Origin of the sequence: Mesorhizobium sp. M0045, assembly GCF_040323385.1 — a bacterium.
Classification (GTDB): Bacteria; Pseudomonadota; Alphaproteobacteria; order Rhizobiales; family Rhizobiaceae; genus Mesorhizobium.
The window spans coordinates 168,641-225,379 of the sequence record NZ_JAMYUY010000004.1 but is presented as its reverse complement, the minus strand read 5'-3'; the positions used below and the strand labels follow the sequence as shown (position 1 = coordinate 225,379).

Sequence of the window (56,739 nt, the reverse complement as noted above, 5' to 3'; positions counted from 1 at the left end):
GAGGCGACCAGAACACGGAAACGCCAATGATGGGCGCCGCGTCCGCTGCGAGGGGGGGCAATCCGATCAAGGCGCCTAGCTGGTAGCCGCCGAGAAACCAGACGGCCACCATTACCACGCTCCAGATGGCCGCCGAGGTGAAGAACAGCTTCGGCTGCGGGAAGAAGGATACGAACACTGTGGGGAATCCTCGGTCGATGCGCAAATCAGCGGCGTTCAGCGGGCATAAAGTCACACATTAGTGGGAAAGAAAATGCCCGTGCCAGGTGCCCGGCGCCGAGCAAAACCATAATCATGGCGATTTTGGCGCAGCCGACCAGACGATTGCACCGGAAGCGAGCAGGACGGCGGCAGCAACGATCGAGGCAAGGAAAAAGTCTCCCGAGGCCTGCGCGAGCAGCCCGGCGACGATCGGGCCGATGATCTGGCCAAGGCCGAAGGCGGCCGTCATCACCGCCAGCATCCGGCGTGGTGCCTGCGGGGCAAGCTGCCTGCCGGCCTGCAGGCCAAGCGCGGTGATGGCGATGAAGGTGCCGCCGACAAGAAGGCCGCCGAGCAGCGGCCCTGTGCGTCCGTCCATGACGACACTGGCGCTGACCCCGACCACCTCGACCAGGCACCCCAAGGCATAGGTGGCATAAAGCCCTACCCTTGCCGCGAGCTTCTGCCACAGCCAGACCGATGGGAAACCGGCAAGGCCGGTGACCATCCAGACCACGGCCTCGAAGATCCGGCCGCCGCCGCCCTGGCGGACGATCGCGACCAGGAACGTCGCCGTGACGATGTAGCCGAAACCGAACAGGCCGTAGGCGACAATGACCTTCACCAGTGAAGGGTTTTTTGGCAACGCCGGCTCCGGCCCGGCAACGCTGCTCGCGGTCGAGGTGCCGCCGGCGAGCAAGGCGACGGCGGCAAAGCCGCAGGCCGAAATCGCCGCGGACCACAGCCAGCCCGCCGCCCAGCCGGCGTGTTCGGTGACAAGGAGCGCCAACAGCGCCGAGGATGCCGCGATGCCGAGGCCGACACCGCCGAAATACAGCGCCTGCAGGTCGTTTCGCCCGGCCGCGGCGAGATGATGGAAAACGATGCTGGTCATGAAGACCAGCACGAAGGCACTGGCGAGGCCGGCAAGAAAGCGGATGAGGAGGAAGGCGGCCATCGTGCCGGTCAGGCCCATCAGCCCGGCGAGTATCGCAGTGGCGGCAAGACCGGCCAGCATCAGCTGGCGCTCGCGGCCTTGCGCCCAGCCGCCGGTGGCGGCAAGCGCGCCGACGAGATAGCCGAGATAGTTGGCCGATGCGATCCAGCCGGCATCAGCCGGCGACAGGCCGAGCTCGTCCATCATGCCAGGCAGGATCGGCGTATAAACGAAGCGGCCGATGCCCATGGCGACGGCCAGGGCGATCATGCCGGCGATTGCCAAGCGCAAGGGCGAAGCGATGTTCATCGCGGTGCACAATAAGTGCGCCTGCCGCCGAGACAATCCGCCTTTTGTTGGGCCAGAAGGGGTTGCGCAGCCGCGTCGGCGGCTGGCTCGCCTGAGGTGCTCGTTCAGGAGACTCTGCCGCAGCAGGTCCTCGTCAAGGCCGTCTCGTAGCGGGTACGACGCGCGGTCAGCCTGAACGGCATGTCGGCGAGTTCGCGCTCCGACATGGTGTCGAGCAGCGGATGCGACAGCGGATCGGTCACCCAGTTGGTGGCCTCGCTGTCATGCCGGTGTGGCTGCGTTCCGATCAGGGAAAAGGCTCCGAGCCATGACAAAATCTTCATCAGATTGCCTCGTTACTCTGAGTAGCCCACTTAGAATCCGGCATCCTGCAGTGCCTGGCAATTGAGATTTCAGCCGTTCGAGTTTAGAAAAACTGTATGGCTACTTTGAACCGCGTCCATCTCAACGGCTTGCGCGCCGTGGAAACCGTTGCCCGCCTGGGCTCGCTTGCGGCGGCGGCCAGCGAGCTCAACGTCTCGGTCAGCGCCGTCAGCCAGCAGATCAACCGGACAGAAAAGCAGCTCGGCCGGGCGCTGTTCGAACGAACGCCAGCTGGCCTGGTGGCGACCGAATTCGGTGTCGTCTTTACCGCGCGGCTCAGCGCAGGCTTCCGCGAACTCGCACAGGCGGTGGCGCTTGCCGATGAAAGCTCGGAGTGCACGCTGGTGGTTTCGGTGGCGCCGGCGTTCGCCTCGAAATGGCTGCTGCCGCGGCTGTCGCGGCATTTTGCCCGGCATCCGAACGTGCTCCTGCGCATCGATGCCTCGGTGCGGCTTGCCGATCTCGATCGTTCGGACATCGACGTCGCCATCCGGCTCGGCGACGGCAAATGGCCGGGCGGGCGGGCCGAATTGCTGCTGGCGCAAGAGGTGTTTCCGGTCTGTGCACCGGTGATCGCCAGCAAGCTGAAAAGGATCGAGGACCTTGCTTTGACCTGTGCGATCACCGACGAAAGCTCGATGATCAGCTGGGAGAGCTGGTTCGAAGCGGCCGGGGTGGAGCCGGTCACCTTCATGAAAGGCGCGCGCTTCACAGATCCGATGCTGTGCCTGGAATCGGCGATTGCCGGTCACGGCGTCATGCTCGGCTGGCAGTTGCTGGCCGCAGACGCGCTGGCCGACGGCCGTCTCGTTGCGCCGTTCGGCATACGCGCCCAAAGCGGGCTCGGTTATTGGCTGGTGACTTCGGCCAGCAAGGGCGAAAGCCGCAAGGTCAGGGATTTCAAGATCTGGGTGCGCGAAGAGATCGAGGCGACGATGGCGCAGTTCAGGTCGCTCGAGAGCGTCAGCTAGACCTGCGGCGTCATCAGAGTGGAAAGGTCGGTAGCGCCGGTCTATGTAAGACACAGTCCCCAATCACGGCAGGCAGGATCATGACCACACATTCGCGCGGCGTTTCCGCAACCATCGACCCGGTGAAGCTCGACAGGCTGGCGGAGGTCGCCGTCAAGGTCGGGCTGCAATTGCAGCCGGGTCAGGATCTGGTGCTGACCTCGTCTATCGCCGCGCTGCCTCTGACGCGGCGGATCGTCGAGCACGCCTACAAGGCAGGTGCCGGCCTGGTGACGCCGATCTTCAACGACGACGAGATCACTCTCGCGCGCTTCCGCTACGGCGCCGACGCCGGTTTCGACCGCGCCGCCGGCTGGCTCTATGAAGGCATGGCAAAAGCCTTCGCCAACAATGCGGCGAGGCTTGCCGTGCGCGGCGAGGATCCGTCGCTGCTTTCTTGTCAGGACCCGGCAAAGGTGGCGCGTGCCAACAAGGCGAATTCGATGGCCTATCAGCCGGCGCTTGAGAAGATCACCGGCTTCGACATCAACTGGAACATTGTGGCTTATCCTGATCAGGCGTGGGCCAAGCAGGTTTTCCCGGACGATGCCGAAGACGTCGCCGTGGCCAAGCTCGCCGATGCCATCTTTGCCGCCTCGCGGGTGGACGTCGAAGACCCGATCGGCAACTGGACGGCGCACAATGCGGCGTTGAAGAGCCGCACCGAATGGCTGAACGGCCACAATTTCCACGCACTGCATTTCACCGGCCCCGGCACCGACCTGACCGTCGGGCTGGCCGACGGCCACGAGTGGATGGGCGGCGCCTCGACCGCCAAGAACGGCATCACCTGCAACCCGAACATCCCGACCGAAGAGGTTTTCACCACGCCGCATGCAAGGCGCGTCGAAGGCCACGTCACCAGCACCAAGCCGCTGTCCTACCAGGGCACGCTGATCGACGGCATTGCGGTGCGTTTCGAGGCGGGCCGCATCGTCGAGGCCAAGGCCTCGAAGGGTGAGGATGTGCTGCAGAAGGTGCTCGTTACCGACGAAGGCTCGCGCCGTCTCGGCGAGGTGGCGCTGGTGCCGCACTCCTCGCCGATCGCCAAAAGCGGGCTGCTGTTTTTCAACACGCTGTTCGACGAGAACGCCGCCTGCCACATCGCGCTTGGCCAGTGCTACTCGAAGTGCTTCGTCGACGGCGCCTCGCTCAGCCAGGACGAGATCGCGGCGCGCGGCGGCAACAAGAGTTTCATCCACATCGACTGGATGATCGGCTCGGACAAGATCGATATAGACGGCGTCCACAAGGACAGCAGCCGCGTGCCGGTGATGCGCAAGGGCGAGTGGGTTTAAGAGCACCAGCACGCAGCCGCGCCTGTGACGCATGCGGGGTTGGCAATGGAACTCGCGGTCAAGCGCATCTATGAACCGCCGGCGCCCGATGATGGGCAGCGGGTGCTGGTGGATCGCATATGGCCGCGCGGCATCGCCAAGCAGGACGCGGCGCTGACGCTATGGCTGAGGGACATCGCGCCAAGCGACGCGTTGCGCAAATGGTTTGGCCATGAGCCGGCGCGCTGGGCGGAGTTCCAGCGGCGATACAGCGATGAGCTCGACCGGAACGGCGAGGCGGTGGCGGAACTGCGCGCCTTGCTGCGTGAGGGCAAGGTGACGCTGCTCTACGGCGCGCATGACGAGGCCCATAATAACGCGTCCGCGCTGGCGAGCTATTTGCGTGGGAAAACCACAAGCGTCTGATACGATCGATATGAATGCCGGCAGGACAGAGGGGGGCGCGACGGATCGCGGTCGGTCGGTTCTACTTCCCGCCAACCGCCTGCTGATAAACATCGGGCTTGAACCCGACGAGAATCCTATCGCCAAGTTCCAGCACCGGACGCTTGATCATCGTCGGCTTTGCCAGTATCAGCGCCTTGGCCTTCCTTTCATCCAGGCCCATCCTGTCCTCCTCCGACAGTTCGCGAAACGTCGTGCTCGCCTTGTTGAGCAGAATTTCCCAACCGACTTTGCCTGACCAGCCGTTCAGCCGATCCGCATCCAGCCCGTCGACCCTATAGTCATGAAAGCGATAGGCAACATCATGGCTCGCCAGCCAGGAACGGGCCTTCTTGATCGTGTCGCAATTGGTGGTGCCATACATGGTGATCGTCAAAAACGAATCCTCGGGCCGGTCGAATCTGACGGCACCCTAAAACCGCACCTCTCAGTTTTCCAGCGGCTTGCCGGCCATCCATGATTTTCGCCCTTGCCAATAGTAAGGAATTTCCATAAGTGTTTCTAAGCCAACTCTGGTCACGCGGAATGGCCGAGGCAAGGAAACGACTATGACGAGCCTGCAGACCGAAAGCCCCCCGCCCGTCGACGGCATTTTCCGGGCGCTCGCCGATCCGACCCGGCGACGCGTGGTCGAGCGACTGAACCGAAGCCCCGCCTCGGTCAGCGAGCTTGCCCAGCCGTTCGAGATGGCCCTGCCATCCTTCATCGAGCATCTCAGGGTTTTGGAAGGCTGCGGGCTGGTGCATTCGGAGAAGGCAGGCCGCGTCAGGACCTACCGGCTCGCGCCGGAGCCGCTGAAGCTCGCGGAAAACTGGCTGGCCGAGCAGCGGGCGCTGTGGGAGCGCCGTCTCGACCAGTTCGACGACTACGTGCTGAAACTCAAGGAGAAAGACAGATGAACATGGCTCCGTTGTTCCAACCCGATCCGAAGCTCGACCTCGTGCTCGAACGGTCGATCGAGGCGCCGCGCGAACTGCTGTGGATGGCCTTGACGAAGCCCGAGCATGTCCGCCAATGGTTCACGCCGAAGCCGTGGTTCATCACCGATTGCGAGATCGACCTGCGGCCCGGCGGCCTGTTCCGCACCCGCATGCAGTCGCCCGACGGGAAGGAGGTCAACGACAGGCGTTGCTGCTACCTCGAGATCGTCCAGGACGAGCGGCTGGTGTGGACCGATGCGCTGCTGCCAGGCTACCGGCCGTCAGGCGACCCGTTCATTACAGCCGTCATATCGCTGCAATCGCGGGGCGAGGCGACGCGCTACACCGCGACCGCCATCCACCGCGACGAAGCCACACGTAACAGCCACGAGGAGATGGGCTTCTACGACGGCTGGGGCACGGTGGCGGATCAGTTGGCGGGCTATGTCAAAACGATCTGAGCTTCTCGAAGACGGCCAGGTCATCCTCCCGGCCGCCATGCTTATTGTTCAACCTTGCAGCGGCTCCCGGAAGCCGGTGGTATTTCCGGCCTCAATAGTAGAACCGCTCTTCGGTGATCTTGCCGTTCTTGACCGTGTACAGACCAACCTCATCTATGGTGGCACGTTCGCCGGTAGCTTTGGGCGTTATGTCAAACTTGAAGCGCACTGCGAACTGGTCGCCGTTGACATATGGGCCCTCGACCGAACCGCCATGCACTTCGTTGTTCTCTTGCCACCACTGGTTCTTTTGCTTCAGAGCTTCCTTGCCACGGGAGACGGCCATCGGCCCCTCCATGGCTTCGTAGCTGGCGACGTCGTCGGCATTGTACTTCTCAGCAGCACCTTGGTGATCGCCCTGCTTGAGGAGCTCGGTGAAATCCTTGGCAATTTCCGTGATCATCATGGGGGTTCCTCCTGTTAAGACGCATTGGAAGTAGCGGGTCGCGTGCTGGCCTGCCATCGTCAATCCCGAGACAGCTGACATGCCATGTCAGGATGATGAATATCGTGCGGGGGCTCTACATCCCGGCCAAGGCATCGTCTTGGCCGTTCAATTGCCAACGTGCGCGCTCGCGGTAAATCCCCTTGCCGATTACACTGTGGATCAGCACAAAATCCCGGACTGTCCAGCCAATTGTACCAATCGACCGTTCGCGAATCCTGGGGATACGGACTTCGTCACGAAGCAGAGTAACATGCGGTTCAATGGACTTCGTGAGAAAGGGCTTTAGCGGGCTGTCGGAAATCAGAGCGGTGAGATTGCGCCAGAATTCTTGGAGCGCTGGATTGCTGTCACCGTTGCGCAGAACCAGCGAACCACCACCAAAAGCCGTCAGGCGATCGAAAGAAACGTCGAACGGTTTTGCAACGATCATCGAGACGATATGCCGAGCGATTTCAACCAGCTTTTCCGGATACCCATCATGGTCACCGAGGCCGACGAGCGAGATATGGATGTGCTTTTCCGGAACAAACCAGCCTTGCAGCCCTAACTCTCGATTCAAGGCGATAGCCTTTCGCGCCAAGGGACCAGCGACCGCGCTCTCAGCCAAGATGGCGAAGAATATGCGGTCGTCGAAACGTCGCTTAGACCCCTCCCATCGGAAAAAGGTCTGGCCGTTGTTCGCGGTTCCGAATGCAGGTTGCCCACTCATAATTGATCTCTCGCCCGGCAAATTGTATCCGACGGAGAAATTTAGAACAAACAGAGAACTCGTCAAACGGAAACGCAACGGGCGCTGAATGCTTTCCGCGCCAACCCCCGCGATTTCAGCGGTTGAGGAAGCCCTGCCGAGCAGGAATTCGAAGTCTGCGCCCCGTTGCCGATAATGTGGGAACACTCCGGTTTTCTGGAAGTTGAAAATCAGACTAGCTGGGCAGCATAGGGCAGTTGGTGCCGCGGCGCAGGCTGATATGCGCCACATCGCCGACACTGAATTGAAAACCCTCTGTCGGGCGTGGCGCGTCGATCACCACCTGTGTCCCCTGCCCCAGCTCTGCATGAAGGCGCAAGGTGCGGCCGTGGAAGACGATGCTGTTCACCCGCACCGGTACAGTGCCGGCCGTGGCCTCGGTCGTCGCCAAAAGATCCTCCGGACGCACGCCGATGGTGCGCACCGTGCCCTCGCCAGGCAGTTCGCCCGTCTCCGAAACCGCTTCCAGCGGCAGGGCGCCGGCGGCGAACCGCAAGCGCTCGCCGTCGCGGCCGACAAAGCGCGACTGCAGAAGGTTCATCGTGCCGATGAAGCTGGCGACGAATTTGGTGGCGGGCCGGTCGTAGAGGGTCGCCGGCGGCGCGACCTGCTCGATGCGGCCTTTGTTCATGACGACGATGCGGTCAGAGATCGACAGCGCCTCGGTCTGGTCGTGCGTGACCATGACGAAAGTGGTGCCGAGCCGCGACTGCAGGCGCTTCAATTCGACCTGCATCTGTTCGCGCAAATGCGCATCGAGCGCCGACAGCGGCTCGTCGAGCAGCAGCACGCGCGGTTCGCAGACTATGGCGCGGGCAAGCGCGACGCGCTGGCGCTGGCCACCCGACAATTCGGATACGCGGGCGCCGAGCTTGTCGGCAAGGCCGACCATGTCGAGCGCTGCGCCGACGCGCTTCGCCTGTTCGGCACCCGCGAGCTTGCGCAGCGACAAGCCGAAGCCGACATTTTCGGCGACGTTCATGTGCGGAAACAGCGCGTAGTCCTGGAATACGGTGTTGACCGGGCGGTCGAAGGGCCTGAGCCCCGTGATGTCGCGCCCTTCGAGCAGGACCCTGCCGCTCGACGGGCCTTCGAAACCAGCGATGACCCGCAGGCTGGTGGTCTTGCCGCAGCCGGACGGTCCGAGCAGGGTCAGGAACTCGCCGCGCGAAATATTGAGATCGACGGTGTCGAGCCCGACGATGCCGCCGGGGAAAATCTTGGAGACCTTGTCCAGCCGGACGAGCGGATCAGGCGCCATCGCGAACCTCGGACGGCTTGGTGGTGTTGACCCACAGGATCTGGCAGCGCTCGCTGCCCGGATTGCGGAAGGCATGCAGCAAGGTGCTCTTGAAGGCGAAGCTGTCACCGGCCTTCAGCCCGTATCTGGTCGAATCGACCACCAGCTCGACCTCGCCCGACAGGACGAAGCCGAATTCATGGCCGGCATGGGCGTAGGCTTCGGCGGTGCCGCCACCGGCTTCCACCGTCACCAGCATGCCGGTCAGCGTGGCAGCCGGCGGCGACAGCAGCGCCTTGGCGATGCCTTCCGACTTGACCGGGATCTGACGCCGGCTGTTGGCGCGAACGCAATAAAGATCGTTGCCGGCATCGTTGCCATCAACAATCAGCGCCGACGGCTCGATGTCGAGGGCGGCGGCAAGCGGCCAGATCACTCGCACCCGCAATGACGACATGCCGCGCTCGATCTGGCTCAGCGCACCGATCGAGACGCCGGCTTTGGCGGCGAGTTCGGCCAGGGAGAGATTGCGCTCCAGCCTGAGCGCCCGCACGCGCCTGCCGACCCTGACGTCGGCGTCATCCTTCGGCTTCTCAGCCGCTTCCTCCAGCATGTCCATTCGTTCGTCCTTATTTGGTAAGTTTTCCCTCCCCTTGTGGGAGAAGGTGGATCGACGCGAAGCGCCGAGACGGATGAGGGGTGTTGGCCGGAGTGCCGTCGGTGCCATCTGGAACACCCCTCATCCGTCGCCTTCGGCGACACTTCTCCCGCAAGGGGAGAAGGAAGTACGAACTCAGCCGCCTGCCTTGACCTTCTCGAACATCTTGGCGAGTTCATCATTCTGTTTCATCGGCCCGGTGAAGATCGTGGTCTTCAGCATCACCTCGGGATCGGAAGGCAGCTGCAGTTTCTCCAACTCCTCCTTCGGCACGGCGGCGAAAGCTGAGCTGATCGAGCTGCCATAGCCGTAGGCCTGGATCAGATACTTTCCGGAATCCGTCTCCAGCCGGCTGTTGATGAAGTCATAGGCTAGGTCGACGTTCTTGGCGTCCTTGAGCATGACGAAGCCGCAAGCCCAGGTCAGCATGCCTTCTTTCGGCTTCATGAACTCGACAGGCACGCCCTGCTTCTTCAGCGAGGTGGCCGAGGCGTTCCAGGTCATGGCCGCGACCAGCTGCCCGCTTGCCAATGCCTGTTCGACCGAGGTCATGTCGGTGGTGTAGTTCGAGAGCAGCGGGCGCTGCTCGCGAAGTTTTTCTGCCACCTTGTCCATCTGTTCCGGCGTCATGTCGAATGGATTGACGCCGGCGAGAAGGGCTGCCACCACCGGTGTGTCGTGGACGGCATCGATGGTCGCCATACGCCCGGCATATTGCTTATCCCAAAGCAGGTTCCAGCTGGCTTCCGGGTTCTTCACCAGATCGGTGCGGTAGAGGATCGAGGTGTTGCCCCAGTCCCACGGCACCATCCAGACCTTGCTGTCGCCGGCCTGCAGGTCGGGCAGGTTCTTGAAGACCGGGAAGATCGAATCCCAGTTCTTGATGCGCTTGGTGTCGATCGGCTGCAGCAGGCCTTCCTTGTTCCAGCGCGCCACCTTGTCATAGCATGGGTGCGCGACATCGGGGCGGAAGCCGGCCTTGACCTTGGTGAAAGCGTCATCGTCGTCGCCAAACATCGAAGCTTCGAGACCATCGGGGTGCGCGGCGAGGAAGCTCTTGTTGAAGTCGGGCAGTTCATAGCCCGACCACGTGAAATATTGCAGCTTGTCGCCGGCAAAGGCGACAGTCGACGCAAGCGCCAGCGCGAACGCAGCCAGTCCGGTTTTCGCTGTCTTTGCCGTTATCGATTTCAGGTCGAATGCCATTGCAGTTCTCCTCCTTCGGTTTCTTCTGGTTTTGACAGGTTGGCGGGCGCTGACCGCCGGGTGGCAGCAAGCCCGCGATGGCGAAGCATTTCGGCGAGTGCGGCGATGAGGAACGACACGGCCAGGATCGAAGTGCCGAGCGCCATGACGGTCGGCAGCGATTTCGGGAAGCGCAGCTGGCTCCAGATATAAAGCGGCAGCGTCGGCTCGGTGCCGGCAAGGAAGAAGGCGACGATGAACTCGTCGAAGGAGGTCAGGAAGGCCAGCATGAACGCCGAAATAATGGCCGGCAGGCTAAGCGGCAGCATCACCTGTCTGAAGGTCGTCCAGTCGGAAGCGCCGAGGTCGAGCGCTGCCTCGCGGATGGTCTTCGGGATGGCGGCGAAGCGGCTGCGCATGACCACCACCGTCGTCGGCAGCGCCACCAATACATGGCCGAGCACAATGGCAATGCGCGACGGCCCAAAGCCGGCGAGGTTGACCAGGATGAGCAGCGATATGCCGACGATGACGCCTGGGATCAGGATCGGCAGCCGCGCTATAGCACTGATCGTGGCGGCCAGCGGCGAGCGGCCGTAGAGGTCCATATAGGACACGGTCACGCCGCAGAGTGTTGCGCCGGTGGCAGCAATTGCGCCGATGACGAGGCTGGTGGCAAGCGCGCCGGACAGCGCCGAATTGCCGTAAAGCGTGCCGTACCATTCAAGCGTGAAGCCTTGCAGCGGAAACGCCGCCTGGATCGAATTGTTGAAGGAAAACAGCGGGATCAGCAATATCGGCAAATACAGGAATATCAAATAGGCAAGGACATAGGCGCCGAGCCAGCCGCCGCCCTGTTTTGCATCGACACGCGCCGCGTTCATGTGCGGCTGCCGTATCGGCGGTCGGCGAAGCGCACCACCAGCACCACGGCGAGGATGACCAGCATGACGGCGACGGCGAGTGCGGCGCCGAACGGCCAGTCATTTGCCTTGCCGAACTCGGCCTGGATCAGCGTACCGATCATGGTGCTGGCCGGGCCGCCGACCAACGCCGGGGTGACATAGTCGCCGACGGTCGGCACGAAGACGACGAGGGCCGCCGCCAGCACGCCCGGCATCGAATTGGGCAGCACGATGCGGCGGAAGCTGGTGAACGGTTTTGCGCCGAGATCGGAAGCGGCTTCGAGCAGCGATTTCGGGATCGTGTCCAGCGCCACATAGATGGGCAGGATGGCGAACGGGGCATAAGCGTGGGCAAGCGTGACGACGACCGCTGCCGGCGTATTAAGGAAGGCCAATGTCGGCTCCGACCAGATGCCGCTTTCGATCAGCGCCGAGTTCAGCACGCCATTATAGGCAAGCACGATCTTCCAGGCGAAGACGCGCAGCAGATAACTGGTCCAGAATGGCAGGGTCAGCAGGAACAGCAACAGCCCACGCCGCCGCCCGGCATGGAAAGCCAGATAATAGGCGACAGGATATGCTGTGACGACGGTTGCCAGCGTTACCAGGCCGGCGATGCCCAGCGAGCGCAGCGTCACAGTCCAGTACAGCGGATCGGTGGCCACAGTGACGAAATTCGCAAGGGTGAAACCAGCGCCGAGCAGCGAGCCGTCATTGCCGCGGAAGGCCAGGAAGAACACCAGGCCCAAGGCGAAAAGGATCAGCAAAAAGGTGACCAACCCGCCGGGCAGCAGCATGGCGAAGCGAAAACCCGGCGAAGACTGGGTTTCCGGCAGCGGCTGCGTTGCGGCGACGGTCGACATCGACTGCCTATGGTATTTGAAATCGACTAAGCTTTTTTCATATTCGTGAAGCTGTCAAGCTGTTTCACGTTCGGGAATGAACGTCAGCGTTCGAAGGCGTCCAGCATTCGGTACCAGGCGATGGTCGCGGCAACGCCGACCTGCCGAAAGGCGTGAAACGGGATCGGCCGGATCGGCGAGACCGGGAACGGCAATTGCCTGGGGTCGCCGCTCGACAGATAGGAGGCGATGCGCTCGCCAAGCGCCGTCATCAGGCCGATGCCGCGGCCCTGGCAGCCAACCACCGCCAGCAGACCCTTCTCTGGCTCGTGGATATGCGGGAGATGGTCCGGCGTCATTGCCACCCGGCCGAACCAGCGCTTTTCAATGGCCACGTCGGACAGCGCCGGGTAGAGTCGCAGCAGCGCGCGTTCCAGATGCGCCCAGTCGGCCGGGCCGTTCGGCAAGGCCATGCGGCCGCGTCCGCCAAGCACCAGCCGACCATCGGCACTCTTGCGGTAATAGACGAGGATGCGGCGCGAATCCGAAACCGCCTGCCCCTCCGGCAGGATCGCCGCCGCGAGATTGGACGATAGCGGCGCTGTCGCGATCTGAAAGGAATGCAGCGGGACGATCGTCTCGGCGAGGCCGGGAAGCAGGCCGCCAGTATAGGCGTTGGTCGCCAGGACGACCGCCCTGGCCTTGAGTTCGGCGCCGCTTTCCGTGGCAACGTGCCAAATACCAGCATCCTTGCTGATCTGCATCACGTTCTGGCGCTCGGCGATCTTTACGCTTGCCGCTGCAGCGACGCGCGCCAGTTCCGACGTGTAGGCGAGCGGATCGATGACGCCGGCACGGCGATCGAGCCAGCCGCCGAGATAGCCTTGCGCGCCGGTCATCGTCGCGATCTCCGTCCCGCTCAGCAACCGGACATCGGCGCCGCGGGCGCGCCACTGCCGATCCCGATTCGCCGCCGCTTTCAGCGCGGTCTCGGTGTGTGCGGCCTGGATCCAGCCGTTGCGGACGAACGGCACCGCCAGTCTTTCGTCGCGGATCATTTCGAAAACGGCGTCCGCCGTCGAGGCGGCAAAGTTGACGAGCGCCTCACCGCGTTCGAGACCAAAATGCTCCAGCAGCCAGTCCGGATCGTATTTCAGGCCAGGAATAACCTGACCGCCGTTCAGACCGGACGCGCCATTGCCAATTTCGCCGGCCTCCAGCACCTGGACCGCAAGGCCGAGCCGGGCAGCGTGCAAGGCCGTCGACAGCCCCAGGATGCCGCCGCCGACGATGACGACATCGACGCGTCGGCCGGCTGGACAAAGCGACTGGAACGCGGTGGCTGTCCGCGGCCTTTGCCAGATCGGATCGGAAAACCGTAAGGACAAGGGTCACCTGGGCTGCGCTTTTCAGTGAAAATCCTAATGACGATTTCATGGATTTGACAGCCTGTTTTCGGCTCGCCATTGGCGCAGCGCGAAATCGATTACGATCCAGCAGCGCAAGACGACCTTAACAGATTGACAAAGCTGGCCTTCGAAACGGGATAGACCTTTGCCGGGAATTTGTTGAAAGTGCCGCGGCCGAAGGACAAGACAACAGGAAATACAAGCCATGACGAACGCCACACATTTGCCCGCCGAAGGCCTCTTCGTGGGCCGCGCCCGGGCGAGCGATGCTTCCCATCCGCTGGTGGTCACGGTGCGTGACGGCACGGTCTTCGACATCACGTCAAATGTGGCACCGACCGTACGCGACGTTTGCGAATTGCCGGATCCGGCAGGACACGTCCGCTCGGCAAAGGGGCGGCCGATCGGCCCGCTCGACGCCATTGCGGCCAACAGTTTCGAGACAGCGCGCGATCCGGGGAAACCGTACCTGCTGTCCCCCGTCGACCTGCAGGCGATCAAGGCGTCTGGCGTCACCTTTGTCGTCAGCCTGCTCGAACGGGTGATCGAGGAGCAGGCGCGCGGTTCGGCGGAAAAGGCCGACGCCATTCGCGCCGACATCGCCGGGCTGATCGGCCACGATCTGTCGAAGCTCAAGCCCGGCTCGCCGGAAGCGATGGAGATCAAGGCCAAGCTGATTGCGCGCGGCGCCTGGTCGCAATATCTGGAAGTCGGCATAGGCCCCGATGCCGAGATCTTCACCAAATGCCAGCCGATGGCCTCGGTCGGCTTCGGCGCCGATGTCGGCCTGCATCCGGTTTCGACATGGAACAATCCGGAGCCGGAGATCGCCATGATCGCCGCGAGCAGCGGCAGGATCGTCGGGGCGACGATCGGCAACGACGTCAATCTGCGCGACGTCGAGGGGCGCTCGGCGCTGCTGCTCGGCAAAGCCAAGGACAACAACGCTTCGGCAGCACTTGGCCCCTTTATCCGGCTGTTCGATGAGACATTTTCCATCGGCGACGTGAAGCAGGCGATCGTACGGTTGAAAGTCGAAGGCGAGGATGGATTCTCGCTGGAAGGCGCCAGTTCGATGGCCGAGATCAGCCGCTCGCCGGAAGAGTTGGTCGCCGCCGCCATGGGGCCACATCACCAATACCCGGACGGGCTGGCGCTCTATCTCGGCACGATGTTCGTGCCGTCGAAGGATCGCGGCGAAACAGGCAAGGGCTTTACCCACAAGGTCGGCGACATCGTCACCATATCCTCGGAGAAGTTCGGTGCCTTGGTCAACCGCGTGCGGCTGTCACCCGACTGCCCACACTGGACCTACGGCGCCAGCCATCTGATGCGTGACCTCGCAAGGGCCGACCTCATCTAGTCCCCCAGCCTAACATCCGATAGATCTAGAATTCTCTGATTGGAAATTACCTGCTCGTCGGCATTCGGGAGAGTCCATTGATCGTCGCTCTTGAGGGCAAGACCCTTGTCGTTACCGGCGGGACGCAAGGGCTTGGCGAGACCATCGCCCGGCTGGCCTCAGCCGGCGGCGGCGAAGGGATCGCCATTGTCGGCCGCAATGCCGAGCGTGGCGCACGCATCGCCGAAGAGCTTTCACGACCAAGCCGGCCCGTCGTCTTCATCCAGGCCGAGCTTGGAGATCCGGCCGCGCCTGCAGCTGTCATGGCGGAAGCGATCAAAAGACTCGGCCGCATCGATTGTCTGGTGAACGCTGCGGCCCTCACCGACCGGGCCTCGCTGGAAACTGGCACAATCGACGACTGGGACAGGTTGTTTTCCGTCAATGCGCGCGCGCCGTTCTTCCTCATGCAAGCGGCCGTAGCCGACATGAAGACACGGCGTGCGGCGGGTGCCATCGTCAACATACTGTCGGTGAATGCGCATTGCGGTGCGCCGGACCTTGCCATCTATTCCGCCACCAAGGGCGCGCTTTCGACGCTGACCAGAAACATTGCCAACGCGCATCTTTCCGATCGCATCCGCGTCAACGGCATCAACATGGGCTGGGTAGCGACGCCGGCCGAACAAGAGATGCAGGCGCGCACGCTGGGCAAGGGCGAAAACTGGGCAAAGATCGCCGCCGCCGGCCTGCCGCTTGGTCGATTGCTGACCATGGACGAAGTCGCCCAGCTAACGCTGTTCCTGCTCAGCGACGCCTCCGGGCTGATGACCGGGACGCTTATCGACCTAGAGCAATCCGTGCTCGGCGCGCCGCCGCGCGGCATTGCGTGACGGTCGCAGGGCCGATCGTCGGCCGCCCGGAAAATATCAGCCTAACTGATGCAATCTGATGGGATTGCTGATGGCGTCGTGCTTTGCGCCAACGTCCATTGGCAATCGAGGCTTGCCATCGATCGAAAAAGGGAATGCTCTAATGCGCCCAGGTCGACGCTGGCAAAATGCGACCACCGTTTTGGCCGCGCACGGCTTTTCGCGGTGATCGTCGTCGGAGGAGGAGTTCGGTTCAAATGGGAGGAAATCAAATGCTGACGAGGCTAAGACTGCTTGTACTTGGCTTGGTAGTGGCGCTGGCCATTCCGGCCGCGGCACAGGCCAAGACGTTCTACTGGATTTCGCATGGCGGCCCGGCCGATCCGGTCTGGACCTACTTCCTTGCCGGCGCCAAGCAATGGGCGGCGGACACCGGAAACACTGTCAACACATCGTTCCACAATGGCGACGTGGCGTCGCAGCAGGAGGCTATTCGCGCCGCGATTTCCGCGAAGGCCGACGGCATCACCACGACCAGCCCTGATCCGGGCAGCCTTGTCGAGATCGTCAAGGAAGCGCGGGCGGCGAACATCCCGATCATCAACTTCAACACGCCCGACCCGAAGGCGGACTTCAACGCCTATGTCGGCGGCGACAACGTCACCTTCGGCAAGCACTGGGCGCAGTATCTGGTCGACAAGGGCCTTGTGAAGAAGGGCGACTTCGTCTGGATGCCGGTCGAGGTTCCCGGCGCCACCTATGGCGTCCAGGAAGAGGAAGGCATCAAGAGCGTGTTCGAGCCGCTCGGCATCACCTACGAGATCACCGAAGCGACGCTCGACCAGGCCGAAGTGATCAACCGCATGGTCGATTACCTCACCGCCAACAGGGCCAAGGTCAAGGCGGTTATCGGCCTCGGCGACCTGGTCACCGGTTCGATCAAGCGGGTGTTCGACCAGGTCGGCGTCAAGCCGGGCGAAATCCCGGTCGTCGGCTGGGGCAACTCGCTCGACACCACCCAGGAAGTGCTGAACGGCTACGTCAATGCCGCGCAGTGGCAGGATCCGCAGGCGACCAGCTACGTCGCGCTCTCGCTCGCCAACATGGCGGCAAGCGGTATTCCGCCAGGCTTCGACGTGATCACCGGCGCGCTCTATGAGAAGGACACCGCCGCGGTATACGACAAGATCCTGTCCGGCAAATAGGTCCGCGATCGAGTTGGTCACGGCCCCTTCGGCGGCCGTGACCGTCTCATCATTCCGCCGAACCGCTTGCGGTCTCGGCCAAATCCAATCCTATCGCGGGTCCAAGGTGGAAAATCGTTCTCTTATCCAACGCTCGATCGCGCGGCCTGAGTTCGGGCCGTTCGTGCTGCTCGTCATCGAGATCGCCGTGTTCTGGGGCATCAACCACGACTTCCTGTCGCCGCAAAACATCTCGAACACGCTGGCCTTCACGGTCGAACTCGGGCTGATCGCGCTGGCGATGACGCTGTTGATGACATCAGGCGAATTCGACCTCTCGGTCGGCTCGGTGTTCGGCTTCTCGCCGGTCCTGATGTGGACCTTGTTCAACAGCGGCGTCGCCTCGCTCGAAGCCGCCTTCGTCGTTGCGCTGGTGGTCGCTGCCTTCATCGGACTGGTCAATGGCTGGTTCGTGACGCAGCTCAAGATCCCGTCCTTCCTGGTGACGCTTGGCATGCTGCTGGTGGTGCGCGGCACCGCTTTGTTCGTCACCAGCGGGTTTCCGCAGCGGACCTGGAGCGCCGAGGGCAGCTGGCTGGCGGAAGCCCTGGTCGGCGATTTCTTCATCGGGCCGTTCCGTATCTATATGTCGCTGTTCTGGTTCATCGCCGCCGCAATCGCGCTCGGCTACGTGCTGACGCAGAGCCGGACCGGCAACTGGATCCAGGCGGCCGGCGGCAACCCGAGTGCTGCAAGGGCGCGCGGCGTCAATGTCAGCGGCGTCAAGATCGGCCTGTTCATCCTGTCGTCGATCCTGGCCTCGCTCGCCGGCGTCATCTCCTCGCTGCGCACCTCGGCGGCCAACCCCAACAGCGGTACCGGCTACGAGCTCGAAGTCATCGCCATGGTGGTGATCGGCGGCACGGCGCTGACCGGCGGGCGCGGCACAATCATCGGCACGGTGCTCGGTATCCTGATCCTGCGCGTGATGCGCAACGGCATCGTGCTGATCGGTGTGCCGGGCCTTGCCTACAACATCTTCATCGGCGCCATCATCCTCGGCATGATGGCGCTCCACTCATGGCTGGAACGCCGGCATCAGGCAGGGACTTGAGACGATGGTCGAGCCACTGATCCGCATGACGAACATCCGCAAGTCCTATGGGCGCGTGCAGGCGCTGGTTGATGCCAATTTCCATGTCAACGAAAGAGAGATCGTCGGACTGCTCGGCGACAACGGCGCCGGCAAGTCGACGCTGATCAAGGTGCTGTCGGGCGCGGTCCCGCTGACCAGCGGCGACATCTTTATCCGCGGCAAGAAGGTGAATTTGCGCAGTACCAGCGACGCCATCGCCCATGGCATCGAGACGATCTACCAAGATTCCGCGTTGGTGACGCAGCTGTCGATCGCCCGTAACCTGTTCCTTGGACGCGAGCCGATCAAGCCGCCGCGTTTCCTCAACCGCATGGACCAGGAGGCGATGAACGTGGTTGCCCGTGACCTGCTCAAGCAGGTCGGCATCTCGAAGAACATCCCGCCGACGACGCCGATCGGCTCACTCTCCGGCGGCGAGCGGCAGGCGGTGGCGATTGCGCGCGCCATGCATTTCGACAGCGACCTCATCATGCTCGACGAGCCGACCAACAATCTCGGAGTCGCCGAAACACAAGGGGTGCTGAGCTTCGTGCGCAGTGCCCGCGATTCCGGCCATTCCTGCATCTTCATCGCCCACAACATCCATCATGTCTTCCAGGTGGTCGACCGCATCGTGGTCATGCGCCGCGGCAAGGTGGTCGCCGACGATATCGACCCGAAGAAGACCAGCGTCGCCGATGTCGAGCGCGTCATCACCGGCATGTCGGACAAGGAGATCCGTGACGCGCTGGCCGAGGGCACGCAACGGCCCGGCTGAGCAGCCGGGCCGGGCTTATCGTCGAGGCACTGGATCGCATCGCCACATGGTTGCGACATGAAAGCCACCGTTTCGGATATTGCCAGGAGCTGCGGCCTGTCGACCGCGACGGTCGACCGTGTGCTCAACAACCGGCCGGGGGCGAGTGCCGCCAACCGGCAGCGCGTGATGGAGGCGGCCAAGCAGCTCGGCTATCTGCCGGTCGTCGACCAGGTCGCGTTGCCCTCGCGGCCGGCACATCTCGAATTCTTCCTGCCGATGGGCAGCAATGCCTTCATGGCCGATCTGGCCAGGCACATCGAGGATTATGCGGCGCGCCTGCCGCTGGTCGCGTCCTGCCGCATCCACAAGCTCGCCGGCATCTCGCCGAGTGCCTTGCAGATGGCCGTCGAAAACCTCTCGCTGAAGGCGAACGGTGTCGGCGTCATCGCCATCGACCATCCGAGAACGCGCAACATCTTGCGCGAGATCGTCGAGGCCGGCATCCGCCTGGTCACGCTGGTGTCCGACGTTCCCGGCGCGCCGCGCTCAGCTTATGTCGGCATCGACAACAGGGTGGCCGGCCGCACCGCGGCGCTGCTGATGGGACGGTTCCTCGGCGGCCGCCAAGGCCATCTGGCGATGGTGGTCGGCTCACGTTCCTATCGCGGCCACGAGGAACGCGAGATGGGCTTTCGCTCGGTGCTCGGCGAGGAGTTCCCCAATCTGACCGTCACCAGCGCCGTCGAGATTAACGACGAGCCGGAGGTCAGTTATACCGCGACCATGAAGGCGCTGCACAACGAGCCGGAGCTGCTCGGCATCTACTGTATCGGCGCCGGGCGCTCGGGCGTGGCAAAAGCATTGCTCGAAGCCAGGCCGCGGACGAAGCCGGTGTTCATCTGCCATGACCTGACGCGCGAGACGCGCGGCTATCTGGTCGACGATCTGCTCGACGTCGTCATCGACCAGAATGCGCGGCTGATCGCCGAACAGTCGGTCATTCGCCTGCTCGGCTCGATCGCCTCGTCGGCGCCCTATCTGACGCGGAAATTCATCGAGCCGCGCCTGATCTTCAAGGAAAATGTCCCGGTGCAGTGATGTCGTGCGGGGGCGATGGTCGCTCGGGCCTTGATCGTTAAAATTCGGTTGATACCGCAAATCTGCACATCACCTATGCAACTTTTTTGGTTGCCGAATCATTGGGCAATTGATAGTTTCGCAGGTGTCGGCCATCTACTCCTCCCAGATGCGATGCCGACGCTGAGTGCGGTACACCTCCTCCCGTGCCGTATTCGAAATCGAGCCCGCTGCCACCTCCTCCCGGCAGCGGGCTTTTTTTGTTCCAGCGCCGGGATAGCGGGCGATGCTGGGATCGTGACTGGCACCGGACACGATTGCTGATCCGCGGATCGATGAGCTTCGCTGCGACCGCCGCGGCTTATCGGGCGGAATCCTGTCACACTTGTCACTCTCACCGGTTCGCCGGCGGCCCTATCCTGCCTCACGACCAGCAAACAACGCCGCGCCAGCAATGCTGCTGCGGAGATCGGCAAGGGAGACGCGAGATGGCACATCGCGATGGGACGAGACATCACGCGGCGGCACGGCGCGCAATCGAAACGCCGCGGATCGTTTCGCCGCTTGCGAGATTATCTGGCCCTGAAAGAAGTGATCAGGCCTTCCGCCATGCGGACGAACTGCGCGCTCGGGCCCTCGGCGCCGACGCTTTGCAGGCTGACGCGGGCGCCCTCGAGCAGAAGCGACAGCGTATCGGCGAGAAGCTCGGCCTGTCCGATACCCGCATCGCGACACAACGAGACCAGACGCTCGCGCTGCGCTTCCTTGAGTTCCTTGATCACTTGCCTTGCCGGATGATCGGCCTCGCTCAGCTCGATGGCGGCGTTGGCCATGTCGCAACCGCGGCGATCCGACATCAGGCAATCGGCCGCCATCCGGACCCAGGCGTGCAGCTGCGCCAGCTTGTCGCCCGGATTCTCCGCCTCGAACTTCCCCCACATCGCGTTGGCGCTGCAGGCGGTCGCCCGCAGACATTCGATGATCAGGTCGTCCTTGGACTCGAAATGCCGGTAGAGCGTCATCTTGTTGGTGCCGGCGGCCTCGGTGATGGCGTCGATGCCGACGCCGCGAATGCCATGCTTGTGAAACATGTCCCGTGCCGTCTCCAGGATCCTGTCCCGGGGGCGAACACGCTCCACAACACCGTCTGCCATCAAAACCTCCGTGATTGCGTTTCCGAAATTCCCTCGGTGCACCTCTTGACTAGGGTGTTACCGGTCTGTAACGTTACCGATGTTACTTACCTGTAACACCCGCATTGCATCATGTCAAACTCGCAAGTGCCGGCGATCAGCCCCGCCCCGATCGGCAAGGGCCCGAACCGCACCTCACGGCCTCGGCCGGCGAGCAAGAGAACACCCGATCCGCGGCTTGCCGCGGATCGCCAAAACCAGGAGCCGCTTCGATGTCGCAGCGCAATGATCTGACGATCGATGAAGTCGTGAGGGATCCGATGATCCGCATGCTGATGAAAGCCGACCGCGTCGACCCGCGGTCTTTCGAGGCGATGCTGCGTGCGCTGGCGGACGAGCAGGCCGAGCGCCGCAATGCGCCGCGTCGCCCCCTGCAAGATTTCGGCTTTCTCGAAGATTCCGGCTCAACGCGCAGCCGGCGGCTGTCCAGGGTGGCCAAGGCCTTCGGCCGGGCCAGAGCATCGGGCGAGGCGTGCATCTCATGGTAAACTTCTTCATCCATCGTCCGATCTTTGCGTCGGCGATCGCCATCATCATGGTGCTCGCCGGGGGGATCTCTTATTTCCTTCTGCCGGTCTCGCAATTTCCCGACATCACGCCGCCCCAGGTCGTGGTCAGCGCCCACTACCCGGGCGCCAGCGCGCAGGTCGTCGCCGACACGGTGACGACACCGCTCGAACAGCAGATCAACGGCGTCCAAGGCATGATCTATATGTCGTCGTCGAGCTCCAATGACGGCTCGTCGACGATCACCATCACCTTCGACGTCGGCTACGATCTGAGCACGGCGGCCGTCGACGTCCAGAACCGCGTTTCGCAGGCGGCTTCCTCGCTGCCGGCCATCGTCAATCAGGGCGGCGTGACGATCAAGAAGCAGAACCCGAACTTCGTCCTGATCGTCGACCTCACCTCGCCGGACGGTTCCGTCAACCCGGTCGCGCTGAGCAATCTCGCCTATCTGCAGGTGGTCGATCCGCTGAAGCGGCTGCCCGGCGTCGGCGACGTGCAGATCTTCGGCGAGCGGCGCTATTCTATGCGCATTTGGCTCGACCCCGACAAGCTCGCCAATCTCGGCATTACCGCCGTCGACGTGCAGAACGCCGTCGCCGAGCAGAACGTTCAGGTGGCGGCCGGCAAGATCGGGCAATCACCGGCTCCGGCCGGCACTGCCTTCGAGATGCAGGTCAACGCCGTCGGCAGGCTGAGCGATCCCAAGGAGTTCGGCGACATCGTCGTGCGGGCCAATACCGCCAACGGCTCGCTGGTCAGGCTGCGCGACGTTGCGCGCATCGAACTCGGTGCGCTGCAATATTCGTCGTCGGCCTTCTTCGGCAAGGACCCGACGGTGGTGCTCGCGGTCTACCAGATGCCGGGCTCCAACGCGCTCGATCTGCAGCAGCGCGTCAAGGACAAGATGCAGGAGCTGTCAGCCCGTTTCCCGAAGGGCGTCAGCTACGCCATGCATTACGATACGACACGTTTCGTTTCGGCCTCAATGCACGACGTGCTGATCACGCTTGGCGAAGCGCTGGTCCTGGTCGTCGCCGTGGTGTTCATCTTCCTGCAAAGCTGGCGCACCACGATCATCCCGACGATCGCAATTCCGGTGTCGCTGGTGACGACGCTGGCCGTCATGCATATGCTTGGCTTCTCGCTGAACATGCTCAGCCTGCTCGGCATGGTGCTGGCGATCGGCCTCGTCGTCGACGACGCCATCGTCGTCGTCGAGAATGTCGAACGCCAACTTGAGGCCGGCCTCAAACCTCTGGCTGCCACGCGCACGGCGATGGCCGAGGTCACTGGCCCGATCATCGCCACGACCGCCGTGCTGATGGCCGTGTTCGTGCCGGTCGCCTTCATTCCCGGCGTGTCCGGCCGACTCTACAACCAATTCGCCCTGACGGTGGCGATCTCCTTCGGCATCTCGGCCTTCGTCTCGCTGACGCTTACCCCGTCGCTCAGCGCCGCCTTCCTGCGCCACCGGCCGGAAACACAGTTCGTGCTGTTCCGCTGGTTCAACATGGGCTTCGAGCGGCTGGCGCATGCTTATGCGAATGGCGTACGCATTCTCATCCGCCTGCGCTGGATCATGCTCGGTGTGTTTGCGGCCGGACTTGTCGCGACCTATTTCGTCTGGCAGCGCCTGCCGTCGACCTTCCTTCCGGTCGAGGACCAGGGCTATTTCTTCGTCGTCATCCAGCTCCCCGACGGGGCTTCGCTGGAACGCACCGATGCAGTGGCGCAAAAGGCGCGCGACATCCTGCAAAACACGCCCGGCGTCGACATCGTCGGCTCGATCAGCGGCTTGAATTTCCTGACCAGTGCCGCGCAGTCGAACTCGGCGGTCGAATTCGCGATCCTGAAGCCATGGGACGAACGCAGCCCCGACCAGAGCGCCTCGAAGCTCGTCGCCGACGTGCGCAACAAGCTGCTGCAAATTCCGGAGGCTTTTGCGCTGAGCTTCGACCCGCCGTCGATCCCGGGCATCGGCACCACTGGTGGCTTCGAGTTCCAGGTCGAGGACCTGACCGGCCGCGGCAGCGTGGCGCTCAACGATGCAACGCAAGCCGTGATTGCCGAGGCGCGCAAGCAGCCGGAGCTCAACCCACAGCAATTGTTCTCGTCGTTCTCGACCTCGACGCCGCAGTTCAACTACGATCTCGATCGCGCCAAGGCGAAGCTGCTCGGGCTCAACCTGCCGGACGTCTTCAACACGCTGCAGATCTATCTCGGCTCGCTCTATGTGAACGATTTCAACCTGTTCGGCCGCACCTTCCGGGTGACGATCCAGGCCGACAAGGACTCTCGCGCCGGTCCGGCCGACATATCGCGGCTCTATGTCCGCAATGCGTCGGGTGGCATGGTGCCGTTGAGCACGTTGGGCAAGCTTGTGCCGATCGTCGGCCCCGAGACCGTGCCGCATTACAACAACAATGCGTCGGCGCTGATCAATGGCGGCGCCGCCCCCGGCTTTTCGTCCGGTCAGGCGGTGGCGGCAATGGAGCGTGCCGCTGCCACGGCATTGCCGAGAGACTTCGGCTACGAATGGACCGGCATCACCTATCAGGAGCTCAAGGCAGGATCGATCGCATCCGTCGTCTTCGGCCTTGCAATCGTCTTCGTCTTCCTGATCCTGGCCGCGCAATATGAGAGCTGGGCGATGCCGTTCATGGTGCTGCTGGCGGTGCCGCTTGCATTGTTCGGTGCGTTCGTCGTGCTGTGGCTGCGCGGCATGCAGATCGACGTCTATTCGCAGATCGGCTTCGTCATGCTGATCGGACTGGCGGCCAAGAACGCGATTCTGATCGTGGAGTTTGCCCGGCGCCGGCGCGAAGAAGGCCTCAGCATCGTTGACGCCGCAATGGAAGCGGCGCGGCTTCGGCTGCGACCGATCCTGATGACCGCCTTCGCCTTCATCCTCGGCGTGCTGCCGCTGATGTTCGCCACAGGTGCGGGTGCCGCAAGCCGGCAGTCGATCGGCACCACCGTCTTTGGCGGCATGGTCGCGGCGACGATCCTGTCGCTGGTGTTCGTGCCGGTCTTCTATGCGGTGATCGAGCAGCTGCGCGAGCGCCGCAGCGAGAGCGAACCGGTTTCCGAAGCGACCGAACAACCAACTGCCGAACCCGCCTTCGAGCCCCTGGCCGAAGCGGCTGAATAGGACTGGAGAATTGATGATGCGTAAATGGAAAATCGCGCTGGGAACGGCCGTCGCCCTTGGGGCGATTTCGGTGGCGAGCGTTCACCTGCTCGACATGGGCAGCCTCAGCCTCAACGCCGGCACAGCCGGGGCGGCAACACCCAAGCCGGAAGCCTTCGTCATGCCGGTGCCGGTGGTGAGCGTCGTCAAGAAGACGATCCCGATCTATCTCGACTACGCCGCCCGGGTGGAGCCGATCCGCAGCATCACGCTGCAGGCGCGCGTGCCAGGCTACCTGCAGGAGCAGGTCGCCATCGACGGCAGTGACGTTGCGAAGGGCGACCTTCTCTACAAGATCGCCCCTGAGGATTTCCAGGCTGCCCTCGAGCAGGCGAAAGCGCTTATCCAGCGCGACACGGCAACACTCGACTATGCGCGCTCCAATCTCGGGCGCGGCAGCGAGCTCGCCAAGAGCGGCTATCTCGCCAAGGACGTGTTCGACCAGCGCACCAGCACCTTGCGTGAGGCTCAGGCCTCGCTCGCCGTGAACCAGGCCGCCTTGCGCACCGCCGAACTCAATTTGAGCTATACCGAAATCCGTGCCCCGTTCGCGGGACGCATCGGACGCAGCCAGGCATCCGTTGGAACGCTGGTCAGCGTTGCCGGCACGGTGCTCAATTCGCTGGTGCAGCTCGATCCGATCTACGTCACCTTCAATCCGAGCGAAACGGACCTGACACAGATCGAGGAAGCCCGGGCCGCAGGACCGATCAGTGTCGATGTCCTGCTTCCCGGTGAAACGGAACCGCGCCAGAAGGGTGATCTTACCTTTATAGACAACACGATCGATCGCTCGACCGGCACGATCACGGCACGGGCGACGATCGGCAACGCCAAGTTCACGCTGCTCCCCGGCCAATATGTCCGCGTCCGGCTGCACGTCAAAGAGCAGCCCGATGCGCTGATGGTACCGCAGACGGCACTCGGCTCAGGCCAGCTCGGCAAATACCTCTATGTCGTCGGCAAGGACAACACGGTCGACCAGCGTATCGTTTCGCTCGGACCGACCAATGGCGATCAGGTCGCCATCTTGAGCGGTGTGGCCGAAGGCGACCGGGTCATTACCGGCAATCTGCAGAAGATCGGCCCGGGAATGCCGGTCTCGCCGCTGCCCGAGAAACCGGCCACCTGATAACCCCCATCAGGTCCGGTCCCGCGGCGCCCTCGGCTCCCACGCCAAGGGCGCCGTTTTGCTATGTTTCGTCTTACGCAATTCCTTGGGGCAAGCGCTACATACGCCGGCTTCGAGAAGCCGGCGTGATGTTCAGCGGGGTCGGTTTTTGCGGCCGTGCGGCCTGACGGCCTTGCCTGCGCCGCAAGCCGCCGGCCAAGCGGAAGTCAAGAAATCTACGACCCGCCTCTTGTAAGATTGTCGACAATCTGTTTTTCCTTCCGGTTTGCTGGAGCAGCCGGAATGGCAACGCTGGATTTCAGTCCGATCGCCGACACGACAAGACGCGCCGAGATCGTGGCGCTGCTCCGGCGGGCGATCCTGACCGGCCAGTTGGAACCGGGGCAGAAGCTCAACGAACTCAGGATTTCCGAGCAGATGCGGGTAAGCCGCGCGCCGCTGCGCGAGGCGATGCGCGAATTGGTGCAGGAAGGTATCCTGACCAGCATCCCCTACGGCGGAACCTTCGTCATCGACGTTACCGCGAAGGACATCGATGATGCCTATTCGCTCAACAAGGTGCTCGACGAATTCGCCATCGCGCGGACCTGGCCGCTTCGCGACCAGCGCTTCTTCGACGAGCTCGACCGACGCCATGCGGCGGTGAAGCAGGCGACGCGCGAACTGGACACGACGCGGCAGATCGAAACGGCGCTGCAACTGCATGGCCTGATCCACGAATGGGCCGATAATTCGGTGCTGCTTGAGACGTGGCAGCGGCTGACCAGCCGGCTGCAGATGTATTTCGCGCTGCACCAGCGGGCGCGCAACGAGCCGGTGCCTGCCGAAGATGCTCACGAGATCTATGTACGGCTGCTCAAGGGCAGCGACATGCGCGCTGCCCAGCGCCACGCCAAGGAGCATATCGATTTCGATTTCGAGGCATTGCTCGCCTATGCGCGCGGCCTGGAGCGATGCCGCCCAAATGACGCTGATCGTGCAAGCCTGACCCGCGGCCGGCCAGAAACCGCGTGACGAGCCCGATAAGCTTGGCGGGCCACCCTTAATACCGCAGATAACGGACAGAAAACGTGCAGATCAAAACCATCAAGGCCTACCATGTCGTGCAGCCCTTCGTTGACGGGCCCTATCGTATGTCCAAGGGGCGCGTGGCCGATGCGTTCGACGCGGTGATCGTCGCCGTCACCACCGATAGCGGGCTCACCGGCTGGGGCGAGATGGCGCCGCTCGGCAACTTCTATTCGCCTGCCTTCGCCGCCGGCACGCGCGCCGGCGTCGTCGAGATCGCGCCGCATCTCATCGGCCATGACCCACGCGGGCTTGCCAGTATCAACAGGCTGATGGACACGGTGTTCAAGGGCCATCCCTACGTCAAGTCGGCGCTCGACATGGCATGCTCGGATCTCGCGGCGCGCGCCGCCGACGTGCCGCTGGTCACCCTGCTTGGCGGACGCGAGAGCGAGACGGCCGAACTCTACAAGGTCGTCACCCACGGCACCGTCGACGCGATGGCCGCACTCGCCAAGCGCATCGTCAACGGCGGCTTTCACCGGCTGCAAGTCAAGGTCGGCGGCAACGTCCATGACGACATCGAACGCGTCACAGCCGTCGCCGCCGCCTTGCCGAAGGGCACCGTCATCTTCTGCGACGCCAATGCCGGCTGGACGCCCTACCAGGCGCGCCAGTTCGCCGATGCGACGCGCAACATCGACTACACGTTCGAGCAGCCCTGCACGACGATCGACGAATGCCTGTCGGTGCGCCGCTCGCTCGACAAGCCGATGGTGCTCGACGAATCCGTCGCCTCGCTTGACGATATGCTCGACATCCATCGCAAGGGCGCCGCCGACGGGCTGACGCTGAAGATCTCACGCCTTGGCGGCGTCACCAAAACGCGCCAGATCCGCGACCTTGCCGTCGACCTCGGCTTCATGATCACGGTCGAGGACACTGGCGGCGCCGAGATCGACACATCGGCCATGGCGCATCTGTCGCTGTCGACGCCGGAGGAGCGCCGGCTGCACGCCATCGCCTTTCACGAATGGGTGACGGTGCGCACCGCATCCAACATGCCGCCGGTTTCGGGAAGCCGTATGGGCATTCCGGATGGGCCGGGCCTCGGCATCGATGTCGTTCCCGGCCTGCTTGGCGCTCCGTTCTTCGCGGTCGGAAGCTGAGATACTGGCATGAGGCAGATGTTCACCTCATTACAGATTGAGCAGCACCTGTGCCCAGCGTTCGAGGACGCGTTCCGCATCGCGAAAAGCCGGTCAATGCCGCGATCATGGACGCGATCATGGACGCGATTCTGTCAGGTCACTGCTCGCTGAAGAGCCTCGCCGATCAATTTAATGCAAAAATCGGTCAGTTCCTGCACGGCGATCTCGATGCCGATCATACGCTGTAACTGTTCGCGAAAATGCGCGCCGCGGGGCTGCCCGTAGGAAAAAAATGAGAGCACTCATGCCAACTCGTCCGCTTTTTTGGGTCATTGTTTTTATCGCGACTTTTGTCATCGCTGGGGAAATGTCTGTTTGCCGATCAATTGCCTGCATGCGAAGCCTATATGAAGTCGGCGACAGGATTTGCTATGAATCCACAAACTCGTTGTACTTGATAGGAGAGAAAGAGAATGGCCGATTTGCTGAAATTTACTTTTCACTAAAGTGAGTGTTTCCCACATGGCAGACTGTGGTTCGCAAGGGATACAAGGTGATTGGGCTCTTGGAGAGAGGTGCCGTGACGCCTTTTACGAAAGATATCTCCGACGAAACTGAACGTTGCGTGGAGATAACAAATTAGGTCTGGAACAATGGTAAAGATATGCGGAACCTCCATATCCCAACGGCGAAAGAGGCTATCGAACCTCAAAGAAAAATGACCGCTCATTTGCCATTTCGCTTAACCCTACTTTGTGGCTGGTGCGCGTGGATGGCATGGGCATTCGTTTGGTCAATCCACCCAGTCGCGAACTATGACTGGGCGCGTAGCGTCGTCCTTATGGGATTGTTGTGGTTTTCGGGGCCGCTCATCGCTTTTGCCATCTCGGTCGGCGCACTTACTCTGGGCAAAGCGACATCATCTCGGTTGATGAAGCGAGCCGTCGCTGTTCACTTCTGGCTTAGTCTGATTATTGCTCTAGTGGGATTGACCATCTCCCACCTTGGCTTCCTCTCCGGACTGTTCATGTTACTGGCCGCACTGGTCGATCTGCCGATCCTTGTGCTTGCGCCAAGCAGGGTTGATAACCCAATCGCGGAGAAGCTGGTTCATACGTCCGTGGTGTTGTCAATTGCGGGACCTGTTGTCGGCCTGTTTGCCTGGTCCGCCCTCAACGTGAAGATCGTGGAGTGGCGTGCACTTGCCGTTGCCGGTTCATATCCTTATTGCGTTCAGGTACCCGCAGGTTACCTCGGGCTGTCCAAAACAGTCACGCAATCGGCTGAATTGACGGGCCTGAGGATGCGAACGCCGTTTACAAACGGTGGTGGTTCCGCCGATTTCCAGTTCGCGTTCCACGCAGTCCTGGTGGTCAGAAAGGGCGGCGAGGCTCAATTCTATAATTGGTCTTACTTCGCTCAGAACTTCGTGCCTGTTTCAGACTCTGCGGTAAAATCGCTCCATCTTCGGGCCGCTTGTGAGCCAAAGGTTGCCTTTTTCGACACGCTCGCCTCGAGCTAGAGGCTATGTTAATCCACAAGAGCTACAGGCACAACGCGTGAAAACGTGCGCCCCGCTTTGTATGTCCGCGCGATATAGGACCGCGAACTCGAAGCGCTTGGTCGCAAAAATTTAGTCGGTCAGTACAGAGGTTACTCGACGAGAGGGTTGTGGGAACCGGTGGTCGTCTGGCGCTGCCTGAGCATCTTGCCGGCTGGCGCTATCTGTTGCGCAGCTTCGTCGCTGGCGCGCCGGCAGCTGAGCCCCCCTGCGATCGTCGCCATTTGCATCCTAAAGATCACCGGCTTTTTTTTCCGCCCCCTAGCTGGCTGCGCAGCCAAGCCACATGCCAAGGGAGCGCAAATCGAAATCACAACACTGCCGAATTGCAGGTTGAAATATTTTTCATTTGCAAATAGAAATGTTCAAAACGTTGATTTGGACGCTGCGGCGCGTCAGGAACTGGAGGAAGCGACATGTCCCATCCGCAATTTGCAGCGGAACTTCTGCAGCGCGCTGAACAGCAGGGGCCGATCACCATCGGGCTTGCCGGCGCCGGGCAGATGGGCACCGACATCGTCGTCCAGGTCGCGCTGATGCCGGGCATGCGGATCGGCGCCATTTCTGAAGTCAGGCCGCAGGCAGCGATCGACGCGGCGCTGCTCGCTGGCCATGACCATTCCGACATCGTTCAGGCCGGCAATGCCGCGGCGATCGACCGCGCCATCGAGGCGGGCAAGATCGCGGTGACCGAAGATTTGCATGCGCTGGCGGCGGCCGGCCGGATCGACGTCATCATCGACGCAACGGGCAATCCCAATATCGGCACGCTGTTTGCGCTCGAAGTAATGAAGAACGGCAAGCATATCGTCATGCTCAATGTCGAGGCCGACATCACCATCGGCCGCTTCCTGAAGGAGGAGGCACGCAAGGCCGGCGTCGTCTATACCGGTGCCGCCGGCGACGAGCCCGCCTGCACGCTGGAGATCATCGGCTTTGCTAAAAGCCTCGGCTTCAACATCATCGCCGCCGGCAAGGGCAAGAACAATCCGCTGAAGATCGACGCCATGCCGGCCGACTACGAGAAGGAGGCGGCCGAGCGCAACATGAATGCGCGCATGCTGGTCGAATTCGTCGACGGCTCGAAGACGGCGATCGAAATGGTGGCAATCGCCAATGCGACCGGCCTGGTGCCCGATGTGCCGGGCATGCACGGCCCGACCGCGACGCTGGAGGAGCTGGCAAGCGTGCTTTGCCCGCGCGAGGACGGCGGCGTGCTGCACCGCAAGGGCGTTGTCGATTACTCGATCGGCAAGGGTGTGGCGCCCGGCGTGTTCTGCATCATCGAAACCCGGCATCCGCGTGTGCTGGAGCGCATGATCGACCTCAAGGTCGGCCAAGGCCCCTATTTCACGATCTTCCGGCCCTATCATCTGACCAGCCTGGAAGTGCCGCTGTCGGCGGCGCGCGCGGTCGTCTACAAGCGTGCCGACATGGAGCCGCTCGACCATCCGGTCGCCGAGGCGGTGGCGGTTGCCAAGAGCGATCTCGGCGTTGGCCAATCTCTCGGCATGATCGGCGAGAACGACTATCGTGGCTTCGCCATGACCTGGGAGGATGCGCGCGCCCGCGGCGCCCTGCCGCTCGGCCTTGCTGAACGCGCCAAGGTGGTCAAGCCGCTCAAGACCGGCGACTTCCTGACCTATGAAAATTGTGTACCCGACGATTCGATGGTGATAACCCAGATCCGCCGCCGTCTCGACCAGTCAGACGGACGGTTCGCCACCAACGCGGCCTGACCCCGCCGGATCTCCGCCTGATGGAAGATGTCGTAATCGGGATCGACGCCTCGACCACGGCCGTGAAGGCAATTGCCTTCTCGCGCGACGGCGAGGAGCTGTTCCAGGCGCGCGAGCCGTACCCGCTTTCAAATCCGAAGCCCGGCCATTTCGAGCAGGACGCCGAACATTGGTGGACGGCGCTGCTTGGCGCATTGAAGCAGGTCACCGAGGCGGTCGGCGCTGCGCGGGTGGCGGCGATCTGCATCGCTCATCAGCGCGAGACCTTCACGCTGGTGGACAGCGCCGGCAAAGCACTCATCCCGGCGATCCTGTGGCTGGACGAACGCGCCCGTCCGCAGGTTATCAGGCTTTCGGCCGAACTCGGCCGCGAGGCGATCCGCGACTGGAGCGGCAAGCCGCCGGACCCGACGCCGGCACTCTACGCCATCGCCTGGCTTGCCGAGCACCAGCCGCAAGTGCTTCGCCAGGCAGCGGCGCTGGTCGACGTGCACGGATTCTTCGTCCAGCGACTGACCGGGCGATTGGTCACCAGCACCGCAAGTGCGGATCCGCTCGGGCTGCTCGACGTTGAGAAAGGCACTTGGCGTCCAGAGCTCGTTGCGGCGGCGGGGCTGCAACTGGAGCAATTGCCCGAGTTGGTCGCGCCGGGCGTGGTCTGCGGCAGTCTTTCCGCAAGCATAGCGCAACTGACCGGCCTGAGGACCGGCACGCCGGTCGTTGCCGGCGCCGGTGACGGCCAAGCTATGGGCCTCGGCATGGGCGTCTACGGCGTGGGCAAGAGCTATCTCTCGCTCGGCTCCGGCGTGGTCAGCGGCTGCTATTCCGGCAAGGTGAAAACCTCGGACGCTTTTCGAACGCTGGTCTCGCCGACCGGCTCCGGTTTCATGCTTGAGACCGTGCTGCGCTCGGGCATGCAGCTGGTCGACTGGATCGTTCGCACGACCGGTTCGCCATCGGCGGCAGCGCTGGAGAACGCGGCGCTGGATGTTGCTGCAGGCAGCGACGGCCTGCTCATCATGCCCTATTGGGCCGGCGTCATGAGCCCCTATTGGGACGGTGCGGCGCGCGGCGCCATTGTCGGCCTGTCGCTGGACCACCGGCCGGAGCATCTCTTCCGCGCTGTCCTGGAAGGCATCGCCTTCGAGCAGGCCGTCGCCACCGAGGCCATGGAAGCCCAGGCCGGCGGACCGGCGGCGATGATTGCCGCCGGCGGCGGCACCAATTGCGCGCTGCTCATGCAGATCATGGCAAGCGTGATCGAGCGGCCGCTCTCGGTCTCGCCGGTCAACGAAGCCGCCGCGCTCGGCGCTGCCATGCTGGCGGCAGCGGCTGTCGGCTGGTTTGCCTCGCCGGAAGCCGCAGCAGAGGTAATGGCTGCCGCTCCCACCAGGCATGTCGATCCGGTCGACGGGCTTGTCGCCGCCTATCGCGACCGCAAGGCAATCTACCGCGACCTCTACCAGGCGACGCGCGATATCCATACCCGCCTCGGCGCTCTCGGCGAAATCTAGCGGTTGAGCAGGCCCTTTGCCGCGTCTTCGTCGGTGATCAGAACCGATACCTTGGTGTTGGCAAGCGCAGCCCGCATCACCGCAACCTTCTCGCTGCCTCCCGACACCAGGATGATGCTCGGGATATCCGACAGATCCTGCAGCGGATAGGCGCAGACGCGGCGGTTGACCTCGTGGTCGACCGGGCGGCCCTCGGCGTCGATGAAATGACACAGAATATCGCCGACGGCACCGGCCGCCTGCAATTCCTCCAGTTCGCTTGGCTTGATGAAGCCATAATTGGCGATCGGGCTGTCGTTGGAAAACGAGCCGACGCTGAGCACGGCGATGTTTGCCCGGCGTGCGCGGAAGACGACGTCCTGAACGCTGCGCTGGCTCATGAAGGCGTCGCGCTGCTCCGGCCTGTCGGCATAGACCGGCACCGGCAGCAGGAAGCATTCCGCACCGATCTTTTCGGCGAAATCCCAGGCGCTTTCTGTCGGGTTGAGCGGCTGGGCATGGGTGAGGCCGCCAAGCATCGAAACCACCGTCGTCCTGGCGATGGGCCGCCGTGGCAATTCATTGATGGCGAATTTCAGTGTCCGCCCCCAGCCCAGCGCGATGACATCGCCGGCATTCACATGGTCGGCCAGGTAGGCGGCAGCGGCGTGGCCGATCATCAGCGGCGCATTGCTTCGGTCGGCTGCCGACGGCACGACCACGGCCTGGCTGAGCCCGAACCGCTGCTTCAGGCTTTCCTCCAAAATCACGCATTCGACGACGCTGTCACGGATGCGAAACTGGACGACCCCCTCTTCGCGGGCGGCGGAGAGAATGCGATGCACCTTGATGCGGCCGACGCCGAGAATTTCGGAAATCCGTTCCTGTGTAAGACCCTCGACGTAATAGTGCCAAGCGGCGCGGGCCTTGAGTTCGGCGTCGGGGAAGCGCGAGGCTCTTTCGTTCTCTACGATCGTCATCTGTTTGCCTTGCCGCAGCCGCCGGCTCTGCTCATGAAATTCCAATGCGGCGACTTCGAAATGCCCAAGATTTCGGAGACCTTGCGTAAGCCAAACCGGCGGACAGCGCAAACCCGTCCTCGAATGAAGCGGCAGGCCTTGACAATTTTCCCACGAACAGTTTAGCTGAACAAAATTGCATGTTAAAGATAAATTGTTCACAGGGAGGAGCCTGGTGAGCAAAGTGGCGCGGTGATGCAGCGCCGGATTGCTGTGGAGGAGACAAAGTGGCTGTGAGCAACGACACAAGCAATTTGAAGGCAGGCGAGTTGAAGGCAGGCTCTGGCGCGCAGGCTACGGCGGGCGCAAGGTTTTCAGCTGTCTTTGCCGGAACCATGGGTCCGCTGATCGGGCTGGTTCTGCTGTGCCTGGCGCTCTCGCTGACTACCGACACGTTCCTGACCATCCGCAACATCCTCAACGTGCTCGACCAGGTCACCGTGCTCGGCATCATGGCGATCGGCATGACGCTGGTCATCCTGATCGGCGGCATCGACCTGTCCGTCGGCTCGGTGCTGGCACTGGCTTCCATGGTGATGGGCTTCGTCGCCCATCCGGACTATCTCAATCTCGGCCTGCCCGCCGGCATCGCCGCGGCCCTCGTCGTCGCCGGTCTTTGCGGCCTGGTTTCGGGCCTGCTGGTCACGATCACCAAGCTGCCGCCCTTCATCGCCACGTTGGCGATGATGTCGGTGGCGCGCGGTCTCGCCAACATGATCACCGACGGCTCGCAGATCGTCGGCTTTCCCGACTGGTTCACCAGCCTTTCGATCATCCGCCATTTTGGCTTCCTCTCGATCACCGTCGGGCTGATGATCGTGCTTGCCGTCATTTTCGCGATCTTCCTCAACTACCGCGCCACCGGCCGTAGTCTGTACGCAATCGGCGGCAGTGCCGAAGTCGCCCGGCTGTCCGGCATACCGGTCAAGTCGCTGACGAACTGGGCCTATGCGATCTGCGCCGTGCTGGCCGGTCTCGCCGGCATCGTGCTTGCCGCGCGGCTCGATTCCGTCCAACCGAGCTCCGGCCTCGGCTACGAACTCGACACCATCGCGGCGGTAGTGATCGGCGGCGCCAGCCTGTCGGGCGGCGTCGGTTCGATCGGCGGCACCGCCATCGGCGTCCTCATCATCGGCGTGCTGCGCAACGGGCTGAACTTGCTCGGTGTCTCGCCCTTCATCCAGCAAGTGGTTATCGGCGTGGTGATCGCGCTGGCGGTGGCCACCGACACCTGGCGGCGCCGAGCACAATGAAGAATGGGCACAATGAAGAATGGGGCTCAATGAGATTCACCCGGATATTCGGGCGAAAACGGATCGGTGATCCGAAACTGGGAGTTGTTCGGCCAAGGGGCGCCGCGATGCGCGGGCAGGACAGATTGAACATCAACGGAGGAATAACATGCTGACCAAACGTTCATTGCTGCTTGCCGCCGCGGCCGTCATCCCGCTGCTTGGCCTGTCCGATATGGCCTCGGCCAAGGAGGCCAAGAAGCTCGGCCTCGCCGTCGCCAATCTGCAGGCCGACTTCTTCAACCAGATCAAGCAGTCCGTCGAAGCCTATGGCAAGGAAAAGGGCATCGAGGTCGTTACCGTCGATGCCAAGGGCGATTCGGCGACCCAGGTCAGCCAGGTGCAGGACCTGATCACGCAGAACATCGATGCGCTGATTTACATTCCGGCCGGCGCCACCGCCGCCACCGTGCCGACCAAGACGGCCAAGGCGGCCGGCATCCCAGTCATCAATGTCGATCGCAACGCCGACGGCGCACCCGGCGACACCTTCATCGCCACCAACAGCGTGGCATCGGCCAAGGCGGTTTGCGACTACATCGCCAAGCAGGCCGGCGGCAAGGGCGAGTTGATCATCATCCACGGCCAGAAGGGTACGACGCCCGAGGTCGATCGCTCGAAGGGCTGCGGCGAAGCGTTGAAGGGCTATCCCGACATCAAGGTGGTCGGCGAATTGTGGAGCGAAGGCTGGCACCAGGACGAAGGCTTCAAGCTGACGCAGGATCTGTTGCAGTCGCATCCGGATGTGTCGATCGTCATCGGCCAGGCCGACGCGCTGGCGCTCGGTGCGGCGCAGGCGGTAAAGGTCGCCAATCCCGGCCACAAGGTCTGGGTTGCCGGCTTCGACGGCGACGTGGCGGCGCTCAAGGCACTGAAGGACGGCGTCTTCGACGTGACGGCAACGCAGCAGACGCAAGGCATGGGCCGGCTTGCCGTCGACGCGGCAATCAAGCTGGTGGCCGGCGAGACCATTCCCGCCGAACAGCTGCAGGATGCGACTTTGACCACCAAGGACAATGTCGAGCAGTTCATCGCCAAGCATCCCTGATTAAGACCAGTCCGGCAGTCAGCGAGCGCAACGATGTCCACCGATCCTCGCCATACGCACAGCCCCCATAACGGGCTCGTCGTCAGCGGCCTCTGCAAGAGCTACGGGCCGGTGCAGGTCCTGGCCGATGCGAGCTTCGAGGTGCGGCCGGGCGAGGTCGTGGCGCTGCTTGGCGAAAACGGCGCCGGCAAGTCGACCGTCTCGAACATCATCGCCGGGTCGACGAAACCCGATGCCGGCACCATCACCTGGCGGGGGAACCCTTATTCCCCCGCCAATCCTGCCGCGGCGATCGACGCCGGCATCGGCATGATCCACCAGGAGCTGAAGCTCTTGCCCGATCTGTCGGTCGCCGAAAACGTCTATGTGGGGCGCCTGCCGATGCGTGGCGGCCGCATCGACCGCGCGGCAATGAATGCACGGGCATCGGCCCAGTTGAAGCGCCTCGGCCTCGATGTCTCGCCCGAGCGCAAAGTGCGCACGCTGCGTATCGCCGCCCAGCAGCAGGTCGAAATCGCCAAGGCGCTGACGCTCAATGCCGAGCTGCTGATCTTCGACGAACCGACGGCCGCCCTTGGCGGCGAGGAAACGGAGCTCCTGTTCCAGCAAATCCGCAAGCTCAAGGCGGAAGGCATGTCCTTCATCTATATCAGCCACCGGCTGGACGAGATCGCCCAAATCGCCGACCGCGTGGTGGTGATGCGCGACGGGCGCATCGTCGCCCGGCACGAGCGCGCCGACATTCCGGTGCGCACCGTGGTCGAGCAGATGGTCGGCCGCAGCGTCGAGCGGATGTTCCCTACGGTATCGGCGCCGGGCAACGGCACGCTGCTCGAAGTCGAGAACCTGTCCTCGCCGGAACGCAGCTTTCAAAATGTCAGCTTTTCAGTGCGGGCCGGCGAAATCCTCGGCATTGCCGGGCTGATCGGCGCCGGACGCACGGAGCTGGTGCGGGCGATCGCCGGTGCCGATCCGATCTCATCGGGTTCGGTGCGCGTCGCCGGCAAGCCGGTGCATCTCAATGGCCCGGCGGCGGCGATCAAGGCCGGCGTCGTTCTCGTACCGGAAGACCGAAAGGCGCAAGGCGTGGTGCTCGACCAGACGATCGGCGAGAACCTGGCGATCGGCAATTTCGACCATGTCGCGCCGAATGGCTGGGTGTTCCCGAAGGCGGTGCAGAAATTCGCCGAGGCCGGCATTCGCCGGCTCGGCGTCAAGGGCCGGCCGAACCAGGCGGTCAGCAAGCTCTCCGGCGGCAACCAGCAGAAGGTGATCATCGCCAAATGGGTGTCGCGCCCGCCCAAGGTGTTCATCCTGGACGAGCCGACGCGCGGCATAGACGTCGGTGCACGCGCCGCGATCTATGATGTCATCGCCGACCTTGCCCGTTCCGGCATGGCGGTGGTGGTGGTGAGTTCCGATCTCGAGGAAGTGCTCGGCCTGTCGCATCGCGTGCTGGTGCTGAGCCGCGGCCGGCAACGCGGCATTCTCGACCGCAACGAAGCGAGCAATGTCGCCGTGATGGAACTCGCCACGAGCTAGGACGGCCCATCGAAACAAAGCGCAGCAGGTGGTATCCTCCCGTGCACCAGACCGCGCGGGGCGCCAGCAACAGAGTTGGCGCCCCTTTATTTCCGGAGGACGGCGGTTGGAACAGAGGGACCGACGATGAAACTATTCGAACTTCATGGTGACGTGGCACTTGTTACGGGCGCCGGCAGCGGCATCGGCCAAGCAATCGCCATCGGCTTGGCCGAGGCCGGCGCCGACATAGCCTGCTTCGGCCACGCCTCCAAAGGCGGGCTGGAGGAGACCGCGCACCGGATCACGGCACTTGGCCGCAAGGCGCTGGTGCTGAACGGCACGGTGACTTCAGCGGCCGATCTCGCGGCCGCGATCGAGCGTACGGAGAAGGAACTCGGCGCGCTGACGGTCGCCGTCAACAATGCCGGCGTCGCCGGAGCTGAGCCGGCGGAGACGCTGTCGCTGGAGAAATGGCAGAAGCTCTACGGCGTCAATGTCAGCGGCGTGTTCCTGTCCTGCCAGGCCGAGGCCCGCGCCATGCTGACGCGGCGCAAAGGCTCGATCATCAACATCGCCTCGATGTCGGGCTCGATCGTCAATCGCGGCCTGACACAGGCGCATTACAATTCGTCGAAGGCCGCGGTCATCCACATGTCGAAGAGCCTGGCCATGGAATGGGCCGATCGCGGCCTGCGCGTCAATGTCGTCAGCCCCGGCTACACGCTGACGCCGATGAACAAGCGACCTGAGGTCGCCGACCAGGTCAAAATCTTCGAGCGCGACACGCCGATGGGCCGCATGGCGGCGCCAGAAGAAATGGTCGGCCCGACCGTGTTCCTGGCCAGCCGCGCCTCGAGTTTCGTCACCGGCATCGACCTGATCGTCGATGGCGGCTTCGTGTGCTGGTAGGAGAAAAGATGCAGAAGCGATTCCAGGGAAAAACGGCGGTCATCACCGGCGCCAGCGGCGGCATTGGGGCGGCAATGGCCAGGCGCTTCGCCGCGGAAGGTGCGGCGGTCGTCGTCAGCGCCATCGACGCGCGCGTCGATGAGGTTGCCGCCGACCTGAAGGCTGCGGGCGCCAGGGTCGCATCGCTGCGCATGGACGTGACCAGGAAGGACGAGGTCGTCGCCCTCTATGACCTGGCCGAGCAACAGTTCGGCCGCGTCGACATCTCCGTACAGAATGCCGGTGTCATCACCATCGCCAGGGTCGAGGCGATGACAGAGGCCGAATGGGACAAGGTGATGGCGGTCAACACCAAGGGCGTGTTCCTGTGCTGCCAGGAGGCGATCGCGCGCATCCGCAAGCACGGCGACGGCGGCCGGCTGATCAACACCGCATCCGGCCAGGCGCGGCAGGGCTTTATCTACACGCCGCATTATGCGGCCTCGAAATTCGGCGTCGTCGGCATCACCCAGAGCCTGGCCAAGGAAGTGGCAAAGGAGAAGATCACCGTCAACGCGATCTGCCCCGGCATCATCGACACCGACATGTGGGCCTATAACGATGCGGCGTGGGGCAAGCTGATGGGCGATTACAAGCCCGGCGAACTGATGGCCGAATGGGTGAAGAACATCCCGATGGGCCGCGCCGGCAGCGGCGAGGATGTCTCCGGCCTGGTCAGCTTTCTCGCCAGCGACGATGCGGCCTACATCACCGGCCAGACCATCAATGTCGATGGCGGCCTGATCATGTCGTGAGGATACTCGGGCGGCAGTGCCCTGTCCGAATTGCATGACCGTGACGGCATTACGCGTTGCGAGACATGAATGTTGGTATATATAATTTCATCCCATGAAACGGCTCTGGCGAGATGGGTTCGCCAGGCCGACAGCTGAGATCATGGGACCTTGATGGCTCGCATCTTTCAGAGCGCCGCCAGACCGGCGATCGATCCGCGGACTGCCTTGGCAGCAATCCATCAGCAGCCATGACACGGTCCTCTCCGGCACATCTTCACAAAATTGGGCATCATCCGCTCTGCGCCGCTTCAGCGCCGGCAGCAATCTGGCGCCAACGCCCTTGCGCAACGACCAGCTTTTCCAACACAATCAAAAAAAGACGCAAGAAGGGAACGAACGATAACTTCACCAGAGCTTGACAGGAGAACAAGCATGTCACTTCGGAACATGATTTCGAGTTTCTCAATGGGAGCCTTAATACTTACCGCGGCGAGCGCGCTGACGTCTTCGGCCCATGCGGCAGCGCCGGAATCCAACGACCCGATCAAGATCGCGCTGTTCGACTGGACCAGCGTCAATCTGAACGCAAAGATCCTCGGCGGCATCCTCGAAAAGCTCGGCTACACCGTCGAGTACCCGACCGCCGACTATCTCTCCAGCCTGACCACCGGCCTGACCAATGGCGACATCGATGTCGGCCTGGAATTCTGGGACACGACGGCCGGCGAGGCGATGAAGGCCTCGGACGCGACGGGCCAGACCGAACGCCTCGGCAAGCTCGGACCCAAGGCCAAGGAAGAATGGTGGTTTCCCGCATATATGAAAGAGAAATGCCCCGGCCTGCCGAACTGGGAAGCGCTGAAAGACCCGAAATGCGCCGAGGCCTTTTCGACCGCCGAAACCGCGCCGAAGGGGCGTTATCTCGGCGGACCCGTGACATGGGAAGGTTTTGACGACGAACGCGTCGAGGCGCTGAAACTGCCCTTCACCGTCATCCATGCCGGCACTGATGCGGCGATGTTCGCCGAACTGGACTCGGCCTATCAGCGCAAGGCGCCGATCATGCTGTGGATCTATTCGCCGCATTGGGCGCCGGCCAAATACAAGGGCGAATGGGTCGAATTCCCCGACTATACGCCGGAATGCTACAACGACCCGAAATGGGGCGTGAACCCCGATGCCAAATATGACTGCGGCAAGCCGCATGGCGAGATCTGGAAATATTCCTGGGCCGGCATGAAGGACAAATGGCCGGTCGCCTACAAGGTCGCGAAAAACTACACGGTCGATACCGACGAGCTCAACAAGATGAGCGGCGAGATCGATCTCGAAGGCAAGACGCCGGAAGACGTCGCCGCCGCCTGGATCGCCGCCCACGAAGCCGACTGGAAAGCCTGGGCCGAGTGACCGTCTGACTGGAAACGCGACGACCCGGCCACTCAGGGCCGGGTCTCGATCCCCTATTCCAGAAGGACGATTGAATGAGCGATACGATTGAACAGGCGGCGAAAGCCGGCAACGATGCACGCCCGATAAAGCTTGCCTGCCGCAATGTCTGGAAGCTGTTTGGGGCGGACGCGGCCAATTTCATCCGCCGGCGCGACGGCAAGGCCAGCATGACGGACATCGCCGCGGCCGGACTGGTTGGGGCGGTGCGCGCCGTCGATCTCGAAATCCGCCAGGGCGAGATCTTCATCATCATGGGACTTTCGGGGTCAGGCAAGTCGACGCTGGTGCGCTGCATGTCGCGGCTGATCGAGCCGACCCACGGCAAGGTCGAGTTTGAAGGCAAGGACCTGCTCAAGATTTCCGATGCCGCGCTGATCGAGCTGCGACGCCACCGCATGGGCATGGTGTTCCAGAATTTTGCCTTGCTGCCGCATCTCAACGTACTGGAGAACATCGCCTTTCCCTTGGGCATCCAGGGACAGGACCGGCCGACGCGCGAGAAGCGGGCCCGTGAGGTGATCGAGCTGGTCGGCTTGCGCGGCCGCGAGCATTTCTATCCGCGCGAGCTTTCCGGCGGACAACAGCAGCGTGTCGGCATCGCCCGCAGCCTCGCCACGAAGCCGGAAATCTGGTTCCTCGACGAGCCGTTCTCGGCCCTCGATCCGCTGATCCGCCGTGAGATGCAGGACGAGCTGATGCGGCTGCAGACCATGCTGCACAAGACGATCGTCTTCATTACCCATGATTTCGACGAGGCCATCCGGCTGGCAGACCGGATCGCCATCATGAAGGACGGCGAGGTCATCCAGATCGGCACGCCGGAAGAGCTGGTCGTCAATCCGGCGACCGACTATGTCGCCGAATTCACCCGCGATGTCGATCGCGCCAAAGTGATATCGGCGCGCAGCCTGATGCGCGCCTGCGACGGCGCCGAGTACGGCGGCACGGTCGCGCCGGATGCCAAGATATCAAGTTTTTCGGCTGATATCGTCTCTGCCGGCAAGCCCTTCGCGGTGGTCAACGGCACCGGCAAGCCGATCGGCGAGGTCACGCCGCAGGCGGTGATCGATCTTCTCGTCGGCATAGAACGTCGTGGGGCCGGCGCATGACGGTCACGGCAAGCGCCAGCACAGCGAGGCCCCGGCCGGTTCAAACCTGGCTGGCGATCTGGGCCTGCGCGCTCGCCGCCGTGCTTGTCGTCTTCCTGCTGCAGGAAAGCCTGCCCTGGGCGGTCGATTACCCGGCCGGCGCGATCGTTCCTGTCGCAGACTGGGTCGGTGCGCTGATGAACTGGGTGAAGTCGAATTTCTCCTGGCTGACCCGTTCGATCACCGCGGTGCTCGGCGTGCCGCTCGATTCCGCGCTCGCTCTTCTGGCCAAGAATTTCAAGATCGGCCATGGCGCCGATATGGTCGTGTTGCCGCGCCTGTCCTGGGTCGGCGTCTGCGCTGCCGCCTACCTTGCCGGACGCGCCGCCGGCGGCTGGAAGCTGGGTGCGCTGGCCGGCGGCTGTTTTCTCTACATCGCGCTGTTCGGGCAGTGGACCAGCGCCATGCTGACGCTGGGCTTAATCTCGATCGCCGTGCCGTTTTGCATTGTCACCGGGCTGTTCGCCGGCATCTGGGCATGGCGCAAGCCTTGGGTGGAGAGGCTGTTGATCTCTCCTGCCCTCGATCTGATGCAGACGATCCCGACCTTCGCCTATCTCATCCCGATGCTGCTTCTGTTCGGCAACAGCCCGGTCTCGGCAATGATCGCGACGGCAATTTTCGCGACGCCGCCAATGGTGCGGGCGACGATGCTCGGCCTGTCGCGGGTGCCGTCGGAGATCGAGGATTTCAGCGAGATGGCCGGCTGCACGGCACGGCAGAAGCTGTGGCGGGTGCTGTTGCCGTCGGCGCGGCCTACATTGATGGTCGGCGTCAACCAGGTCATCATGCTGGCGCTCAATATGGTGATCATCGCCTCGATGATCGGCGCCGGTGGGCTCGGCTATGACGTGCTTTTGGCGTTGCGCGCACTCAAGGTCGGCGAGGCGATGGAAGCTGGCCTCGCCATCGTCGCACTGGCGATTGCACTCGACCGGCTGAGCCAGGCGATCGCCCACAATCACGCCAAGGGCAACGTCCGCCATCAGGCCGGCACCAGCTTCTGGCGGCGTTATCCCAACTTGACGCTGGCCGTCGCCGTTCTCGCCGTCACCACGCTGCTCGGCCTGTTCGTGCCGGCCTTCGCCGCGGTGCCGAAGGCGATCACCTTCACCACCGCGCCTTTGTGGAAGGCGGCGGTGAACTGGATCACCATCAACTTCTTCGACACAATCGAAGCGTTCCGCGTGGCGCTTATCGTCAACGTGCTGAACCCGGTGCGCGCCTTCTGCGAGGGCTTTCCGTGGCTGGGCGCGGTTTGTCTCCTTGGCGTTGCCGGATACCAGCTCGGCGGCTTCCGCCTCGCCGCCCTGGTCGCGGCATTGACAGCGTTCTGCGCCGTCACCGGCCTTTGGGAAAAGACCATGGCGACGGTCTATTTGTGCGGCATCTCGGCCTTTATCGCTTGCCTCATCGGCATTCCGATCGGGCTGATGGCATCGCGCAGCGACCGCTTCGAAAAGGCCGTCACGCCGGTCATCGACACGCTGCAGGTGCTGCCGTCGTTCTGCTTCATCATTCCGGTGGTGATGCTGTTCAGGGTCGGCGACGTCACCGCGATGATCGCCACCGTCGCCTTCGCCGTGGTGCCGGCGATCCGCTACACCAATCACGGCATCCGGCAGGTGCCGCCGGCGCTGATCGAGGCGGCGAAGGTGTCCGGCTGCACCAGGCGGCAGACCTTCTTTCGCGTGCAGCTGCCGCTGGCCCTTCCAGAGATCATGCTTGGCGTCAACCAGACGATCCTGATGGCACTGGCGATGATCATCATCTGCGCCATGGTCGGCACCCGCGATCTCGGCCAGGAGGTGTTCATCGCCCTGTCCAAGGCCGATTCCGGCCGCGGCATCGTCGCCGGCCTGGCCATTGCCTTCATCGGCATCGTCGCCGACCGGCTGTTCAACGCCTGGACGGCGAAGGCTCGCGCAAGGCTGGGATAGTCCGGAATAGGACGGCGTCAGGAAGCTGCCGCCAAGCGCGCCGTTAACGAGGCACCGATCCCTACGCCTAAAGATATAGCCATTCGGGATGATTGCTCGCTGTTGCCTCAAATCGTACGGCTGTCATCGGACGGGCAGGCTCAACAGGAGAGCGAACAATGGCTATACGCGTTCCCTTTACTCCCGGTGATCTAGTAGATCGTCAACGGGGCACCGATGACGTCCTCGCAGGCGATCTAAATACAAACATCTTAATCGGCGATGCTGGCGGCAGCCTGCTCGATTTCTCAAGAGGCGGCAACGACACCTTCACGGGGCCGCCATCCTCCACCACCACTGCGTACGGAGATGCCGGCGAGGATGGCTCGGACCACAGCAAGGGCGGCAACGACAGTTTCACAGGCGCCTCGCTAGGCACGTACATCTTCTACGGTGACGTCGGCGGCAACATGTTCGTCCATGCTCAGGGCGGCGACGACAGTTTTACCGCCGAGGGCGACTCCTCCAACACTTTTTACGGCGATGCCGGCGGCGATATGTCGGACCACAGCAAGGGCGGCAACGATACGTTGAGCAGTGAAGTGGGTAGACGGGTAGACAACACATTCTACGGCGACGCCGGCGGCAACATGTTCGGCTTTGCTCAAGGCGGCGACGACATTTTCGTGACCAGCACTCGACAAGGAGCCGATCACATCTTTTACGGTGACGCGGGCGGCGAGATGTCCGATCATGGCAAGGGCGGCAACGACACCTTCCAGGGCTCGATAGAAGCCAATAACATTTTCTACGGTGACGCGGGCAGCAACATGTCCGGCAATGCGCAAGGCGGCGACGACAATTTCACGAGCAGGACCGACTCCTTCAACACTTTCTACGGCGATGCCGGCGGCGATATGTCGGCCTACAGCAAGGGTGGCAACGATACCTTCACGGGTAGCTTCTTTTCCACCAACACCTTCTTCGGTGACGCCGGCGGCAACATGTCTGACCATGCTCAGGGCGGCGACGACCACTATACGGACCTGGGTGGGGAGATCGGGAGCAAAACTCTTTATGGCGATGCGGGCGGTGATCTTTCCGGTTTCGCCGCGGGCGGCAACGACACTTTCACGAGCGCGGGTGGCTCGGAGATAACGTTCTACGGGGACGCGGGCGGCAGTATGTTCGATCACGCGCTTGGGGGCGACGACGTGGCCGTGCTGCAAGGCACTCATAATTTGGGGTATGGCGATGCGGTCACGATGCTCGGCAGCGCTGTGGGCGGCAATGATACCCTGACTGGCGGGGACAAAAGCGCCTTTCCTGATGTTCTAAACGAGTTATATGGCGACGCGCGCTCTATGTCCGGTTCCGCCCAGGGCGGCAACGACATTCTTACTGGGGGCCAGAACAGCGAAAGCGGCCAGGTCCGTAACTTCCTGTGCGGCGACGCTCTGCAAATGTCCGGTTCGGCCAAGGGCGGAAACGATACCCTGTACGCCGGGAGCGCGGCACCCGGCTGCACGGTCATCAATGACATGTGGGGCGACGGGCAACTGAGCGAGTTGGCTCAGGGCGGCAGAGACCAATTCATATTCAAGGACGATGGTTCCATGACGGTCGGAACCCAAAACACCATCTACGATTTCAGCCAGACCCAAGGCGACACTATCGTGTTTAGCGGCGTGGAGGGCGTGCAATCGTTCGATGATCTCACTATTGCGCAAACTGGAACCGACACCATCATTACTGCGGGAGTCGATCAAGTTACTCTCGCAAACTTTACGAACACGCTGACGACGAGCGACTTTTTGTTCGTCTGAGAGCGAAACTCTTATCCTATTCGAAGAGGCGGAATGCGGTGAGAGTTGGTTGACGATAGTCGCGCGGCCGGTCGCCCCAATTCTGCTCGACCGGCCGATCGACAATCCAAGCCGCAGATGTGAATCAAATGGCCAGGAATCTCTCGGTCAATCGAGCCCAGAGCGCTGCGCCGACGGTCAGATTGCGGTCGTTGAAATCGTATTTCGAGCTATGCAGGATGGCTGAATCCTCGCCGTTTCCGAGGCGAAGGAAGCAACCGGGTTTGTGTGCGAGGAAATAAGAAAAATCTTCGCTGCCGGGGATCAACGGGCAGACAGACACCTTGTCCTGACCGACGAGCTCGACAGCGACGTCTGTCGCGAAGGACGTCTCGCCCTCGGAATTGATCACCACCGGGTAGCCGCGCTCGTAATCGATCTCGACCGTTGCGCCATGCGCCTGCGCCACAAGTGCCGCGATGCTGCGAATGCGCTGCTCGAGCGTGTCGCGGATTTCGGCCGAGAAGGAGCGGACGCTCAGCGTGATTTCGGCGTGTTCCGGGATGACGTTGGAGGCCGTGCCGCCGTGAATGGTGCCGACGGTAACGACAGCCGTCTCGATGGGGTTGACGTTGCGCGACACCACCGTCTGCAGGGTCATGACGATGTTGGCGGCAGCGACGATCGGGTCGACCGTCAGGTGCGGACGCGAGGCGTGGCCGCCACGCCCGATTATCTTGATCGTGACGGTATCGCTCGCCGCCATCAGCGGCCCGGCGCGCATCAGGAACGAACCCGTCGGCGCGCCCGGATGGTTATGCAGCCCGAATATCGCATCGCAGGGAAAGCGCTCGAACAGGCCGTCGGCGATCATCGCCTGCGCCCCGCTTCCCTTGCCGGCTTCCTCGGCCGGCTGGAAGATGAGGTTCACCGTGCCGTTAAAATGCCGCGTGCGCGCCAGGTATTCGGCGGCGCCGAGCAGCATCGTGGTGTGGCCGTCATGGCCGCAGGCGTGCATCTTGCCGCTGGCCTGGCTGGCATAAGGGAGATTGGTCGCTTCGGTAATCGGTAAGGCGTCCATGTCGGCGCGGATGGCGATGCTGCGGCCGCTGCCCTGGCGCAAGCGGCCGACGACGCCGAGCCCGCCGACATTGCGCGTCACCTCGTAGCCCCAGCCTTCGAGCCGTTCGGCAACGTATGCAGCCGTTTCGTGCTCCTGGAATGAAAGCTCGGGATGCGCGTGCAGGTGCTGGCGAACCGCCGCAAGCTCGGCGGCCTTGTCGGCGAAGTCGGAAATGTCGGCGAACTGGTTGGAGGTCTTTGGCATGGGAGGTCCTTTGCCGAGCACGTAATCGTGCCGGCTTTGCTGTCAGATGAAACGGCTTAAAAAGGCCCGCGTGCGCGGGTGCCTGGGTTTGGCGAGAACCTCGTCCGGAGGCCCGGCCTCGATCACATTGCCGTCGTCCATGAACACCACCCGATCCGCCGCCTCGCGGGCAAAGCCGATCTCGTGCGTGACGACGATCATGGTCAAGCCCTGCTTGGCGAGATCGCGCATGGTGGCGAGCACCTCGCCGACCAGTTCCGGATCGAGCGCCGACGTCGGCTCGTCGAAGAGCATCAATTTCGGGCGGATGGCGAGCGCGCGGGCGATGGCGACGCGCTGCTGCTGGCCGCCTGAAAGCTGGCGCGGATAGGCGTCGATCTTGTCGGCGAGACCGACACGGGTCAGCAGTTCGCGGGCGTAGCCGATCGCCTCCTTGCGGTTCTCCCGGTGAACGCCGACCGGAGCCTCGATGACGTTCTGCAGGGTCGTCATGTGTGGATAGAGGTTGAACTGCTGGAACACCATGCCGATCTTGCGCCGCTGCGCCGCGATCGCCCGGTCGGAGAGTTTGTCGAGCCGGCCGTTGTGCAGCCGGTAGCCAATCTGCTCGCCGTCCACCTCAATCGACCCTTGGTCGATCGCCTCCAGATGATTGATGCATCGCAGGAAGGTTGATTTGCCGGAGCCGGACGGTCCGAGAATGACCACCACCTCGCCAGGCGCGACGTCCAGGTCGATGCCCTTCAGCACTTCGAGCGGGCCGAACGCCTTGTGAACGTTGCGCGCCCTGACCAGGGGCGTGTCATGCGCGCTCATTGGCGGCCTCCAGTGTGGCGGTGGCCGTCTTCTCACGGGCGCCGCGGTCGCCGCGGCTGTAGTGGCGTTCGATCGCGCCTTGCGCCACGTTGAGAACCGAGGTGATCAGCAGGTACCACAGCACTGCAACCATCAGCAGCGGAATGATTTCGAAGGTGCGGTTGTAGATCGACTGCACCGAGTAGAGCAGGTCGGCCATGGCGATGACGCTGACAAGCGACGTCGCCTTGATCATGCTGATCAGCTGATTGCCGGTCGGCGGCACGATCGATCGCATCGCCTGCGGGATGATGATGCGCCGCAAGGCCCGCGCGCGGGTCATGCCGAAGGCTTCAGCCGTTTCGGCCTGTCCCTTGTCCACCGACAGCAGCCCGCCACGAATGATCTCGGCCATGTAGGCGGCCTCGTTCAGCGCCAGACCAAGGACCGCGGCCGTCAAAGGCGTGATCAGATCGTTGGTGTTCCAGCTGGCGAAGCCGATGGAAATGCGCGGAAACAGCGTCGAAAGGTTGTACCACAGGATCAGTTGCACCAGCAGCGGCGTTCCGCGGAAGAACCAGATGAACAGGCCGGAGAGATGGGATGCCAGCCTGTCGTTCGACATGCGCGCGATGGCGAGCAGCAGGCCGAGCACGATACCCAGGATCATCGCCACGACCGTCAGGCCGAGCGTTACGGAAAGCCCCTGCATGACCGTCGGATCGAAGAAATACTGGGCGACCACCGGCCAGCCGAAATTCGGGTTGACCGCGACGATATAGGCGAAGCCGGCGGCGATGGCGACGGTGAATGCCCAGAGCGCCAGCCGGACGAGCGGGAATGGCCGGTGGGCTCGTTTGACGTCGCGCAGCGCGTCGTCGGGACGTCGCGGCAGCCCGGCCGCGTAGGCGGCGGTCGCGTCGGTCATGGCAGCCTCTACTGGCCCTGGTTGATGCCGGGCGCGTCGATCATGTTCTTCTCGAGGCCCCACTTCTTCATCACCGCGGCGTAGGTGCCGTTCTTCATCAGGATCTTGAAGGCGTCGAGCAGCACGCCGCCCAGCGGCGAACCCTTCTTGACGACGGCGCCTTGGTAGATGTCCTTGAAGCCATTGGCCTGGCCGACCCCGGCGAGTTCCAGCTGGCCCTTCGCCTGCTCGACGAAATAGGTCAGCGGCGCCTGCGAGGAGAAGAATGCATCGGAGCGTTTCGACCGGACGGCCAGTATCGAGCTTGGCTGGTCGGTGAAGGATTGCACCTCGACGGCCGGCTTGCCGCCCTCGGTGCATTTCTGCGCCTGCTGCTTGATAACCTTTTCGGCCGAGCCACCCGACATCACGGCAATGCGCTTGCCGCACGCGGTGTCGAGCGAGGTGATGCCTTGCGGGTTGCCCTTCTCGACGGCGAAGACGACGTATTCGCGCACCCAATCGATGAAGTCGTTGGACTTCTGGCGGTCGGGATAGTCGCCGACAGGCCCCATCGCGAACTGATAGCGGCCGGCGTTGATGCCGCTCAGCAAAGCCGGCAGGCCGGCGACCGAGGCATGGTCGACCTCGACGCCGAGCAGCTGGCCTATAGCGTCCGAAATGTCCTTCGTCGCCCCGGACAGTTCGGTGCCAGTGACGATCTCATAGGGCGGAAACGAGCCGTTGTTGACAGCCGTGATCTTTCCCGCCGTGCGGATCTCTTCCGGCAGCCGGGCGCGCAAGTCTTCGTTCACCGATTGCTTTTGGATATCCTGGGCAAAGCTGGCCTGCGCCAGCATGGTGACGAGCGAGGCGAATATGAAGCTGATTGTCCTCATGGCATTCTCCTTCGTGTTCTTCGTTGCGTTGTCAGGCTGCGGTGGCCCGCGACCTGGCCTCGAAAGGAAACAAGGCTTCGGCGGAAATCGGTTCCGTCAGAATGCCCTGGGCATGGAGCTCGATGACGAAATCCTCGATCATGCGCCGGTTGGCAGGCAGGCCGCTGGCGTTCCAGGAGGCAGGCAGGTCGCGCCCCGCATGAAGCAGCTCCTCGAGGATCCACGGCGAGGTGTCGGCATATTTTCGGCGCTTTGCCGTCCAGACGCGCTGGCTTTCGTCGATCAGCCTGGCGAGTTCCTGCGGCAGCCAGGGATGTTCCCTGGCCATTGCAGCCTTGACAGCGACCAGATGCATGCCCGGCACATAACGGACGTCGGCGAAATAGGCGCGTTCGGCCGCGCGAAAATCGCGCAGCACTTGCCGGAAGCCGGAAGCCGGGCCGAAAAAGCCGTCCGGCATGAAGGGCGTGAAAACGGCGTCGAGCTCGCCTTGCGCCAGCAGCTCCATCATCGGGCGCTCGCCCGGTGCTGCTTCGATGCGCCCCGGCCTGCCGAATCCGTCGAGGCGGTCGGCGATCGGGTGCTCGGATGTCAACCGGCCGGCAAACCAATAGGCATCCTCGATGCCGACGCCCTCCCGGCGAAGCGCCCCGCGCGTCCACGTGTTGCCGGAATCGCGCCAGCCGGTGACGCCGATACGTTTGCCGGCAAGGTCGGAAAGCTGCTCCAGCGGACTTTCCTCGACCGTGATGATACAGCGATGGCGAAAGCCGCGCATGATGAAGCACGGTATTCCAACCACCGTATCCCGGCCCGACGCCATGGCCGACACATAACGGCTGAACGAGACCTCCGCCGCATCGTAGTTCGGATCGGTGCCGAGATCCGCGATTAGCGTGGCGACACGATCAACCTTCACCGACAGGCGGCTGGAGGCGACGTCACCCAGGACCAAGGGAGTGAGATAGTCCCAATCGCGGGTGGCTATAGTGATGGAAACGGCCATCGGCATGAACTTCAGCGATTGGTAAATGTTTATTTTCTGCCGATCAAATGTTATTACGTTATTGAACATTAGCTTCAACGGTCGCCGATGCCGATGGATTTCGATGCAGGATGGTTCGCTGAACGCCTTGGCGACCGCACGATGCGCGGCATCGCGCGCGAGACCAGTGCGCTGATCAGAAGCGGCGCGCTGCCCGTCGGCGCGAAACTTCCGCCGGTGCGCGATCTGGCCTATGTGCTCGGCGTCAGCCCGGCGACGGTCTCGCAGGCGTGGAGCGAGTTGCGGCGCTACAAGATCATCGGCGGCCGCGGACGCAACGGCACCTGGATCATGGGCAACCGCTTTGCCGCCCGCCCCGAGCGCCACATGAGCGGCGGCAATTACGGACAGGATGTTCTGAACCTGGCGATCGCGGAGCCCGATGTGAGGCTCTTGCCGCCGCTCGACATCGCGCTGGCGCATGGTGCGCGCGCCGAAAAGCTCAACAGCTACGAGCGGGTGCGTATCCTGCCCGAGCTGGAGGCCGCAGTGCGCCCGTCATGGCCGTACGATCCCGGTGCGTTCCTGGCCACCAATGGCGGTTACAACGCCATCTACACCTTGCTGCATGCGCTGGTCCCGCCGGGAGCGCCGGTGGCCATCGAGAACCCGACGGCGCTTCGCCTGCTGGACATCCTCGAAGATCTCGACGTACCGATCATTCCGGTGGATTGCGACGGTGACGGCCCCTTGCCCGACGCGCTCGCCAGCGCACTGCGGCAGCGGCCGGTCGCGTTCCTGTTCCAGCCGCGCGTCCATTCGGTGACCGGCGCCTGCATGTCGCCGGCGCGGCTGGAAGTCATCGGCGACCTGCTCGCCGGTACCGATGTGTTGATTGTCGAAGATGACGGCGTTGGCGATATTGCCTCGGCGCCGCGCATTTCGCTGGGCCGGCGTTTTCCCGATCGCGTCATCCACATCCTGTCCTATTCCAAGACCCATGGCCCTGACCTGCGGCTCGCCGTCCTGTCCGGATCGGCGACGATCGTCGAGCAGATCCAATCCTACCGCAGCTTCAGCTCGGGATGGACCAGCCGCATCCTGCAGGCGGCCACCGCCTGGCTGCTGCAAGACCCGGCCACGGCCGCCCTGGTGGAGCGGGCGAAGCAGGTCTACCGCCGCCGCCGCGAACGGCTCGCCTGCGAACTGGCCAAACGCAATGTCGTGATCGACGCCGGGCACGGTCTCAGCGTCCTCATTCCGGTTGCTTCGGAACCTTACGCGATGGTCACGCTGGCCGCCCACGGTATCGCGGTCCATGCTGGGGCGAAGTTTTCGACCGGAAAAACGAACGCCGTCCGCGTCGCGACCAGCATCCTGGACGAGGAGCATCTCGAGCACGTCGCAAATTCCCTGGCGCTGGCAGCCGACCCGGCGCGGGAAGTTGTCTGAGGCAAGTCAATCGCCGTTCGGACTGCTACTCCGCCGCCACGCCTTTCACCTCGAGATAGCTCTCCATCGAATCGTCCATCGCCTGCAGCCAGGGCGTATGGTGCAAAGGCGCCATCGTGCCGGTCATCAGCGAGCGGTAGGCATGGTCGCGGAAGCCCATTATGTCTTCCGCCTTGTGGTGCTCCCACTCCATGAAGGTCCGATTGACGGCCTCGACGTCGAAGCCCGGATAGTCGGTCTGCTCCATCAGCTCTCGGGTGTAGTCGCCCTGGAACCAGATCATCTGCTCGGCGTCTTCCAGCGTCTCCTCGCGTGCCCGCCATTTCCGGCCGTGCTCCGCCATTGCTTCGGCCGACGGCAGCTTGATACGGCCCATGATGACGTCGCGGGCGAACCAGGCCTGCGCGTCGAACATGTTGAAGGTGTAGAACTGGTCCTGCATGCCGATATAGAAAAGCTTCGGGTTCTTCTCCCAGACGACGCCCTCGTAGAGCCCGTCCGGCCACATGCGGTTGGCGGTCTTCAGCTTCAAATCCTCGGTGAGGAACGGGAACGAGTGGAGATAGCCGGTGCACAGGATGATGGCGTCGACGTCTTTGGTGCTGCCGTCCTTGAAATGCGCGGTCTTGCCGACGACCTTCTGCAGCAGCGGCACTTCCTTCCAGTTCTCCGGCCATTTGAAGCCCATCGGCTTCGAGCGGTAGCTCGAGGTTATCGATTTGGCGCCGTATTTGTAGCATTGCGAGCCGATGTCCTCGGCCGAATAGGAGCGGCCGATGATCAAGATATCCTTGCCCTTGAATTCCATCGCGTCGCGGAAATCGTGGCTGTGCAGGATGCGACCATTGAAGGTCGAGAAGCCCTCGAAATAGGGAACGTTGGGCACGGAGAAATGCCCCGAAGCGACGACGACATTGTCGAACTCTTCCGAATAGGTGACGTCGTTGGTGCGGTCATGCGCGGTGACGGTGAATTTTTTCGTCGTGTCGGAGAAGGTGACCATGCGCACCGGGCTGTTGAAGCGCACCCATTGACGCACACCCGATTTTTCGACGCGGCCCTTGATGTAGTCCCACAGCACGGCACGGGGCGGATAGGAGCCGATCGGCCGGCCGAAATGCTCCTCGAACGTGTAGTCGGCGAATTCGAGGCATTCCTTCGGCCCGTTCGACCAGAGGTAACGGTACATCGAGCCATGCACCGGGTCGCCGTGCTCGTCGAGGCCGGTGCGCCAGGTGTAATTCCACAGGCCGCCCCAGTCGGACTGCTTTTCGAAGCAGACGATCTCGGGAATATCGGCGCCCTTGTCGGCGGCCGACTTGAAGGCCCGGAGCTGGGCCATGCCGGACGGCCCGGCTCCAATGACGGCAACACGATGTTTCATGCGGGCCTCCAGATCTCATTTCTCTAACGAAACAAATTTCACTGACAGGACAGTAATTGCCCCTTCGATGCTGTCAACAGGGCTTGTCGCGAAACCGCGCTTCGCCGAGCTGGATTTCTAAACGACGTGGATGCTCGGGCGAAATCCGGTCATTGCGCAATTCGGCTTGCCGTGAGAGTTGCGCTTCTGTATCGGCACCGAATATGTTCACCGTGAGTGAAATGAATCGGCAAGGTCCGGGGTGGCGAAATGGCGAAAAAAGCATCCAGTCTGAAGCAAGATGCCGGCGCCGCGGCGGGCAAAGCCAAACCCGCCGCGATCGAGCCGCGCAAGATACGCGTGCCGCTCACCCAGAATCCGCACGCCATTCGCGACACCCGCGAAAAAGTGCTTGAGGTCGCGATCGGCCGCGAGGTGCGGGCATTCCGCAAAAAGCTCGGCATCACCGTCGCCGATCTGGCTGCCGCCACCGACATTTCGCTCGGCATGCTGTCGAAGATCGAGAACGGCATCACCTCGCCATCGCTGACCACGTTGCAGGCGCTGTCGCGGGCGCTCGGCGTTCCCGTCACCGCCTTCTTCCGCCGTTTCGAGGAGGAGCGCAGCGCCGTCTTCGTCAAGGCCGGCGAAGGCCTCGACGTCGAACGCCGCGGCACGCGCGCCGGCCACCAGTACAATTTGCTCGGCCATATCGGCTCCAACACCAGCGGCGTCGTCGTCGAACCCTATCTGATCACGCTCACCGAGGATTCCGACGTGTTCCCGACCTTCCAGCATGAAGGCATGGAATTCCTCTATATGCTCGAGGGCGAGGTGGTTTACCGGCACGGCAGCAATCTCTACCCGATGAAGCCCGGCGACAGCCTGTTCTTCGACGCCGACGCGCCGCACGGACCGGAAGTGCTGAGCGTTCTGCCGATGCGCTATCTGTCGATCATCTGCTATCCGCAGAGCGCGGGGTGAGTTGGCCAATCTCCCCCCTCGTGGGGGAGATTAGCAGCTTCGCGGGCAGCTTTAATCCGGCCCGAAGCCCGGCGATGTCGGGCTGCCATCATCCAATTTCGACAGCCATTCGACCAAGGTCGGCCGATAACGCGTCAGGCCCTTGTAATTGGCGAGTTCGTCGGGCAGGTCGCGGATGACGCGGTGCAGGCGGCGTGCCCATTTCGGCTGCGTCACCAGTTCGTCCATCTTGATGAGATAACAGCGGATCGGGAAGACGATCGCATTCGAGCGCGGCAGCCGCCAGAAACTCTGCAGTTCGACGCGCAGATGCACTTTTTCGCCGACGTTTTCCGGCGTCACCGTGGCGCGGTCCGGGCCCCATTTGTGGTAATTTTCCGGGCTGGTGTCGAGGCGCGGATTGATGGTCATCGTCCAGTTCAGCCGGCGCGCCGGCTTACCCTGCTGGATGTTGGTGAGGAATTTCAGCGCCCGGACGAAGATCCCCTTCTCGTGCGCCAGCGGCACCGGCGCGTGCCATTCGAAGAAGTTCATGCCGATGTCGAAATCGAGCGACCAGTCGGCCTGGGTGGTGACCATGCCGGCATCCATCCACAGATTGCCGTCGCGCTGGTCGAGAATGCAGAAATCGCCCTGGCTCTGGCGGGTGATGTATTCCATCGGTCCATAGGGCAGCGTCGAGACGTCGCCGAAGGTGAAGCTGTCGTCGATGCCGAGCGGCCGGTTGATCCAGCGCCAGCGATCGCCGTCGCGGATCAGCGTGAAATGCTCGGGATAGCCCAGCGCCTGCTGCTCCATCAGGAGTTCGAGCAGGTCCCAGCCGGCCAGCGTCATGTGCGGCAGCGACTGGCAGCGCAGCGGATCCTCGGCCAGCACCAAAGCGCGGTCCTGCATCTCGGCGACATAGTGCTCGTCGACGTCGATCAAATTCTCCAGCACGCTGCCCCTCGGCCCGACGACATGCGGCTCGATGTTGACCGCATACATGTAGCTGTCTTCATGGAACGGGAACGGGAACCGCCTGATGTGCTCGGGGCTGTTCCTGAAGGTGAAGTCGTCGCGGAACGTTTCCTTGCGAAAGGTGATGCCCAAGCTCGCCTCCTATCTTTCCAGCACCAGCGACCTGCCCTCGAAGCGCGAGACGCAAGGCATGATCTTGCAGCCCGAACGGTGGTCTTCCTCGCTCAGCCAGTGGTCGTTGTGGATGAATTTGCCGTCATGCGAAATCACGTTGGTCTCGCATTGGCCGCAGACGCCGCCGCGGCAGAGATAGGGCGGATCGACGCCGGCCGCCTCGATCGCCTCGAGCAGGCTCTGCTGCTCGTCGACGCGGATCGTCTTGCCGCTGAGCGCCAGCGTCACGTCGAAGGGCGCGCCGGGCTGGGGTGCGGCGAAATGCTCGAAATGCACGGTCTCTGGCGGCCAGCCGAGAGCGGCGGCGCGGTCGCGCACCCAGCCGATCATGCCGGACGGCCCGCAGACATAGAGATGCGTGCCGAGCGGCTGCGACGACAACAGCCGGTCGAGATCGACGCGCTCGTCGCGGTCGTCGTGATAGAGCCTGACCCGGCGATCGTAGCGCTCTCTCAGCAGGTCCGCATAGGTGCCGAGCGAGGCGGTGCGGCAGGCGTAATGCAATTCGAAATTGCCGCCTTGCGCCGCCAGCTGCGCGGTCTGCGCCATGAACGGGGTGATGCCGATGCCACCGGCCAGCATCAGATGCTTCCTGGCCCGAAGATCGAGCGAGAACAGATTGACGGGGTAGCTCACCACCATCTCCGTGCCCGGCCTGACCTGCCTGTGCATGAACAGCGAGCCGCCGCGGCCGGCGTCGTCGCGGCGCACCGAGATGGTGTATTCGCGGGTATCGAGCGGCGAGCCCATCAGCGAATAGGGATTGAGCCTGGTGCGTTCGCCATCGCGCATCTCGACGACGACATGGGCGCCGCCGGAAAAGGTCGGCAAAAGCTGGCCGTCGCGCCTGCGGAAATGAAAGCGCGTCACCAGCTCGTTGATCGGGACGACATCGCTGACGACGACATCGAGTTTGGTGGTGCCGGTGCTCATCGAAAGACCTCCTCGATCGGAGGAATTTCGCTGCGGTCCTCGGCGTTGATGCAGACGCCCTGGAAGGCGGCGACGCGCCGCGAATAGTGGTCGCGCACCAGAAGCAGCAGGCCGCAATGCGAACAGGTTGCCGGCTGCGTCGTGACGTTCTCGGTGATGCCCTTGCAATGGACGCACTGCACGCGGCGCGCCAGCGAGCCGCGATGCTCGGTCTGGATCGAGGTGTGGTCGATGCCGGCTTCGAGCGCCGCCTGCATGGCCTGGCCGATCAGCCCTTCGGTGCCGGCAAGGTAGAGCCTGAGGCCCA

General features: G+C 62.9%; 53 protein-coding genes (2 of these 53 only partly in view). 30 read left to right on the top strand and 23 right to left on the bottom strand.

Annotation, left to right across the window (positions count from 1 at the left end; translation table 11 throughout):
• From sbmA to NKJ72_RS08350, 3 genes are all read right to left on the bottom strand, one after another.
• Positions 1-178 carry the 5' portion of a peptide antibiotic transporter SbmA gene (sbmA, locus tag NKJ72_RS08360; protein WP_352476619.1) on the bottom strand. It extends 1,100 nt beyond the left edge of the window, so only the first 178 of its 1,278 coding nucleotides appear in the window; its start codon is at positions 176-178; its stop codon lies off the left edge, out of view.
• Between the two features lie 114 nt (positions 179-292).
• The gene (locus tag NKJ72_RS08355; protein WP_352476618.1) at positions 293-1,447 is read right to left on the bottom strand and encodes a YbfB/YjiJ family MFS transporter; all 1,155 of its coding nucleotides are present in this window, start codon (positions 1,445-1,447) and stop codon (positions 293-295) included.
• A 104-nt stretch (positions 1,448-1,551) separates the two neighbouring features.
• Positions 1,552-1,770 (bottom strand): hypothetical protein, encoded by a 219-nt coding sequence (locus tag NKJ72_RS08350; protein ID WP_352476617.1) that lies wholly within the window; start codon positions 1,768-1,770, stop codon positions 1,552-1,554.
• 96 nt (positions 1,771-1,866) lie between these two features.
• Between NKJ72_RS08350 and NKJ72_RS08345 the strand changes: the two genes are divergently transcribed.
• The 3 genes from NKJ72_RS08345 to NKJ72_RS08335 all read left to right on the top strand — a co-directional run bounded on the left by NKJ72_RS08345 (position 1,867) and on the right by NKJ72_RS08335 (position 4,523).
• Positions 1,867-2,781, top strand: a complete 915-nt coding sequence (locus NKJ72_RS08345; protein ID WP_352476616.1) for a LysR substrate-binding domain-containing protein — start codon at positions 1,867-1,869, stop codon at positions 2,779-2,781.
• An 80-nt stretch (positions 2,782-2,861) separates the two neighbouring features.
• Complete coding sequence (locus tag NKJ72_RS08340) at positions 2,862-4,118, top strand: aminopeptidase (RefSeq protein WP_352476615.1); 1,257 nt, start codon at positions 2,862-2,864, stop codon at positions 4,116-4,118.
• Positions 4,119-4,157: 39 nt separating this feature from the next.
• On the top strand, positions 4,158-4,523 hold the full coding sequence (locus tag NKJ72_RS08335) for a DUF488 domain-containing protein (RefSeq protein ID WP_352476614.1): 366 nt from the start codon (positions 4,158-4,160) through the stop codon (positions 4,521-4,523).
• A 61-nt stretch (positions 4,524-4,584) separates the two neighbouring features.
• On the opposite strand, the gene NKJ72_RS08330 is transcribed toward NKJ72_RS08335, so the two are convergent.
• Positions 4,585-4,938, bottom strand: coding sequence for an ArsC family reductase (locus tag NKJ72_RS08330; protein WP_352476613.1), 354 nt, complete (start codon positions 4,936-4,938; stop codon positions 4,585-4,587).
• A gap of 172 nt (positions 4,939-5,110) precedes the next feature.
• On the opposite strand from NKJ72_RS08330, the gene NKJ72_RS08325 reads away from it, so the two are divergent.
• Together NKJ72_RS08325 and NKJ72_RS08320 are read left to right on the top strand one after the other, a co-directional pair.
• Positions 5,111-5,461, top strand: coding sequence for an ArsR/SmtB family transcription factor (locus tag NKJ72_RS08325; RefSeq protein WP_254820403.1), 351 nt, complete (start codon positions 5,111-5,113; stop codon positions 5,459-5,461).
• Between the two features lie 2 nt (positions 5,462-5,463).
• The gene (locus NKJ72_RS08320) at positions 5,464-5,943 is read left to right on the top strand and encodes an SRPBCC family protein (protein WP_352476773.1); all 480 of its coding nucleotides are present in this window, start codon (positions 5,464-5,466) and stop codon (positions 5,941-5,943) included.
• Positions 5,944-6,034: 91 nt separating this feature from the next.
• Here the strand turns inward: NKJ72_RS08320 and NKJ72_RS08315 are convergent, their stop codons facing one another.
• From NKJ72_RS08315 to NKJ72_RS08280, 8 genes are all read right to left on the bottom strand, one after another.
• Positions 6,035-6,388 carry a SnoaL-like domain-containing protein gene (locus NKJ72_RS08315; RefSeq protein WP_352476612.1) on the bottom strand — a complete coding sequence of 118 codons (354 nt, stop codon included), beginning with the start codon at positions 6,386-6,388 and terminating at the stop codon, positions 6,035-6,037.
• A gap of 115 nt (positions 6,389-6,503) precedes the next feature.
• A complete protein-coding gene (locus NKJ72_RS08310; RefSeq protein ID WP_352476611.1) occupies positions 6,504-7,325 on the bottom strand; it encodes a 2'-5' RNA ligase family protein in 822 nt (273 codons plus the stop codon).
• Positions 7,326-7,353: 28 nt separating this feature from the next.
• Positions 7,354-8,439 (bottom strand): ABC transporter ATP-binding protein, encoded by a 1,086-nt coding sequence (locus tag NKJ72_RS08305; RefSeq protein ID WP_352476610.1) that lies wholly within the window; start codon positions 8,437-8,439, stop codon positions 7,354-7,356.
• On the bottom strand, positions 8,429-9,037 hold the full coding sequence (locus NKJ72_RS08300) for a cupin domain-containing protein (protein WP_352476609.1): 609 nt from the start codon (positions 9,035-9,037) through the stop codon (positions 8,429-8,431). Before NKJ72_RS08300 ends, NKJ72_RS08305 begins: the two co-directional genes overlap by 11 nt.
• Before the next feature lie 174 nt (positions 9,038-9,211).
• A complete protein-coding gene (locus NKJ72_RS08295) occupies positions 9,212-10,282 on the bottom strand; it encodes an ABC transporter substrate-binding protein (protein ID WP_352476608.1) in 1,071 nt (356 codons plus the stop codon).
• A complete protein-coding gene (locus NKJ72_RS08290; protein ID WP_352476607.1) occupies positions 10,267-11,145 on the bottom strand; it encodes an ABC transporter permease in 879 nt (292 codons plus the stop codon). The genes NKJ72_RS08295 and NKJ72_RS08290 overlap by 16 nt, the downstream gene beginning before the upstream one ends.
• Positions 11,142-12,029 carry an ABC transporter permease gene (locus NKJ72_RS08285; protein ID WP_352476606.1) on the bottom strand — a complete coding sequence of 296 codons (888 nt, stop codon included), beginning with the start codon at positions 12,027-12,029 and terminating at the stop codon, positions 11,142-11,144. Before NKJ72_RS08285 ends, NKJ72_RS08290 begins: the two co-directional genes overlap by 4 nt.
• Before the next feature lie 83 nt (positions 12,030-12,112).
• Entirely contained in the window at positions 12,113-13,396 is a 1,284-nt protein-coding gene (locus tag NKJ72_RS08280; RefSeq protein WP_352476605.1) for an NAD(P)/FAD-dependent oxidoreductase, read from the bottom strand.
• Between the two features lie 226 nt (positions 13,397-13,622).
• Here NKJ72_RS08280 and NKJ72_RS08275 point away from each other — a divergent pair, with 226 nt between their 5' ends.
• The 6 genes from NKJ72_RS08275 (at position 13,623) to NKJ72_RS08250 (ending at position 19,808) form a co-directional block, all read left to right on the top strand.
• Positions 13,623-14,780, top strand: coding sequence for a fumarylacetoacetate hydrolase family protein (locus NKJ72_RS08275; RefSeq protein ID WP_352452558.1), 1,158 nt, complete (start codon positions 13,623-13,625; stop codon positions 14,778-14,780).
• A 77-nt stretch (positions 14,781-14,857) separates the two neighbouring features.
• Positions 14,858-15,652 (top strand): SDR family oxidoreductase, encoded by a 795-nt coding sequence (locus NKJ72_RS08270; protein ID WP_352476604.1) that lies wholly within the window; start codon positions 14,858-14,860, stop codon positions 15,650-15,652.
• A gap of 251 nt (positions 15,653-15,903) precedes the next feature.
• On the top strand, positions 15,904-16,836 hold the full coding sequence (locus NKJ72_RS08265; protein WP_254820393.1) for a sugar ABC transporter substrate-binding protein: 933 nt from the start codon (positions 15,904-15,906) through the stop codon (positions 16,834-16,836).
• Between the two features lie 106 nt (positions 16,837-16,942).
• Positions 16,943-17,929: an ABC transporter permease gene (locus NKJ72_RS08260; RefSeq protein WP_254820392.1), complete on the top strand. Its 987-nt coding sequence runs from the start codon at positions 16,943-16,945 to the stop codon at positions 17,927-17,929.
• A gap of 4 nt (positions 17,930-17,933) precedes the next feature.
• On the top strand, positions 17,934-18,728 hold the full coding sequence (locus NKJ72_RS08255) for an ATP-binding cassette domain-containing protein (protein WP_352476603.1): 795 nt from the start codon (positions 17,934-17,936) through the stop codon (positions 18,726-18,728).
• 57 nt (positions 18,729-18,785) lie between these two features.
• Positions 18,786-19,808 (top strand): LacI family DNA-binding transcriptional regulator, encoded by a 1,023-nt coding sequence (locus tag NKJ72_RS08250; protein ID WP_352476602.1) that lies wholly within the window; start codon positions 18,786-18,788, stop codon positions 19,806-19,808.
• A gap of 551 nt (positions 19,809-20,359) precedes the next feature.
• Here the strand turns inward: NKJ72_RS08250 and NKJ72_RS08245 are convergent.
• Positions 20,360-20,941: a TetR/AcrR family transcriptional regulator gene (locus NKJ72_RS08245; protein WP_352476601.1), complete on the bottom strand. Its 582-nt coding sequence runs from the start codon at positions 20,939-20,941 to the stop codon at positions 20,360-20,362.
• A gap of 251 nt (positions 20,942-21,192) precedes the next feature.
• Here NKJ72_RS08245 and NKJ72_RS08240 point away from each other — a divergent pair, with 251 nt between their 5' ends.
• The 8 genes from NKJ72_RS08240 to NKJ72_RS08205 all read left to right on the top strand — a co-directional run bounded on the left by NKJ72_RS08240 (position 21,193) and on the right by NKJ72_RS08205 (position 32,785).
• Positions 21,193-21,468 carry a hypothetical protein gene (locus NKJ72_RS08240; RefSeq protein ID WP_352476600.1) on the top strand — a complete coding sequence of 92 codons (276 nt, stop codon included), beginning with the start codon at positions 21,193-21,195 and terminating at the stop codon, positions 21,466-21,468.
• Positions 21,462-24,641 (top strand): efflux RND transporter permease subunit, encoded by a 3,180-nt coding sequence (locus tag NKJ72_RS08235; protein WP_352476599.1) that lies wholly within the window; start codon positions 21,462-21,464, stop codon positions 24,639-24,641. The genes NKJ72_RS08240 and NKJ72_RS08235 overlap by 7 nt, the downstream gene beginning before the upstream one ends.
• A 16-nt stretch (positions 24,642-24,657) precedes the next feature.
• The gene (locus tag NKJ72_RS08230; protein ID WP_254820387.1) at positions 24,658-25,812 is read left to right on the top strand and encodes an efflux RND transporter periplasmic adaptor subunit; all 1,155 of its coding nucleotides are present in this window, start codon (positions 24,658-24,660) and stop codon (positions 25,810-25,812) included.
• Between the two features lie 282 nt (positions 25,813-26,094).
• The gene (locus NKJ72_RS08225) at positions 26,095-26,826 is read left to right on the top strand and encodes a GntR family transcriptional regulator (RefSeq protein WP_352476598.1); all 732 of its coding nucleotides are present in this window, start codon (positions 26,095-26,097) and stop codon (positions 26,824-26,826) included.
• 56 nt (positions 26,827-26,882) lie between these two features.
• Positions 26,883-27,989: a mandelate racemase/muconate lactonizing enzyme family protein gene (locus NKJ72_RS08220; protein ID WP_352476597.1), complete on the top strand. Its 1,107-nt coding sequence runs from the start codon at positions 26,883-26,885 to the stop codon at positions 27,987-27,989.
• Positions 27,990-28,743: 754 nt separating this feature from the next.
• Positions 28,744-29,493, top strand: a complete 750-nt coding sequence (locus NKJ72_RS08215) for a hypothetical protein (RefSeq protein ID WP_352476596.1) — start codon at positions 28,744-28,746, stop codon at positions 29,491-29,493.
• Positions 29,494-29,948: 455 nt separating this feature from the next.
• On the top strand, positions 29,949-31,271 hold the full coding sequence (locus NKJ72_RS08210) for an NAD(P)H-dependent oxidoreductase (protein WP_254820384.1): 1,323 nt from the start codon (positions 29,949-29,951) through the stop codon (positions 31,269-31,271).
• A 20-nt stretch (positions 31,272-31,291) separates the two neighbouring features.
• A complete protein-coding gene (locus tag NKJ72_RS08205) occupies positions 31,292-32,785 on the top strand; it encodes a xylulokinase (protein WP_352476595.1) in 1,494 nt (497 codons plus the stop codon).
• Here NKJ72_RS08205 and NKJ72_RS08200 read toward each other — a convergent pair.
• Entirely contained in the window at positions 32,782-33,744 is a 963-nt protein-coding gene (locus NKJ72_RS08200) for a sugar-binding transcriptional regulator (protein WP_031211026.1), read from the bottom strand. The two genes, NKJ72_RS08205 and NKJ72_RS08200, sit on opposite strands and share 4 nt — an antisense overlap.
• Before the next feature lie 308 nt (positions 33,745-34,052).
• Between NKJ72_RS08200 and NKJ72_RS08195 the strand changes: the two genes are divergently transcribed.
• The 9 genes from NKJ72_RS08195 (at position 34,053) to NKJ72_RS08155 (ending at position 45,674) form a co-directional block, all read left to right on the top strand.
• On the top strand, positions 34,053-35,036 hold the full coding sequence (locus NKJ72_RS08195) for an ABC transporter permease (RefSeq protein ID WP_502901839.1): 984 nt from the start codon (positions 34,053-34,055) through the stop codon (positions 35,034-35,036).
• Positions 35,037-35,184: 148 nt separating this feature from the next.
• On the top strand, positions 35,185-36,123 hold the full coding sequence (locus tag NKJ72_RS08190) for a sugar ABC transporter substrate-binding protein (protein WP_254820381.1): 939 nt from the start codon (positions 35,185-35,187) through the stop codon (positions 36,121-36,123).
• 33 nt (positions 36,124-36,156) lie between these two features.
• On the top strand, positions 36,157-37,665 hold the full coding sequence (locus NKJ72_RS08185) for a sugar ABC transporter ATP-binding protein (RefSeq protein WP_352476593.1): 1,509 nt from the start codon (positions 36,157-36,159) through the stop codon (positions 37,663-37,665).
• Positions 37,666-37,791: 126 nt separating this feature from the next.
• Positions 37,792-38,556, top strand: coding sequence for an SDR family oxidoreductase (locus tag NKJ72_RS08180; RefSeq protein WP_352476592.1), 765 nt, complete (start codon positions 37,792-37,794; stop codon positions 38,554-38,556).
• Between the two features lie 8 nt (positions 38,557-38,564).
• Positions 38,565-39,350: an SDR family oxidoreductase gene (locus tag NKJ72_RS08175; RefSeq protein ID WP_352476591.1), complete on the top strand. Its 786-nt coding sequence runs from the start codon at positions 38,565-38,567 to the stop codon at positions 39,348-39,350.
• 414 nt (positions 39,351-39,764) lie between these two features.
• Positions 39,765-40,739, top strand: coding sequence for an ABC transporter substrate-binding protein (locus NKJ72_RS08170; RefSeq protein WP_352476590.1), 975 nt, complete (start codon positions 39,765-39,767; stop codon positions 40,737-40,739).
• 74 nt (positions 40,740-40,813) lie between these two features.
• Complete coding sequence (locus tag NKJ72_RS08165; RefSeq protein WP_352476589.1) at positions 40,814-41,890, top strand: quaternary amine ABC transporter ATP-binding protein; 1,077 nt, start codon at positions 40,814-40,816, stop codon at positions 41,888-41,890.
• A complete protein-coding gene (locus tag NKJ72_RS08160) occupies positions 41,887-43,869 on the top strand; it encodes an ABC transporter permease (RefSeq protein WP_352476588.1) in 1,983 nt (660 codons plus the stop codon). Before NKJ72_RS08165 ends, NKJ72_RS08160 begins: the two co-directional genes overlap by 4 nt.
• A gap of 158 nt (positions 43,870-44,027) precedes the next feature.
• Positions 44,028-45,674: a calcium-binding protein gene (locus NKJ72_RS08155; protein WP_352476587.1), complete on the top strand. Its 1,647-nt coding sequence runs from the start codon at positions 44,028-44,030 to the stop codon at positions 45,672-45,674.
• 124 nt (positions 45,675-45,798) lie between these two features.
• On the opposite strand, the gene NKJ72_RS08150 is transcribed toward NKJ72_RS08155, so the two are convergent.
• The 5 genes from NKJ72_RS08150 to NKJ72_RS08130 all read right to left on the bottom strand — a co-directional run bounded on the left by NKJ72_RS08150 (position 45,799) and on the right by NKJ72_RS08130 (position 50,587).
• Entirely contained in the window at positions 45,799-46,980 is a 1,182-nt protein-coding gene (locus NKJ72_RS08150) for a M20 aminoacylase family protein (RefSeq protein ID WP_352476586.1), read from the bottom strand.
• Between the two features lie 42 nt (positions 46,981-47,022).
• Positions 47,023-47,796: an amino acid ABC transporter ATP-binding protein gene (locus tag NKJ72_RS08145; RefSeq protein WP_254820753.1), complete on the bottom strand. Its 774-nt coding sequence runs from the start codon at positions 47,794-47,796 to the stop codon at positions 47,023-47,025.
• Positions 47,783-48,703 carry an amino acid ABC transporter permease gene (locus tag NKJ72_RS08140; RefSeq protein ID WP_352476585.1) on the bottom strand — a complete coding sequence of 307 codons (921 nt, stop codon included), beginning with the start codon at positions 48,701-48,703 and terminating at the stop codon, positions 47,783-47,785. Before NKJ72_RS08140 ends, NKJ72_RS08145 begins: the two co-directional genes overlap by 14 nt.
• A gap of 8 nt (positions 48,704-48,711) precedes the next feature.
• Positions 48,712-49,542, bottom strand: coding sequence for an ABC transporter substrate-binding protein (locus tag NKJ72_RS08135; RefSeq protein WP_502901838.1), 831 nt, complete (start codon positions 49,540-49,542; stop codon positions 48,712-48,714).
• A 70-nt stretch (positions 49,543-49,612) separates the two neighbouring features.
• Positions 49,613-50,587: a substrate-binding domain-containing protein gene (locus tag NKJ72_RS08130; protein WP_352476583.1), complete on the bottom strand. Its 975-nt coding sequence runs from the start codon at positions 50,585-50,587 to the stop codon at positions 49,613-49,615.
• Between the two features lie 141 nt (positions 50,588-50,728).
• On the opposite strand from NKJ72_RS08130, the gene NKJ72_RS08125 reads away from it, so the two are divergent.
• Positions 50,729-52,018, top strand: a complete 1,290-nt coding sequence (locus NKJ72_RS08125) for an aminotransferase-like domain-containing protein (protein WP_502901835.1) — start codon at positions 50,729-50,731, stop codon at positions 52,016-52,018.
• 25 nt (positions 52,019-52,043) lie between these two features.
• Here NKJ72_RS08125 and NKJ72_RS08120 read toward each other — a convergent pair whose 3' ends face one another.
• Positions 52,044-53,402, bottom strand: a complete 1,359-nt coding sequence (locus NKJ72_RS08120) for a trimethylamine monooxygenase (RefSeq protein ID WP_352476581.1) — start codon at positions 53,400-53,402, stop codon at positions 52,044-52,046.
• Positions 53,403-53,651: 249 nt separating this feature from the next.
• Between NKJ72_RS08120 and NKJ72_RS08115 the strand changes: the two genes are divergently transcribed.
• Positions 53,652-54,365 carry a helix-turn-helix domain-containing protein gene (locus tag NKJ72_RS08115; RefSeq protein ID WP_352476580.1) on the top strand — a complete coding sequence of 238 codons (714 nt, stop codon included), beginning with the start codon at positions 53,652-53,654 and terminating at the stop codon, positions 54,363-54,365.
• 51 nt (positions 54,366-54,416) lie between these two features.
• On the opposite strand, the gene NKJ72_RS08110 is transcribed toward NKJ72_RS08115, so the two are convergent.
• The 3 genes in view from NKJ72_RS08110 to NKJ72_RS08100 are tightly spaced (at most 9 nt apart) and all read right to left on the bottom strand, a layout consistent with a single transcriptional unit that may run on beyond the window.
• Positions 54,417-55,457 (bottom strand): heme-dependent oxidative N-demethylase family protein, encoded by a 1,041-nt coding sequence (locus NKJ72_RS08110; RefSeq protein ID WP_352476579.1) that lies wholly within the window; start codon positions 55,455-55,457, stop codon positions 54,417-54,419.
• 9 nt (positions 55,458-55,466) lie between these two features.
• On the bottom strand, positions 55,467-56,432 hold the full coding sequence (locus tag NKJ72_RS08105; RefSeq protein WP_352476578.1) for a PDR/VanB family oxidoreductase: 966 nt from the start codon (positions 56,430-56,432) through the stop codon (positions 55,467-55,469).
• Positions 56,429-56,739 carry the 3' portion of a dimethylamine monooxygenase subunit DmmA family protein gene (locus tag NKJ72_RS08100; RefSeq protein WP_352476577.1) on the bottom strand. The gene runs 286 nt beyond the window's last position, so the window shows 311 of its 597 coding nt (coding positions 287-597); the start codon falls outside the window, past its right edge; its stop codon occupies positions 56,429-56,431. Before NKJ72_RS08100 ends, NKJ72_RS08105 begins: the two co-directional genes overlap by 4 nt.

Excerpts from the sequence above, each read along its gene's own strand:
- NKJ72_RS08355 (WP_352476618.1), bottom strand. The coding sequence starts at position 1,447 with ATGAACATCGCTTCGCCCTTGCGCTTGGCAATCGCCGGCATGATCGCC.
- NKJ72_RS08350 (WP_352476617.1), bottom strand. The coding sequence starts at position 1,770 with ATGAAGATTTTGTCATGGCTCGGAGCCTTTTCCCTGATCGGAACGCAG.
- NKJ72_RS08345 (WP_352476616.1), top strand. The coding sequence starts at position 1,867 with ATGGCTACTTTGAACCGCGTCCATCTCAACGGCTTGCGCGCCGTGGAA.
- NKJ72_RS08340 (WP_352476615.1), top strand. The coding sequence starts at position 2,862 with ATGACCACACATTCGCGCGGCGTTTCCGCAACCATCGACCCGGTGAAG.
- NKJ72_RS08325 (WP_254820403.1), top strand. The coding sequence starts at position 5,111 with ATGACGAGCCTGCAGACCGAAAGCCCCCCGCCCGTCGACGGCATTTTC.
- NKJ72_RS08320 (WP_352476773.1), top strand. The coding sequence starts at position 5,464 with ATGGCTCCGTTGTTCCAACCCGATCCGAAGCTCGACCTCGTGCTCGAA.
- NKJ72_RS08315 (WP_352476612.1), bottom strand. The coding sequence starts at position 6,388 with ATGATGATCACGGAAATTGCCAAGGATTTCACCGAGCTCCTCAAGCAG.
- NKJ72_RS08305 (WP_352476610.1), bottom strand. The coding sequence starts at position 8,439 with ATGGCGCCTGATCCGCTCGTCCGGCTGGACAAGGTCTCCAAGATTTTC.
- NKJ72_RS08300 (WP_352476609.1), bottom strand. The coding sequence starts at position 9,037 with ATGGACATGCTGGAGGAAGCGGCTGAGAAGCCGAAGGATGACGCCGAC.
- NKJ72_RS08295 (WP_352476608.1), bottom strand. The coding sequence starts at position 10,282 with ATGGCATTCGACCTGAAATCGATAACGGCAAAGACAGCGAAAACCGGA.
- NKJ72_RS08290 (WP_352476607.1), bottom strand. The coding sequence starts at position 11,145 with ATGAACGCGGCGCGTGTCGATGCAAAACAGGGCGGCGGCTGGCTCGGC.
- NKJ72_RS08285 (WP_352476606.1), bottom strand. The coding sequence starts at position 12,029 with ATGTCGACCGTCGCCGCAACGCAGCCGCTGCCGGAAACCCAGTCTTCG.
- NKJ72_RS08275 (WP_352452558.1), top strand. The coding sequence starts at position 13,623 with ATGACGAACGCCACACATTTGCCCGCCGAAGGCCTCTTCGTGGGCCGC.
- NKJ72_RS08265 (WP_254820393.1), top strand. The coding sequence starts at position 15,904 with ATGCTGACGAGGCTAAGACTGCTTGTACTTGGCTTGGTAGTGGCGCTG.
- NKJ72_RS08255 (WP_352476603.1), top strand. The coding sequence starts at position 17,934 with ATGGTCGAGCCACTGATCCGCATGACGAACATCCGCAAGTCCTATGGG.
- NKJ72_RS08250 (WP_352476602.1), top strand. The coding sequence starts at position 18,786 with ATGAAAGCCACCGTTTCGGATATTGCCAGGAGCTGCGGCCTGTCGACC.
- NKJ72_RS08245 (WP_352476601.1), bottom strand. The coding sequence starts at position 20,941 with ATGGCAGACGGTGTTGTGGAGCGTGTTCGCCCCCGGGACAGGATCCTG.
- NKJ72_RS08240 (WP_352476600.1), top strand. The coding sequence starts at position 21,193 with ATGTCGCAGCGCAATGATCTGACGATCGATGAAGTCGTGAGGGATCCG.
- NKJ72_RS08235 (WP_352476599.1), top strand. The coding sequence starts at position 21,462 with ATGGTAAACTTCTTCATCCATCGTCCGATCTTTGCGTCGGCGATCGCC.
- NKJ72_RS08230 (WP_254820387.1), top strand. The coding sequence starts at position 24,658 with ATGCGTAAATGGAAAATCGCGCTGGGAACGGCCGTCGCCCTTGGGGCG.
- NKJ72_RS08225 (WP_352476598.1), top strand. The coding sequence starts at position 26,095 with ATGGCAACGCTGGATTTCAGTCCGATCGCCGACACGACAAGACGCGCC.
- NKJ72_RS08215 (WP_352476596.1), top strand. The coding sequence starts at position 28,744 with ATGGCATGGGCATTCGTTTGGTCAATCCACCCAGTCGCGAACTATGAC.
- NKJ72_RS08210 (WP_254820384.1), top strand. The coding sequence starts at position 29,949 with ATGTCCCATCCGCAATTTGCAGCGGAACTTCTGCAGCGCGCTGAACAG.
- NKJ72_RS08205 (WP_352476595.1), top strand. The coding sequence starts at position 31,292 with ATGGAAGATGTCGTAATCGGGATCGACGCCTCGACCACGGCCGTGAAG.
- NKJ72_RS08200 (WP_031211026.1), bottom strand. The coding sequence starts at position 33,744 with ATGACGATCGTAGAGAACGAAAGAGCCTCGCGCTTCCCCGACGCCGAA.
- NKJ72_RS08190 (WP_254820381.1), top strand. The coding sequence starts at position 35,185 with ATGCTGACCAAACGTTCATTGCTGCTTGCCGCCGCGGCCGTCATCCCG.
- NKJ72_RS08185 (WP_352476593.1), top strand. The coding sequence starts at position 36,157 with ATGTCCACCGATCCTCGCCATACGCACAGCCCCCATAACGGGCTCGTC.
- NKJ72_RS08180 (WP_352476592.1), top strand. The coding sequence starts at position 37,792 with ATGAAACTATTCGAACTTCATGGTGACGTGGCACTTGTTACGGGCGCC.
- NKJ72_RS08175 (WP_352476591.1), top strand. The coding sequence starts at position 38,565 with ATGCAGAAGCGATTCCAGGGAAAAACGGCGGTCATCACCGGCGCCAGC.
- NKJ72_RS08170 (WP_352476590.1), top strand. The coding sequence starts at position 39,765 with ATGTCACTTCGGAACATGATTTCGAGTTTCTCAATGGGAGCCTTAATA.
- NKJ72_RS08165 (WP_352476589.1), top strand. The coding sequence starts at position 40,814 with ATGAGCGATACGATTGAACAGGCGGCGAAAGCCGGCAACGATGCACGC.
- NKJ72_RS08160 (WP_352476588.1), top strand. The coding sequence starts at position 41,887 with ATGACGGTCACGGCAAGCGCCAGCACAGCGAGGCCCCGGCCGGTTCAA.
- NKJ72_RS08155 (WP_352476587.1), top strand. The coding sequence starts at position 44,028 with ATGGCTATACGCGTTCCCTTTACTCCCGGTGATCTAGTAGATCGTCAA.
- NKJ72_RS08150 (WP_352476586.1), bottom strand. The coding sequence starts at position 46,980 with ATGCCAAAGACCTCCAACCAGTTCGCCGACATTTCCGACTTCGCCGAC.
- NKJ72_RS08145 (WP_254820753.1), bottom strand. The coding sequence starts at position 47,796 with ATGAGCGCGCATGACACGCCCCTGGTCAGGGCGCGCAACGTTCACAAG.
- NKJ72_RS08140 (WP_352476585.1), bottom strand. The coding sequence starts at position 48,703 with ATGACCGACGCGACCGCCGCCTACGCGGCCGGGCTGCCGCGACGTCCC.
- NKJ72_RS08135 (WP_502901838.1), bottom strand. The coding sequence starts at position 49,542 with ATGCTGGCGCAGGCCAGCTTTGCCCAGGATATCCAAAAGCAATCGGTG.
- NKJ72_RS08130 (WP_352476583.1), bottom strand. The coding sequence starts at position 50,587 with ATGGCCGTTTCCATCACTATAGCCACCCGCGATTGGGACTATCTCACT.
- NKJ72_RS08125 (WP_502901835.1), top strand. The coding sequence starts at position 50,729 with ATGCGCGGCATCGCGCGCGAGACCAGTGCGCTGATCAGAAGCGGCGCG.
- NKJ72_RS08120 (WP_352476581.1), bottom strand. The coding sequence starts at position 53,402 with ATGAAACATCGTGTTGCCGTCATTGGAGCCGGGCCGTCCGGCATGGCC.
- NKJ72_RS08115 (WP_352476580.1), top strand. The coding sequence starts at position 53,652 with ATGGCGAAAAAAGCATCCAGTCTGAAGCAAGATGCCGGCGCCGCGGCG.
- NKJ72_RS08105 (WP_352476578.1), bottom strand. The coding sequence starts at position 56,432 with ATGAGCACCGGCACCACCAAACTCGATGTCGTCGTCAGCGATGTCGTC.